Genomic DNA, 49,214 nt, shown 5'->3' with positions numbered 1-49,214 from the left:
GAAGCAATAGCTACTGAAAACCACATTGATGAAGTTTTCACCGACGAAAATGAAAACAGCGATATAGAAAATTACACAACATTAAGTAACGATATCAACAAGACAAACGATAAGGAAACATTAACATTAAAAAATGATTACCAATATGATTTGAATAAAGACCAAAAGACCATTACAATAACTAAATCAATAACCATTGAGGGAAATGGACATTATATCGATGGAAACAATGCAAATGGTTTTTTTACCATTAATGCAAAGAATGTGACTTTAAAAAATATCATTTTCAAAAATGCAAAAACCGATGATTCATCCATTATCTGGAATTTTGCCAATGGAAAACTAATTAACTGTACATTTGAAAATATCAATGTAAGTAACGGAGCAATTCGTGTTTTAGGAAACAACAACATCATTTCCGATTGTGCTTTTATAAATTGCGCTTCCAAAGAATATGCTGGTGCAATTTATGCCAACAACGTTAATTTAACCGTCATGAACTGTTATTTCTCAAAAAATTCAAACAATCAAAATGGTGGATCAATTTATAGTCCATATTGCAATTTAAACGTTTTAAATTGTAGTTTTGAAGATTGTTATTCTTCAGCCCAAGGAGGAGCCATATCCACCAGTAACGGAAATGTTAATATCCTAAATTCCAATTTTACATATTGTTCCGCTGGAAGAGGAGGATCAATTTATTCATACCCCTCCAAAAAATTAAACATTGCCAATTGTAATTTTGTTAATAGTAATTCTGCCACAGATGGCGGTTCCATTTATGTTAATGGAGATAATCAAACCATATCCAACTGCAAATTTGTTAAATGCAATTCAGAAGAAAATGCAGGGGCAATATTCATTAGCGGAGCAGAATCCCTAATTGAACTATGTAGTTTTACAGATTGCTCCTCTAAAGATGGAGGATCAGTTCGTAGTGGAGATAATCTAATATTATACCAATGCCAATTTGTCAACAGCAATGCTACAGAATATGGCGGTTCCATATATGCAAATAGCAATTTGACCGTGATTGACTGTACATTCACCAATAGTCAATCCACTAGCTACGGCAGCTCAATATTTATGAATAAAAACAATTTGACAATATTATACAGTGATTTCAATAACTGCCCTTCAGATATGGGATCAATTTATGCAAAAAGCAACTTACTAATAAACAATTCCCATTTTAAGAATTCAGGAAAACTATACTTCAGCGATTGTAAAAACTTAACAATTACACATTCCACTTTCACAAATAACGATAATCCTGCAATAAATCTAAAAGGAGTAACAAACGCTACAATTTCCGATTCAAACATCTCCTCAAATGCACGCACCATCATATTAGAAGGTTCCAAACTCATTAACATAAGCAATAACAACATATCCGGAAATGACAAATGCGTAGTTGACATTAATGGCGGAAATTGTACAATATCAAATAACACAATTGATGCAACTGGAATCGACGCCACAGGAATTCAGGCTAAAAACAATGCCAAAGCGGAAATATGCGACAATGAAATAATGTCCCGTGGAACATTCACAATAACAGTGGAAAATTCAAATGCAACAGTTAAAAATAATGAATTATGCTCCAACAGCAAAACCTGTGAGGATTCCATCATGAATAACGGTGGAGTGACTTCTGAAGGAAATACAAAATTCTATTTAACCCCAAGCTTCAAAGTTACAGCACAAGCATCCCTTGATATGGCAAGGCTAGTAAACATCATCACAATAACAACAACTGGAAAAGATTTAACCGGTACGGTTACTGTCACCCTTTACTTGGCCAATGGCGAAGTTGAACATAGTGAAAACATTACAATAACCAACGGAAAAGCAGTATTCACAGAACCGTTCCTGGCAGCGGGCAAATACGCATATGTCGTAAATTATAATGGTGACAACAGATACAATCCGGCATCAGAGGAAGGAAACATCACCATTAACAAGCATGCAACAACAATTACACCAAAAACCGCAAAAGTTGATTATGGATACGCATACAAGGTGCTTGTGAAAATTGACGGCAAGTCCGTAGGCGCTGGAAAAGAAGTTGCCCTTAAGATAGCTGGAAAAACATTGAAGGCAAAAACCGATAAGAACGGTTATGCAACATTCAAATTAGCAATTAAGCCTAAAAAATACAGTGCAACAGTAATGTTAAACAATGTAGTCAACGAATTTAAAGGCACTAAAAAGGTATCTGTTACCGTGAAAAATGTCATTAAAGCCAAAAACGTGAAAGTCAAAAAATCATCCAAGAAAGCTAAGGTGAAAGCAACTTTAAAGACCTCTTCCAAAAAGGCAATTAGCGGTAAAAAAATTGTCTTAAAAATCAAAGGCAAAAAGGTCACTGCAAAAACAAATAAAAAAGGAGTTGCCACCTTTAAAATTAAGAAAAACATTCTTAAAAAACTTAAAGCCGGTAAAAAATACAAATACCAGGTAATTTATGGCAAAGACACTGTTAAAAAAATCATGACCGTTAAAAAGTAATTGCTTCGGCGATTACTTACCTTATTTTTTTGAATTTAAAAATTAATCGGCATCCTCATCCATTGTTTCCAAAAGAAAGCTGACCGGCCTGAAACCGTCATTGCATGAAATCATTGCGGATTTCTTGTTTTTCATCCATCCGTCATAAAAGTCACTGGCTCCATTTGCCAATGCCATTACAAACGGTGAAACGCTTTCCCATGCACTGTCACAGAAATCATCAGGCTTTTGCCAACCGTTGGCAATGAAAACCTGACCTTCCTCAACATCACATTCATGTTCCAGAGGATTTTCATACTTTTCGATTAAATCATCATGCCTTACCTTTCTCATGACTGTAATCTTCACCTTTTTCATAATAATGCCTCCAAGTCACTTCTTTCATATCTGTTGTGTCCCTTAATGGACTTCTTATATTTCCAGCATTTTATTGCATCTTCCAGGGACTTGTCATCATTGTCCTTAAAGAAGTCTCGTATATATTGATTGTATTGAAATTGCTTATCAATCTTTGTTTTTTCTTTTGAGTTTTGGATTTCATAGTATGTATCAATTGCATCCCTGTATGTTTTATCCGGATTTGACTTCAACCACTTTTGGAATTTGACCTTGAATTTAAAGGTTTTGCCTATTTCATTTTCGAAAAATTCCCTTTTATCCTCACTGCATTTGAAATTTTCCCCTAATTTTGAATCCAATGTGATTTCAGATGGGGATTTGGTTGAAACTTGTCTAATTACAGGTTCCTCCAACATTTCACCAGTGGACAAATAATGGACAATCCTATTTTCCAAGTCCTCTTTGGATCCGCCAACCTTTAATCCCTCAGACCTGCAAAAATCCTTTAGTTCCTCTTTTAAAAAATAATATTGCTTGAACTCTTCAGGTTTTAGGTTTTTTGTCAACTTAATCATAGCAATCTTCCACTAAAAACATGATTAAACATTAGACTTAAATAATCACAAAAATAGTTTAAAAATGAATAAGGATAAATTTGATAAACAAATTTTGACACATCCTCATTCACCCAATTAAACAGGTCTGCATTACGCAGTTTAACATCATTTGATGTTATACAATCCTATGAATCTTAAGATATATAAACATTACTACTTCCATTACATTATTAAATCAATATTATATTTAAAAACAGTATTACACGCCAAATACAATATTTATTTTTAAAATAAACAAATTATATAAAGTTTAAAGTGAAAATAATAGTTTCTAAAACACTAATATAATATACAATTAACACAGGTGTTTTAATGAATTTAAAAAAAATTATATTAAAAACACTCCTATCAATGGAGACCGTGCATTATGGCAGTTGAAAATATAGTGCTTGCCATATCCTATTTCCTTATGGCAAGCTACTACCTATTGTTGGCTTTTAACCTGTTTAATTGCTAACAATCTATGATGTGATAGGAAGCCTAGTTTGGAGCAATCCAAAATTTTCTAGTTTGATAAACCGACAATTTAAATGACAATTAGCTTTAATATGTGTTTTATAGCTTCCTTTTTACTCATAGTTAAAAATAAAAAAGAGAGGAATTATCCTCTTGTTACAATACTTATAATGTCATTGTCCTGAAGTTCATAGTCACTGGCCACACGCATGTTCTTTCTGGCATCGACTGCATGCATGAACTTGTCTCCAATGTCAGTGTGGACAATGTAAGCCAATTGCTTAGGTGTTGCACCTCTTGGAACCAAAAATCCGTCAGGCAAGACATTACCTTTTTGATCGGTGTACTTGTGCTCATCTGAAACAGGATAAACGACAATTCTGTCAAGCAATTCAAATATCGCATAATTCAATGCATCCTGAACACCTGTACTACCATAAACATCGAGAATATTGGTTTGAATATACTCAAGACCCTTTTTCTGAGCTTCAGACAACTCTTCAGGCTTTAGGATTTCAAAGTGATCATCACCGGACATGTAGCTGATGAGTCCACCTTCAGCCGCCTTGACAAGTGCCAATTCTGAACCTGCTGAAGTTGGAATGACATTCGGATACTTTTCCTTGATTCTTTTGATGTTTTCAGCAGATGTTGGCAAGTCAGCCTTGTTTGCAATAATCATCATCGGCTTTGCAATATGTAAAATATTACGGGTTAGCTCAATCAAGTCTTCCTCTTCCCACTTGTTGTAGTCAGGCTCGACGTTTCTTTTAGCCTCGATAATGTCCTCAATGGCTATACCGGTACCTGACAACTGGTCGAACAACACTTTAGAAATGTCAAGGTGTTCCGCACCGACTTTTCTTATTAGCCTTACCCAATTCTTGGACAATATTCCATACATCCACATGACAATCTCGTTTTCCAAGAATTCAAGGTCATCCAATGGGTCATGGCTTCCAGGATCAACAGGGTTTCCTTCAAGATCTGTTGAACCGGATGCATCTATAACATTGATAAATACTTTAGCTTGCATTAGGTCATCTAAAAACTTGTTACCTAATCCTTTTCCTTCATGCGCTCCAGGAACCAGTCCTGCAACGTCTATCATTTCAATTGGAAGCAATCTTTTTCCATCAATGCATATTGAATTGTGAGGATTGCATGTGACTCCCAACTCCTGACATGGGCAATCCTTAATCACATGAGCAACTGCCTTGTTCGCATCAATGGTTGTAAATGGATAATTAGCCATTTCCACACCAGATGCAGTCGCTGAATTGAAAAAAGATGATTTTCCAACATTTGGTTTTCCACAAACTGCAATTTGAAGCATAATAATCACTTAATCTATAATAACATCTAAATGTTTGTTCTTAAAATTATAAATAGTTTCAGAAAATAAATTACTATTCAATGAAAGATGAAGATATTGAACGCCCACAGGCTATGAAAATCCGTCAAGGCATCCAGGATGCAATGACCTATACCCTCCCGGACAAGACATTCAACCCTAAAAATATCGATTTAGTTGAGATTGACATTGAACTGGACAATTTAGGTTGGGATTTCCACAACTACAGAATCCTTAACCTTACAGACATCCATCTCGGACAATGGGTCAATCCGGATTATCTAAGTGACCTAGTGGACTACGTCAACACCCTAAACTATGACTTAATCACATTGACTGGCGATTATGTCTCGTACAACATGGAAGACTATGACATTGCATTGAAGAATTCGCTTAAGCGACTTAATGCAAAGGATGGAAAATATGGCGTTCTGGGAAACCACGACCATTGGATGGGCTCTGAAATAATCAGAGACATCTTCAAGGAATCTGACATTGTCGATTTGAGCAATGACGTTGTAACCTTGACAATAAACGAAAGCAAGGTGAATCTTGCAGGAGTCGACTCATCAACAGTCTGTGCAGACAATCTCGACAAGGTACTGGCCAAGTTGGATGACGATTATCCGACAATATTGCTTGCCCATGAGCCGGATTTCGCACGAGAGTCCTCACAAACCGGCAAAATCGACCTTCAGATTTCCGGCCACTCTCATGGAGGCCAGTTTATCATTCCAAAAGTTGAAACAACTCCATTTAGAGGTCCAAATTCAGTCAAATATCCTGTAGGATTATACAAAGTTAAAGACATGATACAGTACACAAGTAAGGGTCTCGGAACAAATTCATTTAGAGTCAGAATCAACTGCAAGCCAGAAATAACAATAATCACATTGAAAAACAAGGAAAGAAAAAGAATTGAGATAGAATGAGCTATAAAAATCAAGTCATATCCTCACTGAAAACATTGATAACTACAGTTTTGCTTGTCCTAGCCAATATTGTCGCTGTTTTTGCTGTGGATTACATCAGTACCGACTTTAATATCGGTCCTGCATATAATGCCTTGATTATTGTAATTGCATTTACTGTTGCCAATGCCCTGCTTTGGCCGATTTTCAGACGTTTCCTGATGAAATTCATTATCCTGACATTCGGAATCGGAGCGATTGTCCTCAACTCAGTGATATTTTATATCGCCACATACTTCATTCCCGGAGTTTATGTTGGATTTTACGGATTTTGGCAGGTTCCTATCGTGATGGCAATAGCCACAACATTCATCACCAACATCACAAACACCAATTATTATGATGGCTACATCAAAACCATTTTGAGATATGCCCTTAAAAGAAAAAACAAGGAAGAAAAGCAATATCCTGGAGTCCTGATGCTTGAAATCGACGGCCTGTCAATCAACACCCTGAAAAAGGCCCTTGACAAAAATGTCATGCCCACACTTAAAGGTTGGATCGATGGAAATACACATACCCTAAAGGAATGGGAAACCGACCTGTCCTCACAAACCGGAGCAAGCCAAGCGGGAATATTGCACGGAAACAATGAGAACATCGTTGCATACAGATGGGTGGAAAAGCAAAACAACAACCAGATTATGGTTTCGGGGAAATTGAGCCATTCTCCGGTTATAGAAAAAATGATCAGTAACGGAGAAGGCCTACTTGTAAATGGAATAAGCATCGCAAACATGTTTTCAGGAGACAGCAAGCTCTCCGCATTGACATCATCAAGGCTTCGAAGCATAACCAGAATATATAACAAGACATTGCATACCGTGTTTTTGGAATCATACAATTTCCAAAGGATATTTGTCCTTTTCCTATGGGACATAATTCTTGAATTGAAATCACAAGTAATGCACAGGATAAAAAATATCCATCCAAGACTTAGAAGGACAATCGTTTATGCCGCAATACGTGCAGGAGCAAATGTTGTCCTGAGAGAAGCCACAACCGAAATCCTGACAAGTGAGATGTTCAGGGGAGAAATAGACACCGCCTATGCCACATTCATGGGATACGATGAGGTTGCACACCACTCAGGAGTGGAAGATGATGACGTTTGGGGCGTCTTAAAGCAAATTGACATCCAATTCTCAAGAATTGCCTCTGCAATCGAGATGAATGACAGGGATTACAAGCTGGTTATCCTATCAGACCACGGACAAAGTAACGGAGCAACATTCAAGCAAAGATACGGATTGACATTGGGAAATTACGTAAGACGCCTTCTTCCAAATGACATGAAATTCTTTAAAAACGAGTACAACATTGACCACTTCAGGGACGCAATCATTCCAGAAAACAAACAATTGCAAACAATTAAGGAACATGTTGAAACCATCCGTGACGACTTGTTTGACGAGGCCGGAGCCATTCAAAACATGAGAAAGGGAATTGCAGAGCGCAAGCCGAAAATCATATTTGAAAATGAGCAGTACAAAAATTTACGCAATAAATACTCAAACAGCCTAGAGTACATCACTTCCCACGACTATGTCCAGTTGAGCACTGAAAAGGCCAAGGATTCAGAGCTGATTGTTTTGGGCTCAGGAAATATGGGCCTGATATATTTCACCCAATGGAAACAGCGCCTGACCTATGAGGAGATAGTAATGCTATTTCCCGAATTGATTCCAGGACTTGTCAACCATTCCGGAATAGGATTCGTTCTTGTGAATTCGATAACAAACGGAGGAATGGTCATCGGACAAAAGGGAATCTACTACCTCGACAATGACAAGATTGTTGGCGAGAATCCTCTTGAGGACTTCGGGAAAAACGCCGCAATGCACCTTAAAAGGCAAAACTCGTTTGACAACATGCCAGACATCATGGTGAACAGCTTTTACGATTCAAAACATGATGAGGTGTGCGCATTTGAAGAGCTTATTGGAAGCCATGGAGGCCTTGGCGGAAACCAGACAAGACCGTTCATACTATACCCTTCCGAATGGAATGATCCTGGCGAATTGGTTGGTGCAGAGTCAGTTTATAGATTTTTAAAAAGAGAAATAGAAAAGTTAGATTCTTGATAGCCAGTAATCTAAAATTTCCTCAACATTTTCATCAAAGCTTATTGTCTTATCCTTGTTTTCAGGAATTGCCTGTGGATAATCCAGGTTAAGTCTTATCAATGTTGCATCATCATTGTTATAAGTCATCTGTTCAAACGGATACCTGATGATTCCGGGAGTGTTGAAGCCGACGCCAATTTCCAAAAACACGAATTTACCGTCAATTCCATTAAGGAAATCAGAATAGTTCTTATTCATATGATGCCATTTTGCATCCTCAACAAAATAACTGTCCTTTCTTAGATTCAAATCCATTTCTCCACCGCAAACTGGACATTTTGGAACCAAATCAGTTGGAATTCTGAAATTCTCTGTTTTTTCAACCCATTCAAACACCTGGTCTTCATTTGGATATAATTTGTCATGACATCCCTTTTCACATTGAAGGAAGCCGTAATCTCCCTGTGTTGCAAATATCCTTTCATCATCAAAGCCGTTTATCCAGAACTGGTGCTCAACATTGGTTGTGAGGACAAAATATTCCTTATCCTCGACCAGTTTCAATAGCTTCTGATAGACATCGGTCTTTCCAACGTCATACCTGTTTGCAAAGACGTGCCTTGCCCAATATGCCCATTTCTCCTCTTGTGACTCGAACGGGTAAAATCCTGATGAATACATGTCGGTGAAACCGTATTCCTCAATGAAATCCTTGAAGTATTTTTCAAATCTCTCACCAACATATGAAATTCCAGCGGCAGTGGACAATCCCGCACCTGCCCCTATAATGATATATTCAGCTTCATCAATAGCCTTTTTAGCGTTGTCTAATCTTTGTACAAAACGTTCCATTTTAATCCTCAAATAATAATCTTTTATAAATCATGTAATCTGCATCGGTGAACACGTTAAATATCACGTGCTTTAATGTGGTTTCATTTGCTTTTAAGTATTCGTCAACTGTCTTAATTGCGATTTCAGCTGCCAATTCCTGTGGAAAATTAAATACTCCAGTTGAAATACAGCAGAATGCAAGTGATTCCAATTTGTTGTAGCTTGCAATGTCCAGACATGACCTGTAGCAGCTGGCCAAGTTCTCACATTCGCTTTCGGACGGTTGGGACCCGTATGCAATTGTAGGACCCACAGTATGAATGACATATCTTGAAGGCAGGTTGTAGGCCCCTGTTATCTTGGCCTTTCCGACCTCCTCATCCTTCGCCTGTATCTTCATTATGGTGTTGCACTCATCCCTCAGCTGCACTCCCGCAGCGGAGTGGATGACATTGTCGATGCAGTTGTGCTGAGGGATAAAGCATCCGAGCAATTTGGAGTTGGCCGCATTGACTATGGCATCAACTTTCAGGGTCGCTATGTCACCTTGCCAAAGCATCAATCTGCCCCTAACATCATGAATTTCATCAATTGATGTTAAAGACTTTGCCAATGTCTCGGCAGTCAAGAATTCATCCTGAACATTCAGAAACTCTTCAGATATCTTGACTGGAGGCCTTACATTCATCAATGAGCGAAGCAATCCCCTTTTTGATTGGAAATCTTTGGGAATTTCAATATCCTCATTTCTCTCGTCAATCAAATAGTTTAATAGGAAATCCAATTGTTCTTCTGTTTTAATCTCAATCCCTCCTTCATTTGTTAATTATAATCTAATTTTAGTTATTTAAATGATTTTTGTAACCTTAAGGAAACCATGTGACAAAAAAGTAACCATTATATAATAATTTAATCAACTTTTAATTATGAATACTGAAAAGATAGTTTGTCCGGTCGACAGAACATTAAATCTCTTCAATAAAAAATGGAGCATTCAAATCATTAGGGACATGTTCTTTGGAAAGAAGCATTTCAAGGAATTCAAGGAAGACAAGCCTAACTTGAGCAACAAGGTATTGTCAAGCTGCCTTAAGGAACTTGAGGAGAATGGACTTATTGAAAAGAAGGTTTACAACACCACACCAGTTACTACAGAATACTATCTGACCGAATACGGGCAATCTATGAACAGAATCGTGTATGAGTTGGCAATGTTTACCCTAAACGATGAAAAGAGCTATTCTGATGAGACCAGAGAGGCCCTCATTGACAACTTTAAGAAAACCCTGGAAATTGATGATTGAAATGACTGGTAAAATTTATATTGTTGGAATAGGACCCGGATCAAGCGAATATTTGACCAAAAAGGCAGTTGACACCGTCAAGATGAGTGACTATACCGTCGGAAGCACACGTGCGATTGAGCTGTTTGATGACGTTCAAAACAAAATCGCATTCAATGTAAAGGACCTGCTTGACAAGCTTGAGGAAGGAGTCAAGCTGGCAGTTGACGGAAACACAGTTTCAATATTGTCAACCGGAGACCCTGGTTTTTCCGGAGTGTTGAACACAGTCTTAAGGCTTTCAGGCGAAAACGATTTTCCAAAGGAAAGCATTGAAGTGGTTCCGGGAATAAGCTCCCTTCAGCTTGCAGCGGCAAGATGCCATATCCAATGGGACAATGCAAACGTTATGACATTTCACGGGCGTGAAAACATTGAGGACATATTGCCTGTGATAAATAACGGCAAGACAACAATAGCGCTTCCTTCCCGTAAGGTTAAGGACATGGCACAGTTTTTAATCGACAATGGAGTTGAGGATGACCGTGAAGTAACAGTGTGCGAAAGGCTAAGTTACCCTGACGAGAAAATTGTAACATCCACTTTAAAGGAGATTGCCAACAGTGAATTTACCTATATGTGCATTATTGTTATCAATCCCTAATATTTATCCTTTAAATTCATTTTAAAAGTCATTTACTATTTAATTTTTTAATCAAAGTTTATATGTTCAAGATTAGATACTTTAATTGCCAATTATAGAAAAAGATTGGCGGTTAAGGTAGATAATATGAACATGAAAATAAACACCATATGTTTCATTCTACTGTTTTTCTTTTTGATTTCGGCAGCAAGTGCCAGTGATAGCAGCAATGAAACATTAGAAATTGAAAATCAACCAACGCAAGAAACAGACAATCTTCAGATGATCGCCGACTCGGATGAAGTTCTATCAAAAAGTGCCGAGGTCAGAAGTTCGCTGACTCCTGCAAGCGACAGCAGCCAAAAGGCATTAACCAAGGCAACTCAAACCAAAGCCCAACTGAAAGTGACCCTGAAGGCGCCTGACGTCAAGATGCACTACAAGGATGGAAGCAAATTTAAGGTCACCTTGAAGGACAACAACAAAAAGGTGATGAAGAACACAAATGTCAAGATTGCAATAAACGGAGCAACATACACCAAAAAGACCGACTCGAATGGAATCGCCTTGCTTAGCTTAAACCTTAAGAGCGGAACATACAAGGTCGTTACAACCTATGACGGCTCAAGCGTTTATGCCAAGAAAAGCATCAACAGCAAGGTGACAATAAAAAGCACCATAAAATGCGGCGACCTTACAAAATACTACAAGAACACCGCATCGTACTATTCCACATTCTATGACAAGAAGGGAAAGCTGCTTAAAAAGACTGCAGTGAAATTCAATCTAAACAGCAAGACTTATTCCGTAAAGACCAATGCAAAAGGTGTTGGAAAGCTTGCCATTGACTTGAAACCCGGCAAATATAGCATAACTTCAAAAAATCCGACAACAACCGAAAGCATTACAAAAACAATTACAATAAAATCACTTCTTGAAACCAAAGACCTGACAATGAATGACGGATCCGGATCCAAATTCACTGTTAAGGTATTGAACAGCTACGGCAAGGCATCACCGAACAAAAAGGTCACCGTGAAAAGCAACGGCAAGACATACAACCTTAAAACCGACGCGAACGGACTGGCTTCAGTCGTGATTGATTTTGAGCCTGGAAAATACAGCGTGACCACAGAATACGACGGACTGAAAAACACAAATCAAATAACTGTAAACAAGGTGATAAGACATTCCCCCTTTAGCCACGTTACTTCAATTCCTAACTACGTTAATGTGACAACACCCTATGTCTTTCACAATTCCGCATACAGCCTGAAAACAGGACTGGACGGCATAATAAGGATGTCTAAAAACGAGGTTTACACCATTCAAATCAGTGAAACAAAGGCATATGTGTTCACCCAAGAGACAATTCCCGGAGTTGACTCAACAGTGATTGGATATAAAACCCATTTGGTTCCCTTTGACGGGAGCGGCATCAAGAGCGACTACAACAGGGCCAATCTGAAAGGGGACGGAATCCTGATTTCAAGCGGAGTCAACTACACTGAAATCGAGTACAGAAGCTCCACAGCAGAAAACACCGAATTCTTTGGAATGTACATGGACAAGGGAATGCAGAACAGCGAAACAATAACCTATGTCCAAAACAATAAGATCAAGGCCATGGTAAACTTCTACACCTACAGCTACGATGAGCTTGGATTGAAATACAATCTGGCAAAGTATTACGGCAAGAGCCTGTATGACTTCAACTACAAAAGCTATGACGAGATGACAAACAACAATGCAAACACCATCAGGTTTTCCGCAACCGGAGAGCCTGTGACATTCAACTACTTCGGAAAGGCAATCGTCGGATACCTCAAAAGCGAGGACATCAAGACCAGATTCATTGTCAATGGAGCTGAAGAGCTTGATAAATCAGAGACAATAAGCTACGGCCTTGGCGAGAAATACAGAAACACATTCGGATTTGAGGTGCTTCAAGGCTATGCCATACTTAACGAAAAGGTTACAAAAAGCATCTTGGAAAGCTGGAACGCTAAAGGTTCAGCATACCTGAGCAGACTTGGAATAATGAACCTTTACGGAATGTTTATGGCATCACTTGAAACCGCATGGATTGCTGATGAAAATGCAAATCAGCACGCAAAGGATTTTTCCGTAAGCTGGAAGAGAGCAAGCACAGCAACAATACTTGGCGGAATAAACCTGGAGGACACCTACCTGCATATCCTGAATTCAGACATGGGAATGAAGGTTTCCGGAAGTGCGGAAAATGTAAAAATGTTTAAGATGATCAATTCCCTCAACTTGCCAAATATTGAGGAATATGTGCTTAAGGCAGCATCAGACAGATACAGTGATGAGACCAACAGCTCATTGAGCAATTTATTGAACTCAATAGCCACAGGAAATTACAGTATCACACAATTGGGAGAACTTCTTTATGTGTTTGATGGAAACAACTCATCAATTGTTCTCAATACAACAAGCGGACTCAGCAATGTAATCATGTCCAATGGCAAGGACGTATACAAGGGATCTGCCATCCATACCAAGGATGATTGCTGCAGCGTATGCCAACTAGCCAGTGATTTTGTCAATGGCGTTAAAAATGGTCTTAGTCTTGGAATTTCTGGAATAAACAATTTGATAAACAAAAACCGTCCTTTAAGCATGCTTTTATACTATGGAGCAAAAAGCGTCCTTGGAAAGGTATTGAACGGTGCTTCTTCCGTTGCAATGGGCCTCTTCAATACCATGGCAATGGTCCAGACCGCCGGAGTGACCTACAGAAACGGAATCGTTAAAGAGAATGACTGGCACAGAGTAATGGACACCTTCACGTTCACAAGACCGGGATACCTCCAGGGAAAAAAGGTCTACAACATCCCAAACAAGAATGGAGGATATGATTACATAGAGGTGAAAATCAATGATGATTTAAGTTTGAATAGAGAAAATGTAAAGTATATTAGTAATGGCAAAACAAAACAGTTAACCAAACAGGAAACATACCAATACTTCAGTGACGAATACTGGACCCCGTTCAGCATGCCATCAAAGTATTGGGATAAAAGTTGGAAAGGCAGTTAAGGAGCCATTTAACTCCTTAACCCTTTCAGGAGAGTAACATGAACAGAACAGAAATAATCCTTATAATTATAGCAATTGTAGCATATATAATCGGCTCATTTATGTTTAATATCCCTATGGAAATGCACATCATGTTCATAGGACTTGTAATAATCCTATTGATTGCCACATTGGTATTGAAATACCAGCAGAAGTTCGTGAATGAAAAAGTAAGCAACACCGCACAACTCATTACCAAAGTATTGTTTATAATCTTGATTGTGACAATAGTGTTAGGCGCCGTATTCAGGCATGCGTTATTCAACCTGTATCAGATATGCATAGTACTGATGTTCATAACACTGTTTGTAGGATGGTTTTTCAAAAAAGAAGAAGATTGAAGTTAAAATATTGTATTTTAACTTATTTTATTTTTTATAACTGAATAGCTTCCTGAACAACTTCATCGTTGTCTTCGCCGTCATATAGGATGTGAGCCAAGTTCAACAATTTTTCCTGACCTTTTACCTCATCCTTGAACAAAGGCACTTCAGCGATGTGTTGGTCTGGGAACTTTTGGTCGATTAAGGCCAAACGTTTTTGCTGCAACTTGTGTCTTGAGTGGCAGAAATCACAGTCACAGATGTCAGGCATAACCTGGTTTACGATTACGCTGTCAACGGTGATGTCATATTTGCCCAATGCTTCCAAAGCCCTTTCGGATTCATAGATTGACATTTCTTCAGGAATGACAACCATCTTGAAGGTTGTCCTGTCAGGATCTGATAACACTTCTTTTGCCTTGTCGATTTGCTCTTTGGTTCTTTTCAAGTCTTCAGAGGTTTGAGGATCATCAACTGCATCCATGAAAGGCATGATTTTTTTAAGCGCATTTGTTGCGGTTCCTAATTTTGCCTTAAGCATCATCATTTTGCCCACCCATGAGTCCATTACTTCAGGGAAGGACAATAACCTTAATGTGTGTCCTGTAGGAGCTGTATCAAACACCACAACATCATACTCTTCGGAGTTCATTACACCCATAAAGAGTTCAAATGCTGCAGCCTCGTCTGCACCAGGTGAAGAGGATGCCATGTCCAATTGGTCGGATAAAAAGTCCATGCCCAACAAGCCTCCCGCATCATCAGGGTTTGCTGCCTTTTGAGCTTCAAGTTGAGCCTGTTTTTGCTCCATTGCAACATCAGGATCTATTTCAACCGCAAACAGGTTTGTCTTGATTTCACGAGGATAGCTTCCGATTGGAACTTCTAATGAATCTGATAGAGAATGTGCAGGGTCAGTTGATACGATTAATGTTTTTTTGCCTTGTTCAGCTAACCACAATGCTGTTGCAGATGAAACTGAGGTTTTTCCAACTCCTCCTTTTCCACCTACAAAAATGAATGTTGTCTTGTCCTTGTTAAATTTGAAATAATCTCTAAATGCCAAATAAATGACCTCCTTAAATAAACTTACTTTTAGTAGGCTCAAGTATTTTCCTATACTTATAGCCCATTTTGAGGGAATTTTTTCTACCTCAATTTCCACAACAATTTGGTAAATATAGGAATTATCTTTAAACTTACCTTTGGTAACTATATTTATTTTCATATAGTAACTATATACTTTTCGGTATGAAAATTCCAATACTTACCAAATGCTCTCTAGGACAATTTATAGTATAACTAAAATATAAAAATATGTTATAACTAACTTATAACGAGTTGACCAAAATGAGAGAATCAGACGAAATAATAATTAAGAATATGGCAGAGAGTAGAGGATTATCCAATGCCTCTTATCTAGGTTTTAAAAATGTTTTAAGACATTACACAAACTTCCAAGGAAAATCCTTGTTAGAACTAATAGAAGAAGCAGAAAACGAAGAAGAAGAAAAAATAAGATGGAAAAACAGGACCATAAAAACAAGACTCATCAGCTACATGAACTACTGCAAAGACAACATGACCATCAATTCAGCAAAACACTATTTAAAACTGGTTAAAATCTTCTACCACCACCATGAAATTGAAATTCATAAATTGCCAAGATTCAACGATAAAAATGCAAAAGTCAGAAGTCCAATTCAAACAAGTGATCTTCCAACAAAGGAAATATTATGTGAAGCTGTAGAGATTGCAGACCCACTGATGCAAGCATTGATATTATTTTTAGCTAGTAGTGGCATGAGTAAAATCGATGCTCTAAGTCTAACCATACAAGATTTCATAGATGCAACTAGCAGATATCACAATAGCAAAGATTGGAAAACCGCAATTGAAAAAATGAAAGAATTTGAAGGAGAAATAATACCTGTCTGGCATAGCAGAAGGAAAAAAACAAACAAATTCTTCATAACATTCAACAGCGATGAAGCAACCAGATTTATGATTCATTACCTTGAATACCGTAATGAAAAACTTAGATATAATCCTAAGAATAAAAATAAAACATTAAAACCAACCGATCAATTATTTAAAGTTTCAGAACAATACTTCAGCGTTAAATTCCAGCAACTGAATGATGCATTAGGATTAGGAACAATTGGAGATAATCCAGATGATGGTGTTAAAGGATACAACCGTTTAAGAGGACACATACTACGTAAATTCCATGCAAGTAGTCTTGAGAAAGCAGGAATGGACATATATTCCATTAATGTTATGCAAGGAAAAAGTAATGGTTCTGTTAATGATGTTTACTTCTTTGCAGACGAGGAAGTCCTTTTAGAGAAATATATCAACGCTATGGACGGAGTATTAATATTGTCAGAGGTTAAAGAGTATGATAGATATTCTCCAGAGTTTGCTGAACTTGAAAATGAGAACAAAGTATTAAAAGATGAAATAGATGATTTAAAAGGCGACATTGACAATATTAAAGCACTTCTTAAAAGCAATCGAATATGATTGACTACTATTTTATACAATCTACTAAATTTTATTTTTTTTGTTAAACACCGATTTGAAAAATATCGGTGTTTATTTTTTTAGGGTGTACAATTTAACATACTAACTTCTTTTAAAATGAATATTATTCAATAAATAGAAAGGAAAAGGTTTATATATTCAAAAAACAAAAGTACTAATTGCCCTCACTGTAAAAAATTGACCTCATCATGTAAAATTGACTTCATTATGAAAAATTGTTTTCAGTGAGATCCAACCGAAGAAATTTTAAAAAAAATATCATCATACGGAGAGTGATTGAAAAATCTGAAAAAAGTAGAATCAAAATTAGTATAACCAACCATTAGTTATGGGGTTAGTAATGAAAAATAAAAAAAGTTAAACGAGTCGACCAAAACATGTTTAAAAATTAATACTTTCAAAACTTAACCCAATTAATCAATTTATTCCAATAAATATATAAACATTTCCACACAAATGAGACTATATTTATTTTACTTAAATTATCCGGGTTTGTTTAACAGGATTTAATTTTTTATTCTTTTTTTATTAATTCACACATTACTTTTAACCACGATAACTGAAACATTGATCGTGAATGTTGAAAAATTATTTTTAAGGATTTATCTTATGATATTTATTTCATATTCACAGATTATGTGCAAAACCAAATTATGAATAATCTTCAATGACTTGTTCAAAAAAAGAGCAACGAGAAGTTAAAAGAGTTGACCAAAACATGTACGAACTAAGAAAATGGATAAACAAACCGCTGCTAAAAGAAATCATATATCCATCAATGAGTTTCGAAGAACTTAATGAAACCGTTGTTGAACTATGTGAAAAAGGAAATATCAGCAGCAGACAAGAATTCTTTGATTTGTATGAAATCGAGGAACTGGAGACGGGATTAAAAAATAATGAAGTATTATAATTAATCCTGAAGACTGACGAATTAAATTTAAAATATCATTTAAGAGTTGACCAAAACATGATAGAACAAACAATTAATGGAAAACCCTATGTTTTAGTTCCAAAAGATGCCTGGGAGAAAATATGGGAAGTATTTGATAAAATTGAAAAAAAAGGTGAATAGAATGAATACCTATCCACCATATCCTAAAGTTAACACAGATTCTGATGTTAACCAATTCGAAGACAACTATCACGGCATACTAACTCACAACGGTGAGATCAAAGTTGCCAAAGGTGATGTGGAACAAGTTATCCTCCACATTGATGACAATGGAACCGTACTGGTTATGGGTAGAGAAAAGGCATATGTCACACAAATTCATGCCAGATTATTGTCATTAATGCATTACGCTTCCAAAGGAGATATCGGATTTATAAAGTTCCGTAAAGGTGAAGCATTCATTGTTGGATTTAGGAAAAGTAAAGGAGCTGGTAAACATGTCTAAACCAGCAAGATTATATCCTAAAGAAGAACCACTGGATGTTAAACCAAGATTGATTTGGATTGGAAGTTTCATATTCGCCATAGTAATAGGATGGATTGGAATTGCAACAGCGACTGTAGGAATATAAAGGTGATTAAAATGGTTAAAGCTGAACTTATAGAAAATCCAGAAGAATCTAAAGAAACTGGATTAATAAACGTTGACAACGTTCCTAATGTTGATATAGCTATTGAACAGTGGGACGCTTATCAAAAACTCTGTAAAGGATTACTTAACGAAAGTGATTATCAGGAAATAATCGTTAAGGAAAAAGATGAAGATGGAAACTACGTTAAAGTGAAAAGACACTTTAAGAAAAAATCAGCATGGCAGAAACTCTCCCGTGCATTCAATGTTGACACCCACATTGTTGATCGTGACATTGAAAGAACCAAAATGGGAAGAGTCAAAGAAGCTTACTATTGCGTTAGAGCAACTCTCCCTAATGGCCGTAGTGTTGAATCAGATGCATTATGTTCAAGGTCTGAAAAAGGAAAAGACAAAGTCTCAGACCATACCATAATGTCTACTGCAAAGACACGTGCAACCAACCGTGCAATAGCTGAACTTATCGGAGCTGGTGAAACATCAGCAGAAGAAATGTCAGCTGAAAAAATGATTAACCAATCAAAATTTTTAAAAGAGGATAATTCCTCTTAAATAATTTTTTAGGAGATATTTAAATGAGTTTTAATTCCAAACAAACAATATTCACAGGTACCGAACTTGATTATGAAGAAATTGTAGATATTCCAGAAGGATATGAAAAAGCAGAGCTAAAAGACTTTGAAGATGGCAAACTCCTAAGAGGCAGACCAGAAATGTCTTCAGTAACTTCCTACACCTTCGATGATGATGGTGAAGAAAAAACCGTTAACAGATTCAAGTTATACATCTTCCAGGATGAAGACCAGCTATACATTGAAATCAATGTCAACCTCAAAAACGATGGAGACCTCCACAAAAACATCAGAAAAGGAAGTGTGCTTTTTGATTTCATCACTTCAATTCTTGAACTCGAAAATGCCGGAAGTGTTGGTAAATCCAACATTATCAGAAACGTTAACTTAAAAGAATATCGTGAATTCGTTAACAATTTGGGAGAAATGACAATCCAGGTTAAAGAGAAAACAGGAAGCTATACCTATTACAGCTTCATTGTACGTGATGTTCAAGTAAGATAATGGAGTAGGCCAATGGCAAGTGGTAAAGCACTGTTAAAGAAATTCATTAAAGATAATCTTAAAGAAGAGATCGATAAACTCAAATCTCAAAACAGACAGTGTAAAGTCAGTATTGATTATGAAGACCTCAATCAGTTTCTAATTGAACAATCCGGAAAGGATTTCTGGAAACATCAGATTTATGAATACATTGATCAGATGGAGGAGATTTTCAATACTGGCAATGTTGCCTTAAAATTCATGAATGTACCTGAAAGGGACAACCTCCATGATCTGGATGCCACATGCAATAACAAATGGATAAGCACAAAAGCAATGATTAAAAATATGACAGACGTTAGAGTTGACTTGAAACAGGCCAGTTATGTCTGCAGGGAATGCGGAGCGCAGAACATTGTAAATATTGCTGACCCCAACCAGGGCGAAACTATACCTGCATACTGCAGGAATCCCGATTGTGCGGGAACAAGCAAATCAATGTTTCTTGACAAGGACACCAGCATCTACAGAAACTATAAGCTGTTGAAACTTGAGGAACCTTTGGAATTAAGGAGTGGTGGAAGTTCAAGGGAATTCAAGGCCATTGTATTGGATTATCTTGCCTCACCGTTTACCAATCTGAAAGTTGGTGATGTTGTCAATGTTTGCGGAACATTCAAGATAGAACCACGAAGAGTAAAGGGAAGAAGTGACGGATATGAATTCATCATACATGTTCACAACATTACTCAAGTGGATGATGTCTTTGAGGATTCAAGAATATCCGAAGAGGATATTAATGAAATAATTAATCTATCTAAAGAGGACGATATTTTTGAATTATTATGCAATAGCTTAGCTCCTGAAGTTTACGGTTATGAATATGTGAAGAAAGGTTTGATACTTCAATTATTTGAAGGCAATCGGCCAGTAAATGACAGCTTCAAATCCAGCATGATGGACCGATGGACAATACATGTGCTGCTTATAGGTGACCCTGGTATCGGTAAGTCACAACTGATACAGTCAATGAAAAAGCGTGCACCAAAAAACATTACCATATCTGGAACAAACACTTCACAGGCAGGACTGACAGTATCTACCGTTAAAGATGAACTTACAGGAACATGGACAATGGAAGCAGGTGCAACAGTACTTGCAGACACTGGAGTATTATGTATTGATGAATATGACAAGCTTTCACCATCAGCACAGAAGAGTTTGAACGAACCTATGGAACAATCATGCGTTAGCTCAGCAAAAGCAGGACTCGTTCAGGTCATGTCAGCGAGAACATCAATACTTGCAGGTGCAAATCCAAAATACAGCAAGTTCGATCCATACAAATTATATCGGGAGCAACTGGACATACCGGAATCCAACTTGTCCCGTTTTGATTTGATCTTTGTTTTAACGGATGATGTTGATGAGGAAAAGGATTCCAAACTTGCAGATGCACTGCTTAACAAAGATTACATTGTAGATGAATCTGAAATACTGGATATTGACTTATTCAAAAAGTATATCACATGGATTAAGGCAAACTGCTTTCCAGTATTAAGCAGTGAAGCAAAAACATTGCTGCGTGAGTTTTATGTTGATACCAGAAAAACCGCTTTAGAAACCAGTGATGGCAAACCAATCACTCCAAGAGATTTGAAGGCTTTAGAGAGATTGACAATAGCTAGAGCAAAATGTGAATACAGACAAGAAGCAACAATAACAGATGCTATTGAAGCTATTGATATTTACAAGGAAGCATTAAGTGGATTGGGATTAACATTAGCAACTGCTGGTGAGCTTCATGGAATTCATTCTGAAAATGAATTAAGTGCTATATCTGAAATGGAGAATATGATTAGAAGTAATATAGCTATTGAAGGAGTGCCATTATCTGCCGAATCATTAAGGCATCTTGAAATGGAATGTGGAGTATTATGTCATGAGAAAGGCATTAATCGTGAGGGTATCTTTGACATTGCATATTCAAATGTGAAAAACTCTCTATAGGGATGTTTTTGAAATCATGGTCATATGGTCATAATGCCCATATGGTCATAATATTTCAAGACCCCTGACACCTTTTTGAGAATTGAGTATTATTTATGGAGTTTAAAAATATGACTAAAAAAAGTTTGAAGATTAGTATTGAAGAAGATATTTTAGAAAAAGCAAAAAGGGATATACCTAATCTATCTGGATTTGTAGAAGAATGTTTGAAACATTACTTCGGTTATGCAGAAGGAACAATCCCTGTAGGAGACATCAATGAAATCACAGATAAGATTGGTAAATTAAATGTAGAATTGTTTTTAATAAATCAGAACTACAATGCAAAAGAAAATATGAAAAGAGCAGAAGATGAGAAAAAAAATAAGGCATGGAGATTTTTATGGAATGATTTCAGACCAAGATTAATTCCTGATGAAACTTTAATGGAAAAAGCTATTGAAGAATTGGGAATGGATGAAGAGAAGTTAGAGGATATTCTGGACTGGGTTCATATTACTGATGTTAAAGTTGACACTAACACCTGGCAGGACGTATTGGAAAAATACAATGAAAACGAAGCCGAACATTAAGTTAATGTAGTTTATGTGGAATACCACTTATCCACATTAACTCTTTTATTTTGAACATCAGAAACTAATTTTTCATATCCTCCAGTGAATGCCACTACACAGTCATCATGAATAGCTTCATTCGGATATGCAGTTATTTTTTCAAGAAATTCCATCGCCCATTTTTTGGTGAACCCGGTCGAATCCTTTCCAACCAGAAAAATTCCATTCTTTTGAATGTCGGCTGAAACTCTTCTTGCACGGTCAACCTTATTCTCCCTTGAGTTTCCAGTGCCTGTAGCAAAGCCTCTTCTTGTCAGCTCATCAATGATAAGCAATCCGAAGTTTTTACCAGTGCTTCCGTCAAGTTCAATGTATTGGATATCAGACTTGTCACGAGCAGCAGTATTGATAATTTCATTGATCAAGTTTCTTGACTCAAGCTGAAACTCATATGAATCAACAATGTAAATATTTCCGTTTAGATCTTTAGCCAGAAGAACTCCCGCAGTATAATCTGGATCACTACTTTTCAGTTTATCATCATTCAACACTTCTGTTGCAGCGAGATCCCAATACCTGATTACTTTAACGATTGGTATTTTCAGGTATTCATTATAGGAGATTAAGTGGAAGTCTGATTCATCGAATAGCTGACCTTTAACTGAAGCATACCAGTTACCGTTCATTAACTGTTCCCTTGTGACTCTATCAAGACCCATTAGATATTCTTCATAGTCTTTTCTATCTAAATAAATGTTATCTAAATAGCTTGAGCTTATGAATCTGATTTGTGATTTGTCCTGAATGTCCTCATCAATCTTTTCGATGAATCTTTCACGTACCCATTTGTTTCCACGTTTTCCAGGATTGCTGGAGCACATTAACTGTGTTGGAAGCTTATTGTCTTTGGTTTTCCTTACCCTTGACCTCATATAGATATATTTGAATCTTTCAAGCTGTGTCAGTTCATCTATTCCAATGAATTGGTATTCTGAACCTTGATAAGTATCAAGGTCGTTAATGTTTCTTAAATATCCGAAGGTTAATGAATTTCCATTGGGAAATGTCCATGAATGTTCTGTTCCATCCCATTTTGGTTTGATAGCTGAATTATTTTGAATTTCCTTTCTGTTTAACCACTGACTTGCTTTATGTATTAAAGCTCCTTTACGCTTCAAGTCAGATAAAGTACGCCTCAATATTAATGCATGATATTCATTGGCATCATCCTGAACATAGAATAAAGCTCTCATGAGTAGACTTGTTGATTTACTTCCTCCAGCTGCACCGCCAATCAAGACTTCCTTTTCTGTAGCCAGTATCATCTCGGCCTGTTTTGGAAAAGGATTGAAAGGTATATATGGATTTTCATATACGCATTTCTGAAGAATAGCTTTATCTTTAGCGTCCAAATGGAATTTGCCGTTTTCATCATACATTGTTATCATCTATCTGTTTTGCAAGGATTTCTATTTCTTCCATCATGTCCTTTTGTGAAAGTTCTATTTTCTTATCTTCCAGTTCTAACACTCTGTTTTTGAATAGTCTGTCCATTTCATCTTTGAACAGTTTGTTTTTAGCGTCAAATGCTCTGACGGATAATTCAAGGTATCTTATTTTTAATTCTGTTAGGTCAAGCAGGTATCTGGCAAGGCTTTTTTCATTGGCATGGTGTCTTACTTCTTGGTCAAGCTTGTCAAAGTCTATTTCAATAGCTACTGCATTTTTGGTAATCTTGTCCAGGTTCTCAAGTCCTGTTTTGATATCAGTTACCTGCTGCTGAAGAATATTGTCAATAGCCAAATCGATATTGTCTTGGTGAACGTTATTGTCTGTTATTTGTTTTTGTGTGATGGCTCTGTTTGTTAGGGAGTCTTTATCTCTTGCTCTTGGGTCTTTATCGTTATCGGTTAAATTGTATTTCTTTTTGAATCTTGAAAATGTTGCTCTGCTTACTTCTAATTTGTGTTCGTCTGCCAGCCATCTTCTGACACTTTCATCTGTTGCTCCTTGAGTTTTTATTACTTGTATTTCATCCAGAAGTGTTTCGAGGAAATCTCCTTTGGTTATTTTTAATCCTGCCTTGAACTGCTTGAATGTTGTAAGTGAAACTTCACGTTCATATTTTGTTTTTAATAGCTCTATAATCTCCTTGTTGCTCATTGCCTTTTTGCAGCAGTTGATTATTTCCTGTTCGTGCTCCTCTAAAAAATAATGAACATCAGAATTTACACGATCCATAGGTTACCTCCTATAAATCTCTTAATTCCTTTTCAAGCTGTTCCTTTTTAGCTTGGATAATTTTGTATTCATTCTGTTTTATTAATTTCTGAAGAACTGGATCACTGTCAATTATCTCCATGGTTTCTTCTGCATCACCAATAGCTATCAGTTTTGCTCCAAGCTCGTATGCATCTTTATGGTTGAAGGTTGATTCTTCTACTATTTTTTTGAGTGTTATATCCACTCTTGCGCTGATGTTGGTTTTTTCGGTTATCATAATACATATATTTATTATGTAATATATATAAAAGTTTATTATAAAAAAAATATATAAGTAATAATAAAATTATTACTTACACGATACAAAATAAGTTTTTTTATTAAGAGCATTATCCTGGAGATTTATTTTTTGAAGTTTTATTGTTGCTGTTCTTTTTCATCCAGTTCGGCAAGTTCCTTTTTCAAATCATGTATTTTCATTTCTTTATAGTGTCTTTCAAACTTACCGGTTTCAATAAGAAAAGCTGATACTTCAAGAGCATCTCTATAGGTATAATTGGACTCTTGTATAATTTTCTTTTTTTCTTCATCCATATAGGATGAGGTATTATTAACATTGGCCATATATATTACAACCTATATAATAATTAATATAATATTATATTATTACATTTATATAAAGTTAATTATTTAACTCATACAATTATTATTTGGTTTTAAAAAAGATTTATTTAATGATAAAATAAAAAAAAGAGTTAACATGGACTGTTAACTTGAATATAAATCTGTAAAAATCCAAGATGGATCATAAGCTATTATATTTCCGTCTTCACACCAGATTGTTCTGACATTGCCTGAAGTTGTATCGGCTACTGCAGCAGGATCACGGTTAATCCAGTTTCCACTAGTATGTTTCTTATGCCTCAACCTTAACCTAATGTGGCCAGTTCCTGAGACCCTGCATCTGACATGGACAAACTGCACCTCATAACCTAATGATTTAGCTAGTCGGATAAGTCAGAGAGATTACTCTCTCTTTCTCTCCTAAGAACCGAACGTGTGGCTTTCACCACTATTCGGCTCAAGCATACTTTATAAGAAAGTAAGCGACTATTTCAATAGATAACTGGAGTTATTATATGTGAGTTAACCAAATAAATATTCGAAAGGTGTTTTCAACAAGCGTTTATCGAAGTATTCATCATATTCAACGTCATAAGGTGAAGCACGATATTTAATGCATTTATGATATTGGATACTAATCCATGACATTTTATCCACTTGGCTACCAGTTTTAGGGTCAGTAAAAGTCCATCTATCATTATGACCGGGATGTTCAGATACTTTAAAATGTTTCTTAACTCTCCATTTAGTAGATTTATTAGGATACCATCTTTTGATTTGTCTCATCCAGAGTCTAAAGATATAATTATCCATTTTACTGAATAATTTCTTATTTGAACCTCTCTTCCAGTAATTACCAGTCCCATTAATTAAATAGTTGAGGCGAGTAATACTCTCTTCAAGATTCCATGGGTAGCAATTGCGAATGATAACTTTGGCCTTGTCCATAAAAGATTTGATGCTGTCATTAGATGCTTTAATAAGCACCTTATCACGATCTTTACCTTTGTAGCATCGTATATTATATCCCAAAAAGTCAAAACCATCATATAGATTTGTAATCCTTGTTTTATCCGAAGCCAAGGTTAAACCTCTTTCATTCAAATAGTCATCTAACAAGCCATACAATGCTTCTGCATCCTCCAATGTCTTACACAATACTACAAAATCATCGGCGTACCTAATAACAACATATTTGGATTCATTTGAATAATAAAGACGATTGTTCTTTATTCTTCTCCGATATTTGATATTAAGTGCCTCTTCCATACCATGAAGCGCAATATTGGCCAATAATGGAGATATAATGCCCCCTTGCGGAGTGCCAGTTCTGGTTCTATAAAATACATCATTTTCAAGATATCCTGCTTCCAACCATTTCTTAATCAACTTTTTAAGAGGAAAATTACCTAGTTTATCCAATATATGTTGATGACTCAAAGTATCAAAGCAAGATTTGAAATCTCCTTCAAAGACATATAATCTCTTTAAACCTCTTGTATGAGCATGTATTTTTGCAATAGCATCACCAGTTCCACGAAGAGGTCTAAAACCAAAACTATTCGCTCCAAACTTAGCTTCCCACATTGGCTCTAATGCTAACTTACATATTTCTTGATATATTCTATCAATAATACTAGGAATGCCTAAAGGCCTTGTTTTTCCATTCTTTTTAGGAATATAAATCCTACGAACAGGCTTAGGATTATGTAGGCTAATTTTGTAATTTGAAAGTTTATAAAATAGAGCCATACGTTCGCTATCCGTTCTTATGATTTTACCATCAATACCACTAGTTCTTTTACCTTTATTTCTTTTGGTTACTACATAAATAGCATATAATAAACTCCTTTTATCATTAACTAACAGTCTACATAGACTGTTAACTTTTCTATAGTCACCTGCTTTCTCTGCTTCAAATATCCGTTTTTGTATCTTAAATATGGCATACCCAAGAGATTTCCAGTTAATGGACTTCCACTCTTTCCCAAGTACTCTTTTGTCTGATTCCACAGACTGCAATATATCGCTATATCCAGTTTTCATTGCCAAAATCACACTCTCATAAAATCTTTATATTTATTTCACATTCAAGACATCTTCCGTTTTAAATGAAACAAAAGATACACCTGCTAAAAGTCAGCCTATCCCACACAGTTATTATATTTGTCAGTTTACTGATAATCTTTCGATTAAAGTGGGCATTTGCTTCCTTTAGCATCCCCTACCCAGAAAAGAACATCAGATTTCCTCACGGTCACCCTACCACATCAAGTGGGCAGTTCTGGGCTTACCAAGTTAACCAGTTGTTAGATACGATTAGGTTAGGTTCTCCAATTACACCGACTGGTATGAGGGTTGTGTCCTATATACATGCACAGAAAATCATGTATGACCTTTTATCCAGTAATACAATGGCTCTTCGAAACTTCCTACCCATTGCTGTCTATGACGATGCTTTTTTCAGGAGTTCACGGTCGTTAACCAATACTAATCTTTCTCTCGCCCTTGTGCCATTGGAAGTTATGACATCAATTAGGCTTTACCTTTCATGCAACCCACCCCACCGTTACCGGTGACGCAGTTTCAAGGGAGAATAACGCGCACAACAACGTTATCAGTTAATTAACTGCACTAACATATGTTAATTAAACATATAACAAATTACTGGTCCTAGCTTGTCGCACTTCTATAATACACTTGCCCCCAGTCCACACAATTGGAACCTTTACCATCCTTAGCGTCGGTTATTGTTTTCTTGTCTGTTTTTTGTGAATCAAAGTATTTGCTGTATAATTTCTTTTTAGCTATTACTGCCAGTGCCTCATCAATACTATTACCTTTGAAAGTATAAGTCTTTATAAATAACTTCATTGTTGAATCGTTATAGTCAGGTAATGTTGACTTGCGATAGACAATTGCCGGAAGTCTTCCGTTTGCTCTGATATAGCTTTCAGTTCTTATGGCCATGTCAACATATTCGGCCTTGTCGATTTGAGTTCCGTTCTTTAGTGTTACATAGTTTGGAAGGAAATCTAAAGATTTATTATCTTTAATTAAAGCCATTGTATACATTGCCACCAGCTTATCTGTTCCAAGTTTTTTAGCTTTCTTTTCTATACTTTTACAGTTACCTTTTAATGTTAATATCTGGTAATGGTCACGTTTCCTGTACTTCTTCTGGTTTTGGACAAGCCAGTAGGCGATTGAATTCATTGCCTGGCAAAAGCCTGTCCAGCTGATATAATCATTTGACATATAATATAATATGTATTATCTTATTTATTATATTTTTTATATAAATAATATAATAAAAAATGTTGTCATTTCCAAGTGTTGAAACAACCATCGTTTACATAAAGACATCATCAATAAAATCAACAGTTAGTGTGTCAGATGCAATATACTGAATCAACATTAACATTAACGGTGAGGTTTTAGCAAATATAATTGCTTTTTAAAATGAGATATATATGAAATCATTTGTCAATGTTACGGTTATGGATCCATTCCCTATGCTTGCCAATAGCTACCCTAACAATAACATCGATTAGATCAAGATCATCAATCTGTTTGAAGTAAAATTGTGCTGGCCCTTCCAACATTTGTCTTAAATCATAGAATGGTCTTGGTTTAACCGCATCAGGATTCATCAATCCATAATTCTTTAACAGTTTGATATTTTCTGTTTCGTACTTTTCCAGTTTGGATTTCTGCACTTTACCAGCTACGGTCTTTTCTTTCTTGTCAAATATCTTAGCTATTTGTGATGAGTCAATCAGGATACTGGATTCTATTAACAATAATGTTATTTCTTTTCCTCTAACGGTTATTGTTGTTGGATGTGAATTCTCAGTATCTAAAATTAGTTTCATTGTTATTGCCCTCATGATTATATTGATTTTACTGTTTAAAATATATAGCTGGGAAGAGTAAAACCCAGCTATTTTATGGATTCGGAGTTAAACTCTTAGCAGAAGATGTAGTGAAGAAAAAGCAACTAAAACTTCACTAACCTAAGATTTTTTATTCTTTTATCCCTACACGTTCCCACGAAAGGGCCAGGAGATTTTAATTATGGTTTTATGCTCTGAAGTTTCCTTTGATGATTCTGTTAGGAGCATTCATTAAAACACCAACGCTTGAAAGTATGAACAGCTTTGTATACATTGGAAGTTCATCACGAATGTCCTTGCGCATGAATTCAATCAATGGATAAAAGTCATACATCTCCCCGTCAGGCCCTAAAGGAGCAACGGTTGTTCCGGTAGTTCTTGAGTATAAGAGTTTCATTCCAGGATTTATGTAGTCCATACCGATGTATGTCTTGTCACCCATCTCAGAACCTCCATCACATACAGCAGTTCCTAAGATGTCAATGTTGTCCACACCGTAATAGCTTTTGATTAACTCTACAGGTTCGACCTGTCTGTTGCTTGAAAAGATATCTGACTTTAATGTGGTCAGTGATTTATAGCTGACGGCCATACTGTTCAGGTTGGTAAAGCTTCCTGCTGATTCCTTGAACTTTTCCTGAGCCTTAAGGATGGTCATTCCTGTATCGTCACCTGCTTCAAAGTCATAGGTAGCTACTTTGGAGGAATTCATAATCATGTCAATAGCTGCCTTTTCAATGCTGCGGCCGATAAGAATACCCACATCCTGGAGCATGTCATTAACGGAGATTAAATTGGAATCAAGCATTTGAGCGGAAACGTTTAACACTCCACCGATAGTGTCAATGGAGATTGTCTCACTGATTGGTTTTCTGACGTTCAGTTCCTGAAGGGTTGCACCAGGAGCAATATCTTTTGCCTCACCAAGAACACCAGACTGAATAGCTTCCTCAATATTGACTCTTTGTGACATGTAAGTGTAGTATTGGGAGTTTTCTTCAATTTCCTGCTTTGGCAATAGTCTAGTGAATTTCATCCACTTTGCAGAAGTGTCAGCTACAATCTGCGCCATCACTTCATTTTGTACTTTAGCATCATTTCCTTTGGTTAGCATTTCTTTCACCTCCTTATGGTCTGCAGGTACCCTTCAAGGCAAGACCAGGTTTGTTTAATAATATTCCGACTTTACTTTGGATGAACAATTTGGTATATTGAGGTAACTCATCATAGATGTCTTTACGCATGATTTCAATGATTGGGTAGAAGTCTGCTATGTTTTCATCACTGGTAATTGGTGCAACGGTTGTTCCTGAAGATTTGGAATACAATACTGTCAATGGAGCGTTACGAAGATCAAAACCAATGTATTGTTTATCTCCAACTAATGATCCTCCGTCAGCTTGGGTTGTTCCCAAAAGATCAATGTTGTCAATGCCATAGTATTCCTTAATGTCTTCTACAGGTTGGACCAGTTTGTTGGATGAGTAAGCCAATTGTTTTACATAGCTTAATGTTTTGTATGATTCGGCCATGATGGTTAAATCAGCACCTGCCCCAGCATTACCTTTGAAAGCTTCCTGTGCCTTGATGATGAACTGGCCATATGATTCCATTGTATCTTCAGTTTGGGTAGTGTTGTATTCTGGAACGTTTGGTGAAGATATTAAAGTATCGTAAATGTTGTATTCAATACGGTTTGCAATAACGGTAGCTACATCACCTAACAAGTCCTCAAATGAAACAATGTCTGAATCAAAGATGTCCTTGTTAACGTTAAGCACACCACCGACAGTATCAATGGAAATTGTGTCGGTTACAGGTTTTCTGATGTTAAGCTCTTGTAAGCTTGCACCCGGCGCAATGTCTTTGGCTTCGCCTAATAAACCTTTTTTGATAGCTTCATCGAGATTGATGTTCTGCCTGAAGTAGGTGTAGTAATCGGAGTTTTCTTTGATTTCTTGTTTAGGAAACAATCTGGCTAACTTTAATCTTTTTGCAGTTTCATCAGTAATGGTTTGAGCTATTACCTCGTTTTGAACTTTGGTATCATTTCCTTTTGTAATCATTAGTGTTCACCTATATCGTATGGTCTGAATACTTCAACGTAATTGTAATCGTCAGAACTTTCCACAGGATGCATTGCAATGTATTCGCCGTCATCGGATTTGATAGCTCCGGTACTTGATAAAGCGATTTTATCATTGACTTTAATGTTTGATAAACCTGAAGCGAGTTTTAATCTGAACAGATGGCCTAACACCAATACTGATGTTTTTCTTCTGCCTCCAGTCATGGTGACAGGATCGTTGACTGCAATGCCTAAAATGATTTCACCTTCAGCTGCAGTGTATTTTTTAACTGTAGGTTTTCCGATGTCTGAATTTTCTGAGAGTGTTACGGCATCATCAACTTTAACTTTATCTCCTGCATATTCAAATCCAGGAGTTTCTCCGGTAGGAGTTGTAACGGTAGTTGCAGTGATGGTGCCTTCGTCTAATAAGAAAGTAGTAACTTCTTTTCTTTCTTCAAGTAAAATAATTGAATCTGCCATTAAATATGTCCTCCACTTAAATTCTTTATTATGTAATTTATTACTTATAATATATAAATATCACTATATAATAGCTACTTTTAAAAAAATTCAGTAAAAGACACAATTCATTTCATTCACATTAACGATTAAAATTAATACAATTTAACAATAAATACATATCATTATTTGAAGAACAATAAATCATTATTTATAATACTTACTTTATTAAAAATCGATGAAAAATCTCTTAAAAGAATTATAACTTCAAACATCATAACTCTTCTTCATTAGACAATACATCTAACAACTCATAACAATCTTTAATGTCTTTCCGCACAATTAAAGCATCAATTTTAGTTAATATTTCAGAAATTTCTCTGTCATGACTTTTTAAAGTTACTCTTTTAAAAGAACAATTGTCACATTTCTCCAAATAACAAAATCCGATATCAATAAGATATAACTCACTTAAGCATAATTCTCCATTATTTAATTCATTACAACATCTTATTTTATCAACATAATAATTAATATTAGATTCACTTGTATTATAAGTAAATAAAGGGTTAATTTCTTCAACAACAATTTCCCAAATTCCACCATCATGCAAAATAGGTCTTCTACCCCTAAATTCAGCATGTCTATGATGATAATTTATTTTATGTGGTTTTTCACTCATTTTAAATCTTAATAATACTAAAATAAAAATTATTAAAACCAACCACCAAAACTCTACAAATGTTGAAATTAAACTGTCAAAAGTCATCTTAGAAATACTAAAATCATTATTGTAAAAATCAAGCAAGATATTGGCTATTAAAGAAACTATGACTCCTTTTATAATATTGTAAATTTCATTTTTTATATTTCTCATAATATCCATCAAAAAAATTCTTATACAATTAGTAACAACTTTAATTACTTTAATATTTTCTCAATGCATTGTTTTTCCCATTCATAAAATTAATTTTTATAAATTAACTGATAATTAATAATTAATGAATCATCATCTTTTATAACATTTACTTTAAATAAATCCCCTGCATTTATATCAAATTTATCACTTAACTCTGCAGGTATTGTTATATCCAAAGATTTTGTCCCATGTCTTCCTCTAACTTTAACTATCTTTTCTGTCATGTTTTATAATTATATCAAATGTACATTTAATATTTTATGTATCCAATGTACATTAATTATTATTTTTGATTATTAGGAAATATTACAATATAAAACTAAAGTTGTGATTAACATGAATAAAGAAAATTGGGTTGCTCTGCAAGAATATTTGCCTTTGTTTTCTGAACTTAATTTAGACATGTCTTTTTTATATATTACCGAAACTGGATATACAAAAGGTATAATAGACGCAACAATACCTGTCAGGAATTTTTTAAGAAAAAATAACTTACATGATTATGAAACACAAGGCCAAGGCCAAAAAGAAAATGGTGTGGAATTGCAAACACAAATGATATTACATGATTCCACAGTTGAATTGACAGCATCACTATATCGTCCAAAAACCAAGAAAGGAGATCCAAGAATATGGTTTAGAGGAATCAAAAAATATTGTGATGCAGATAGCTTCATTGCATTAGCTAGTGATAAAAAACAATTATATATACTTAATTTAACTGATGAAACTGTTAAAAATTCATTAACTACAAAAGGATATGTATATCAGGAATTATTGAGGTTATCACAAGAAAAACAATCCATAGCTCGTGAACTTTACAATAAAATTAAAGATATTCACAATAAAGGATTTATACCAACAGTCGTCTCTGGCGATACTGGTGTAGGTATGACATTAGAACATGAACTTGGCATTCCACCTAACTCTTATGCAAATCCTGATTATAAAGGTATTGAATTAAAAGCATCGAGAAAGAAAATTAAAAATAAAACAAGAAATGTATTGTTTAATAAAGCACCTGACTGGGATAACAGCCCATGCAAATCAACAAGGGATATAATTGATAAATACGGTTACTATTCTGATGAAAAAGATAGAATGCAATTATATTGTACCATATATGCATTAAAACCAAATCCTCAAGGATTATATTTAGATATAGATAATAATGAAAGTACATTGAAAGTAATGCATGCTAACGATGGAGAAGTTGTTGAATGGGATTTAGAATACTTAAAAGAATTGTTATTGAATAAGCATGCTGAAACTTTCTGGGTGGAAGCAGAATCCAAATTTATTGATGATGTTGAGCATTTCCAATACAATAAAATTATTCACACAAGACAACCTAATGTAAACTTTATCACATCTTTGATAATGAGTAATATCATAACTTTAGATTTTGGAATGCATATAAAACCTAATGGATCACCTTATTGGAGATTGTTTGCATTAAAAATACATAAAGACAATTTGAATAGGTTGTTCCCAGAACCTAAAGAATATGATTTAACTATTCAATAACTTTTAAAATTTCTTTGGCAACGGCTTTAGCTAACAATGGTGGAACTGCATTACCTACTTGGGAGTATTGGGGCACTTCAACACGCCTTCTTTTTCCACCTGTTGTTCTTTTACCTAAAAATTCAAAACTATCATCAAAAGATTGTAATCTAGCAGATTCACGAACAGTCAATGTTCTATTTTCAAATGGTGAAATATAATCATCAGGAATAGTTACAATAGTAGCAGAAGGTTCTTGTCTACTTAATCTATGCCTCATATTCTTTTTAGTCAATAAACTATTAACTAATTTATCATCAACATCAGCATTTTTGAATTTTTCAATAATTTCCTCTTTTGTAAACTTGGAATTATTAGCTAAATGATTTAATATGGTAGGTTTATCCGATAAGTCAATTCCTTCTGTAATAATCCTATTTCTTAAATTAGTACCAGATTCGCCTTCTTCAAATAAAGAAAATCTTTCTTTAATCAACTGTAAATGTCTTGATAATTCGTTATTCAATATCATTTTAGAAGCAATAGGTTTTCCATCTACATTTGGTGTTCTACCATTAATAGAATCTAACTGATACTGTGTTAAACTAGGATTTACATCATTTTTAATTTTTTGATTACCAATAAGATCACCTATTGCATCCTTGAGTGAAACAATATTATTTTCATCATGTGTAGGTTCAGGATAGCTTGGAGGTTTCATACCTTTTTTAAAAGCTATTATAATAATCCTATTTCTTCTTTGAGGAACTCCATAATTAGCAGCATTAAGAATTCTTGGTTCTAATATGTCATACCCAATTAAATTTAATTCTTCTTTAAGAATATCTGGAATTACCATATCATCATAAGTATTTCCTTGTAAACCTTCAAAGTCATAGAGTTTCATATCACAAAAACCTGCAACATTCTCCAATACAACATAATCCGGTTGAACTTCATCAATTACACGAACATACTCTTTAAATAATTTATTTCTAGGATCATTAGGGTCTCTTCTACCTGCTCTACTAAAACCTTGACAAGGAGGACCTCCAAATATTGCATCAATATGAGGCACTTCTTTATTTTTAAAAATATCAAGATTTGCTATTGAATCTCTTATAAACTCTCCGGTTAAATCTTTAATATCTGCCAATTCAAAATGGGTATTAACGCCTTGAATTAAACCTAATTGTTCGTGTCTATTAACATATGTTTTCTGTACAGCTTCGTTAATATCGCTAGAGAATAAAATATGGAATCCTGCTTGGATAATTCCTTCACTCATTCCTCCTGCACCAGAAAATAAATCAATAGCATATGGCATTTAAGTCACCTTTAATATAATTAATTTATTAAATTCGATTCATATAAAATTTTGTTTTTACATGACTTATGTAAATATATATTTTTAATGTTATTTAAATGTTATTTTTTTAACTACTTAAACAATGCAAAAATGTTATTTAAGATAAATTATAAATAATTCCATATGAATATTGAAGAGAAAACAAAAGTGAGAAATCAAGGTGAAATTTCATTGATTACAACAATACCAAAAACATATGTTAAAGCATTGAATATTGAATCGGGAGATTCAATGCAATGGATACTCGATACAGAAACTGAATCATTAAAATTAAAAATATATAAAAAAGAAAAATAAGATAAATTTAAAAATGTGTATTGAATTATTAACAAATCCTACCGTAATTGGTGCAATCATTGGTGCAATTGTAGGTGCAATTGCATCGGCCACCTTTGCATTAGTTACATCACAATATAAATTTAACAAACGAAAAAAAGGCGCAAAAGCACTTATAAAATCTGAGCTTGATTATATAATTAATTCTCTTGAAGAATTCAGAGATAATTATATCAAAGAAGAAATAATCATCGGTGAAGATAAAAAAATGAATCATGAAGTATTTAACTTCTACAATAGGATGATAAATTTTCCCATATGGAATAATAAAAATTGGATTAATCTAATCACATTTATACCAAGCATATTAAATGAAAAAGAAATAAATAGAATAAATCAATTTTATGCAAAATGTGAAGAAGTAACTGACAATGCAAAAGCTCTTTCAGACCAAGAACCCTATAATGAACTTCATATAGAAGGCCAACCTACAAAAAAATTACCTATGTCTTTAAATAGTATCAATAACCATAGAAACATGTTTAGAAAAGATTTAAATGAATTAATAAAAATGGGAAAAGAAGCAAGAAAAATTTTTGAGTAATTATTCTAAATTTTTTACTAACTCATCACCTTTATCAGTTAGTCGGTACAATCTACCTTTTCTAGCTTCAGGATTAATACATTCAACCAGTTCATGTGATTTTAATTCAGATAATACTTTTGAAATATGATTTGGCCTAATATCTGAATCCCTTGCAATTTGCGTTGGTATTTTTGTTTCACCATCTAAAGCTTTCATAACGTTTGCCCTATACTTTGAAATCTGAACATAACTCATTTCAATTAACATTTCGTCTGACAATTCCATAATATCACTTATGAACTTGTCGAATAAGGAGAAACAATTGCTTGTTTCCCCTCTTCTAAGAACCGCACGTGTCCCTTTTAAGACATACGGCTCAAGTATACTTCATAAGAAAATATAAAGAACATATAATACGAAATAAAAGTTTAATATACACTGCATTAATTATTTCTTGAAAACTATCTCAAAAGGCTTTTTAAACGAACGCTTCATGTAATAATCATTGAATGCATCATCATACGGCGTAGCTTTATATCTTAAACAAATATGATATTTAATTCTAATTTTGGCCATTTTAATAACCTGATTATTAGTATTTGAGTCAGTAAAACACCATTTGTCCTTAGAATCAGGAAATTGAGAGTCTTTAAAATACTTCTTAACTCTCCACTTTGTTGATTTATTGGGATGCCAACGCTTAATTTGCCTCATCCAAAGCTCATATATATAATTGTCCATTTTATTGAATAATCTTTTATTTGAACCAATTCTCCAGTACATACCAGTACCGTAGATTAAATTATTGAGCCTATCAATACTTTCGTCCAAATTCCAAGGATAACAATTACTAATAATATCCTTAGCTTTTCTCTTAAAAGATTTAATACTGTCCTTAGATGCTTTAATAAGCACTTTATCACGGTCTTGACTTTTATAACACCGAATATTATAACCAAGAAAATCGAACCCATCGTAGAGACTTGTTATCTTTGTTTTATCGGGTGCCAGAGTTAATCCTCGTTCTTCCAGATAATCTTCTAAAAGACTGTAAACCTCTTCAGCATCATCCAAACTCTTACACAAAACAACAAAATCATCTGCATAAACAATAACAACATATTTAGAGTCTATTGTATAACAATATTCTCCGTTTCGTTTACGTCTTTTGTAAGTTACGTTTAATGCTTCTTCTATTCCCTGCAGTGCAAGATTCGCCAAAAGTGGAGATATAATACCGCCCTGCGGTGTTCCCGTTCTGGTCTTCTTAAATACATTATTTTCAACATATCCTGCTTCAAGCCACTTTTTAATTAAATTCTTTAATGGAAAGTTACCTAATTTATCTAAAATATGTTGATGATTTAAAGTATCAAAACAGGACTGAAAATCACCTTCAAAGACATAAGGTCTTTTTAATCTTCTGGTAGATGCATGAATCTTAGCAATAGCATCTCCTGTTCCTCTGGATGGTCTAAAACCATAACTGTCGGCTCCAAGTTTCGCCTCACAAATAGGCTCAAGCGCTAACTTACATACTTCCTGATAAACACGGTCAATAATAGTAGGAATTCCCAAAGGACGTTTCTTATTATTTCTTTTAGGAATATAAATCCTGCGAACCGGTTTAGGATTATGTAAATCAATTTTACGCTTTGACAGTTCCTCAAATAAAGCCATGCGCTCAGAATCGCTATTGATGACTATTCCATCAATACCGCTTGTTTTTCTACCTTTATTCTTTTTAGTTACAAGTTTTATTGCATATAATAAACTCCTTTTACTATGTGTTAGTAATCTGGATTGATCTCTAACTTTTCTATATTCTCCATTTTTCTCTGCTTCATATATCCGTTTTTGTATCTTAAATATGCTATGCTCAATAGAATTCCAGTTTATAGACTGCCATTCATCTTTAAGCTTTTCTTCGTCTGATTCTACGGACTGTAACATAATATTATTATCATATTCAGTTTTCATCGCCATAAATCATCCTCTCCAAAAATCTTAATGGTTTTGTTCACATTTAATAGATATCTGCCGTTTTTGTATGAAGCGAAGATACACCTGCTAAAATTCAGCCTATCCCAACACAGTTATTATATTTGTCAGTTTCCTGCTATCTTTCGATTAATGTGGGCATTTGCTTTCTTTAGCATCCCATACCCAGAAAAGAACATCAGACTCCCTCACGGTCACCCTACCACTAAATTATTGAGTGGACAAATTCTGGGCTTACCAGGTTGACCAGTTGTTAGAAGCGATTAACTTAGCCACTCCAAATACGCCGATTGGCATTTTGGGTTGTAACCGATATATGCCGTAAGACTCATATATCACCTTATCCAATAATACAAGAGTATTTTCTCCTTAAAATAAGTAAGAAGAAAAGGTACTTCCCACCTCTTGCTTTTATTAACGACGCTTTTAGTCAGGAGTTCACGTTAGTTTGGCATATTAATCTTTCCCTCGCTCTCGTGTTAATGGAAGTTATAACAACGATTAAGCTTTAACCTATCATGCAACCCACCCCACTGTTACCAGTGACGCAGTTTCAAGGGGGAATAATGCGTACAACTGCATTATCAATTCCAAAGGAATTGCACTAACATATATTAACCATTCTTAGCTAACATATAACAAATTACTGCTCCTTAGCCTGTCGCACCTTACAAAATAAATTGTATCCTCATCATAGCTACCCAATGCATCATATGCTGCCTGAGTCATAAACCTAAACTTACCAAAGACACCATATTCAACACCCATATAAACAGGCCCAGTTGATTTTGCCAGATACATCTGTATACTTCCAGAATGCTTTAATGGTATAACTGAATATGGATCAAGTGTTTCAGTATCCCATGAACTTCCGTTGTACTCTTTAATGGCCATGACAGAACTGGTTACAATAGCTACACGATAACCTTTACTGATGCCTGTCGGCAATGTTGTTGTAGTTTGTATTTTATCAACTGGTAACTTCCATCCAGCTTCCTCATCACTACCTTGGCCTGTAGCACCGGTATCGCCTTTATCTCCTTTGTCACCTTTACTTCCTGTTGCACCTGTAGTTCCAGTATCTCCCTTAACACCTTGAGGTCCAGTATCACCGGTATCGCCTTTAACACCTTGTGAACCTGTATCCCCTTTCTCTCCTTTTATGCTTCCTACGTTTTGCCAAGTATTTCCATTCCAGACATAAAGAGATCCATTTACTAAATAGCTATCTCCCACATTACCTGTCGGATGATCATGTATTAATTCCTCGTAAGTATCATATGAACCTTTAATAGTAATGCCAGTGCCAGTAGCTCCGGTGTCCCCCTTTGCCCCGGCCGGTCCAGTATCGCCAGTAGCTCCTGTATCTCCAGTATCTCCTTTAGGTCCTTGTTGTCCTTTCTCACCAGTTGTGCCAGTATCACCTTTGTCTCCTTTACTACCTGTCGCACCAGTATCTCCCTTATCACCTTTATCACCTTGAGGTCCAGTATCTCCTTTTACAGAGCCTGCATTTGCCCAGCCGTTTTCGTTCCAGTAGTAATAGCTGCCATCTACTATATATGCATCACCCAGAGACCCTGAAGGGTGAACTGCAATAAACTCAGAATAATTGTCATAATGTCCTTTTATTACAGTTCCAATTCCAATGTCTCCACTATCTCCCTTTGGTCCAGTATCTCCTCTCACCGGTCCGATTTCTATCCATTCCTTTTCAGCCATTTGTATTCCTCCATGGTTCAATTAATGTTTCTCTAAATCTTATTTTTCCACCGTAATCATAAATCATGAACGCTGGAAATACTGTGTCCATATTAGCTATTGCATCAGGAAGTGAGGATGTTTCATAGCTATAATATGTTGATGTTCCCCAGTAATCTGTGATTGTAGCTTTAACATATGCTCCATCATACCATAAATTAAATTTATAGGCACCATTAATGCTTAACTGTCCGGTTGTTGTATTTATCGTGTTTATTGTATGATTGGTTCCGGAATATTGCAATCCCTTTTTACCGGGATATGCTCCAAGTTCCAGTATCTTGTTGTCACGGTAATGTGTTAATGTTTTTGAATTCAGAAGGCAAATTCCTGAAGCCCAACCGCTTGATGATGAATACATTGGACTTACAAAAGATGAGAAGTGAATTCCCTTTTCAGATAAATCCACGCCTTCAATTAAACTGGTTGGTATCAAATAACCCGCCTGTGCGGCACCGTAGGTTTTTGAAATTTCAATCGCATTAACATAATCATAAGAACTGTTGAATTCAGCCACTTCACTAACGGTAATGTCTGCAGAACTTGGGTATTTAACTAGAGTATATGAATCCGAACTCACAGTATATTCGTCTTTATATCTGAATGCCAATACTTCCGTTTCAAAATGCACTCCTACATAATCATTAACTAATGCTTTGATTGATAATGTATCTCCAGCATTTTCAGGAACATATGAACACCGAGCAGTGCCGTTATCGAATAATGATTTGATATGGATTTTCTCTTCACCGTTGATGCTTATGATAAAATCCGCAACTGCACCATCAGGCAATTCTGCATCATCATCACAATCCTTGTAAACACTAACATTAACTGGTTGGCCGACTGCAGCTGCCTCAATGTATGAGCCTCCAGGTGCTCCATTAGTTGGATGAACTAAAAACCATACTCTTCGTGCTAAGGTGAAAACATCATCATCACTATAATAGACTATTCCATGTTCGGTTAACAATTCCCTCAATGCATTCCTCACGGCTGTTAATTTTGTATTTGTATTGATTACACCACTTGCAATTGACAATTTTAATCACTTCCTTATAGTATGTTTAATCTGCATGGTGAGGCCAGCTCCAGTCTAGGGACATATGCATTTCTTCCAAGGCCTGTTCCATGGCTTACATAACTCATCTTCAAATCTGCACTGGAATATCCAGATGGTAAATCGGATATGTTAATCCATTCATTCCATAGGAATTCCTTATCCTTAAACCAGTATACTGCCAAATAATCATCATCATGTATCATATGTAGTCTGAATTTTTGGTTTGCGGAATCATATGTTCCATAGTCAGTTTTTGATATTGTTGGAGTAGTGCTGTTATCGAATATTGCATGTGCCGGATGATATGTTCCTGAATCTAATGTAATTCCAATATAAAAACCTGAGAATGGAGAATTTGCTGTTGGAGTACCATAACTGAAACCTACACCTGAAAAAGCATTATTGTTAAAGTTAGCCATTGCCCTTCCATATACTACCAAATCAAAACTATCTGCTGGGTTGATTGTGCCAGTGTTGAATAATCCCCATGCTGTTGATGTTGCATTTGTACTCTTTGCTAAAGCTTGAAGATACCAGTAATCGTTATCTACATAGGTTGCTGGATTGTATCTATTCCATGAATACACATCACATCCTGTTACTGCAACACGATCTCCCAACTGATCACCAGCGTATGCTGAGCTTCTCTCAATCTTCCATACCGGCGGATTGCTTATCATACTTATTAACTTTGAAATTGAATCATTACTGGAATGGCTTGTGTTTAAATCATCCAGTTGGTTTCCAAGTAAAGTTTTTAAGTTTGTTAACCTGGTGTTCAGTTCCTGCTCATTAGATAGAATATCGGAAAGGTCCGGAGCGATATACGTCATATTAATCAACTCCCAAGCAATGTCAGGTTGCTTTGCTGAGCAGAGGTAATGTTTCCAATAGCTGTTTGGATACTTTCGATTTCTGTAGCTATTGCACTGTTGGTTACTGCATTTGTAGTGTCTGAGGTATCCAATGTTGAAGTCATATTAACAGGACCTGCAGGACCAGTTGCCCCAGTATCGCCTTTAGCCCCTTTGATTTCACTGAGATAAATTATCGCTTGTGTATCCTCACCAACAAAAATTATTTGGCCGTGTGATGTGTCCTTATATACATTGATACTACGGCCGCTTGCACCAGTTTCGCCTTTTATGTTTCCTACATTTATCCATGCCATATTTGTATCACCTTTATTATTTGTTTATAAAAAAAGGAAGCGCTAACTATTAAGCCAGCACTTCCTTTTGAGGGATTTTAATGGATTTTATTGGTAAACGTAAAGCTCTCCATCAACAAGGTATGCATCACCAGTGGTTCCGGTTGGATGTGCTGCAATTAAATCAGCGTAACTTGCATAACTTCCTTTGATGATGGTACTGTATCCTTGAGGGCCTTGCGGTCCGGTTTCACCTGTGTCACCTTTAGCACCGGTATCCCCAGTATCTCCCTTATCTCCGGTGTCACCTTTGTCCCCGGTTCTTCCGGTATCACCTTTTGCTCCAGTTTCACCAGTAGCACCAGTATCTCCTTTATCACCAGTTAATCCTTGTGGTCCTTGCTCTCCAGTTTCTCCTTTATCTCCAGTTGCACCGGTTGCTCCTGTTGCTCCAGTGTCACCTTTGGCGCCTGTGTCTCCTTTAAGACCTGTTGCACCGGACATGTCTGTTACGAAGCTGAATTCACTTGCACCTTTGAGGTATAACTTTGCGTTATCTGGATCATCTACTGTTGATTGGATTGCTACAAACATTCCTTCAGGAACATTAGCTGCATCTGCTTCCATTGCGGAAACTGATTCGTAGGTTTTATAGATTGAGAAGGGGTCTCCGGTTTCACCGGTTGCACCTGTTGCTCCAGTGTCCCCTTTTAAACCTTGCTCACCAGTATCTCCTTTTGCACCGGTTGCGCCGGTTGCTCCAGTGTCACCTTTTTCTCCGGTTGCGCCGGTAGCACCTGTTGCACCAACATCACCGGTATCGCCTTTAGCACCAGTGTCACCTTTTTCACCAGTTAAGCCTGCTAATTGTTCTGGTGTGAATTTGTCGTAGGTGAATGCGTCTCCAGTGTCACCCTTTTCTCCTTTCTCACCAGTATCTCCTTTTGGTCCTTGGATTACACCAACACTTTTCCATGTCATGTATTAACACCTCTATTTTATTTAGTTTAAATTAATCGTTATGCCAAACGAATAGTTCGCCTGCAACTAGGAATGCATCTCCTTCGTTGGCAGTTGGATGTGCTGCGATTAGTTCTTCGAAAGTATCATAAGACCCGAGGATAACAGTCGCAGCACCTGTATCTCCGGTGTCTCCTTTCTCTCCTTTACCTCCAAGACTTACTTGGAAACAATTGACATAATTGTATTCATCAGAGTCTGCAACAGGATGAAAAGCCAGAAACTCTCCGGCATTGTCAACAATAGCTCCATTTGGTGTCAGTTTGATTCTGTCACCAGCTTTAACAATTTGGCCGGAAGCCAGTTTCAATCTGTAGAGTCCACCTAAGAGTAGTACACTTCCTTTTCTCTCGCCGTTTGTCATTACAACCGGTTCATTGACAAGGACGCCGACAGGAACTTCTGTTGCATCACCGGTGTATTTTCTGAGTGACTCCTTTCCTATTGCTGATTTGTCTGAAATACAGAGTATGTCGTCAACCATGCACTTATTGGAATACTCATAACCAAGACTACTACCAGATGTAGTTATTACATTATCGACCAATGTTTTAACCCCATCATCCAATAAGAAGGTAGTAATCTCCTTTCTTTCTTCCAATAAAACAATTGTATCTGTCATTTTTTATCACATCATTATTTCAAATATATGATTTCCTTTAACTCGTGGGTTACATTTGATATTGCAACCATTTTCACTGGCCAGATTACAGAAATATAAATCTTCAGACAATACTGAATCATCAGAGTAAGTAACGAACTTAAAGTACGGATAAGATAATTTATTAAAGATTTCCACTTTAATTAAGGCTATTCCAAGGCCACCGCCTTTGACTTCGATAGGTCTTGGGATTTCATGAATCATTGTTTGGCCAGTAATGCAGTTTTGATCATCGAAGTTTTTGCCGAAAGTGAATATCACTGTCTGATCCGTCTTTGTTCTTTTCCTGTAGTACCAGCCAAGAGCAATGTCTGATTCACATTCCAATAGCTTGATTAAAGTGTCTTGAGGAAGCTGTATGTCTGAGTCAACCATCAGCACATAGTCATAGTTTCCGGCCATTGCGTTTTTAGCTATTTGGTTTCTTGCCTTGGCGCAGTCATAGCCTGAAACATAATCAAAGTACAGACTAGAACCTTCAGGTCTTTTGAGTCCGTATATGCTTTTGAAGCATTCAGGTTTTATGGTTTCAAATGTTGGAACTGCAATCAGTATCTTCATTCATCACCCTCCAGCTTTTGGATTCTTTCCTCTAAATCATTCAAATTAATCTTGTCTTCTTTGTCACATCTATACTGATACAAATCAATTAATAGTACAATGATGATGGCTAAAGCAAATGGTATTATGCCTTCCATTAAAGCATACTTTGTTGCATTATCCATTATGATGTTGATAGCTACGGCTGTTAAAACAGCACTTGAAATTGTTTTGGTAAAGTTACAGATGATGATTTTCTTTTTTAAATCTTTCATAGAAATCAACTTAACAATATTCTCCATAAAAGCCTATTCCTTTTGAGGGTATCCCAAAACTCTTTTAGCTTTTTTCTTTGCGTATTCAACATCCCCATCGCCTCTTAACCTACTTGCATAATGACTGGCTACGCCTAAAATAATCATTAGTATGCAGTAGGGAATGGTATTTTCTGTGATTCCTAAAGATTCTGAGTATAACATGATGATTGGTATAATGGTGACTAAAAATGAAGTTAATATGTCAATGTCTTTTCTGTTTCGCTCTAACCATTCATAAAGCAATGTTTTCCACCTCTTCATATGATTTGTTTGTGTGGCTGAGTATTATGCCGTCAACACAAATCTTTTCTTCAGTCCTGTAGACTTCTTCAGCGTTTTCCTCTACGTTTATCCAATCTTCGTATTCTTCAAGAGTTTCAAAGTATCTGATGTATTTCATTGTGCCTCCCAAGTAATTGAATAGTATAAGATTCCATTTTCGATTTTGAATTCTATAATAGGCTTGACTGCATAGGGATAGCCTGAGTCCACATATTTGGTGCCGTTCCAGTAGAACCAGTGGCCTGTTGCCTGGTCAATGTAAGGGCCTTTGTTTTCCAATGTTCCGACAAGCTTCCTTATAGTCATGGTCATACCTCACTAATGATATTATATTTCTTATTATATAATTTATTATATATTTTATTATTTCTTTTATATAAAATATACTTTTTCATTATCATCACAACCGTCCCATTCCATGTAGAGTTTGTTGTCCTCCCATACGAATCTGACATTATTGACAATAGCTACGTCCGGAAGTTCACAATAGGTAACACCGTCTTTATCTTTAACATAATTGGCCTGTGCCATGATGTTGGACTCTGTCGGTACGATCATATTTACCACGTGAGTTATTTCATCCTGTTCAAAAGAGCAGTCCGCAAGATCAATACAGTTCTGTGATTCGGGATACATTTCGATTTCAGACATCTGCCTGTATACTCTAATGTATTCTACATCTTCATTTTCCGTTAGGTTGACAATGGAAAGCAGTCTTAAATCGTGGCCTTGTGAAGGATTACATTCACCATCCTTATCAATGTAGATTCTTGTGTTCGGCAATATATCTGCTGGAGCAGGTCTTTTGAGTTTCAATCTGAAAACATCACCTAAAACTGCAACAGTTACGAGAGTATGTCCTGAACTTCTGACTTGTACTTTACCTAATAAATAGCCAAAAGCCAAATCACCTTCCTTGGCTTTCTTGACTATTGTGTGTTCCATTGTTGATTCTTCTGCTAATGTTACCATTTCACCTACTCTGCATTGGTTGGATGAAATCCAAGCAGTATGCTCTTCATTAACATAAATCCTTTCGCCCTCATCTAAAAGACAAGCAATGACATCCATCTTTTCCTCATGACCTAATCCAGTTGGATATCCTCGGCCATGTCCTATTGTTTCTCTATATTCTTCTATCATCCTAAAACACCCAATCCCAATCTTTGTTTTTAATTTTATCTGGAATATACAATCCAGTATTGTCCATTGACTCATCATTGGCATCCCACAATAGCTTGCTTCCTTTATATGCCTTAGGATATTCATGTTTACCTTTGTATAATCTGATTCCAGTTTTTGTTTGTTTTTCTGTTACTGTGATTTCTGGAATGCCATTAGCTGCGAACAATGGTGATGGGAAGATTAACATCCACTTCAAATCAACATAGTTGTATTCTTCAAATTCTGTTGTTGCAAAGAATGTTGGAGCTATTTCAACTTCAGCGAAATTACTGTCATAAATTTTGGTTGGATTGTTCCTGCTGAATCCCTCAAGATAATCACTGTTTGATGAAAAACCAGTTCCCACTCTTCCGTGAATATGATATTGTTTATAGCTTCCGTTTGTGTCACTTCCTTGATTGTAAGCGTCCCATGATGAAACCTGAACTAAAGTTTTAGCTCCGTTAAACATCAGATAGCTTTTGTCACTGCTGGCCCAGTTTAGTGATGTTGATTTGGTGTCAATTCCATATGTTGTGAGACTTCCGTCCACTTGCATTATGACACTTCCAGTTGTTGAGCCATGATATGTTGCATTATCATTAACATCAACACAACCGGTAATTCTTTTAAATCTTGCTATAACAACACGATTGTTTGATAATGATTGGCTTGAAGCAACTGTTGTGAATAATGATGTTGGAGAGCTACCATCAAGGCTTGGAACGAATCTTGCTCTTAAAAATCTGCCGTTGTCTGTTGAGTCATTGTTGATACTTAAACCTGAGTAGTTCATGAAAAAGTTTGAGTATGTATCAGAGTTTGCATCAAACATTAACAGATCATTACCTGGTGTTAATGTGCTTGAGAATGTAGTGTCATGAACTTCAAGGATCAGCTTTGTGGTTTCAGAAATTTTCCCCACAGGAATTCTTGCAAGTATTGCTACAGCTTGAGATCCATATTTTGGAATGTACAAGACTTTACATTCTGTTCCTCCAAATGTTTTGATCTTTAGATTTTTCAAATCACTTCTGAATAAAGTAGCGTAAGAACTATCCATTAAGTTATCCAAGTATAGATAATCATAGTTGGCCGAATAGCTACCACTTCTTTGAGTGTAATTGCTCATTATGATATTAATCTGCAATTCTTTAACTAATGTCATGATTAATATTTTATTATCTTTTTTATATAAATAATATAATAAAAAAAGTAATAATTAATGGTATTGAATTCATTAATTTAAAAATATCCTTTTACAGTTAATAAAAAAATAAGAGTGAAAGTTCTGGCTCATTAATATAATAAATGTAATTTAATGAATGCAAAAAAATAAGTTGAAAAAATAGTGGTTAAACTATTTCTTCACAGTAATTTTAACTTTTTTACTGGTTGGTTTGAAGTTTTTGTTACCTGCAAATTTAATAACAGCATTGTATTTACCTTTTTTGTTTAGTTTGGTAATTTTAAAGGTTGCCTTACCTTTGCTGTTAGTGGTTGCTTTGTAGGTTTTGCCCTTGACTTTTAAGTATACCTTGACCTTTTTGATTGGGTTTTTTCCGGACTTTAAGGTTATTGTGTATTTTTTGACTTTCTTGGACTTCTTGAAAGTTGCCTTTTTAGCAGTGATTTTAACGGATTTCTTGACTATTTTATTTGTTGCTGGAACGGTTTTAGAAGGGGTTGTGTTTTGGTTTTTAGTGAATGTGAAAGTCTTGTTCACGGAAGTTGGAAGATAAGCGTAAGGATCACCAGGATATGAAAACTCAAAATTATAAGTACCATCTAAATCTTTAATAATGATTTGACCATTAGTGTCGGTATCTAAATAATCAAATACTTTGCCGTTGTTGAAAATACCTACTTCAACACCTGCAATAGGTTTACTGGTATTAACGTCAGTTAAGGTGATAATAACACTATTGTCTTTGGTGGTTACGGTTAATTGGGTTTCATTTAGTGGAATGTCGGTCTTGTTAATATATAATGGTGATTCACCAATAATGTCATTTGTCGCATTAAAATCATAAGTACAGCCTTCAATTTTGCAATCAGAAACCTGTTGAGCTTTAACAATACCAGTTACATTGCAGTTGCTAAAAGAAGATTTTTGAATTATTATTTCACCATAAACACCATTGGTCCCCATTAATCCGCCTCTTGAATCAACAACACTTTCAGCAGTTATATTGTCAAAAACACATTTATCAAAAATAAATTTAGTATATTGAAATGAAGTTATCAAACTCTTTGCTTCAAATTCTGTGTGACGAATTGATTCATAACCTAATTTTTTATAATACTCTTTAACCGTACTATTGTATGAATAGTTTAAAAACTTACAGTTTTCAAAACTTTTTATTGTGGATTCCATAATAGGATTTTGATAATTAATACTGTTCATGTATTGTCCTGAAACAATTGATGAGTTTATAAAAGTACAATTGATAAACCTAAAATTTGTTCCATCAAGAGAAATACTAAAATATTCATGGACAGTTTCAAAAGAAACTTGAGGAACAATCCAAACAGTTTCATAAACTTCCCTTTTTACTGGAATATCAAAAGTCAAATTAGAAAATGTAATCATTTTATTGTCATTTGCATAAGTTGATGTTTTAAACCAGCAAGAATTAATAACGGTATCATCTCCCATACCAACAATAATATAATTAGCTTTATAATCAGGAATATCGTAATAACCTTCTGCTAAATGAATAGTTCCATTATCTCCTAAATTAGTATAAGTATCATAACTTAAACTTTTATATGCTGTTTCAGGGCTTAAACCATCACCATTAACTTCTTTACTTGAATTAACATATATATCTGAATATTTAACATCATCTTTAAGTAAATCATGATCTTGCGAATCTGTTAACTCAATTTCGTTTAAATCATTACCAATGATTTCAGTCATACTTTCTGATGCACTAACAAAACCAATCGACATTATAAATATCAATAATATAGGGGCCTGAATTTTTTTTGTTAAAATTCGACCAGATTCATTTTCTTTTTCTTATTTTTCATATTATTTTTTGATGGTTTATAAAAATACATTAGGATAATTTTTTATTTTATTAAAAAAGGTCTTAATACCCATAAATT

At 35.5% G+C, this 49,214-nt stretch carries 54 protein-coding genes; 18 read left to right on the top strand and 36 right to left on the bottom strand.

The window, feature by feature from the left end; genetic code table 11:
• Positions 1-2,511: right-handed parallel beta-helix repeat-containing protein (locus ILA26_RS09190; protein WP_292896569.1), on the top strand; the 2,511-nt coding region annotated here is incomplete at its 5' end.
• A gap of 42 nt (positions 2,512-2,553) precedes the next feature.
• Here the strand turns inward: ILA26_RS09190 and ILA26_RS09185 are convergent.
• The 3 genes from ILA26_RS09185 to ILA26_RS09175 form a co-directional block, all read right to left on the bottom strand.
• The gene (locus ILA26_RS09185) at positions 2,554-2,868 is read right to left on the bottom strand and encodes a TIGR04076 family protein (protein WP_292896567.1); all 315 of its coding nucleotides are present in this window, start codon (positions 2,866-2,868) and stop codon (positions 2,554-2,556) included.
• On the bottom strand, positions 2,865-3,425 hold the full coding sequence (locus tag ILA26_RS09180) for a DUF6434 domain-containing protein (protein WP_292896565.1): 561 nt from the start codon (positions 3,423-3,425) through the stop codon (positions 2,865-2,867). Before ILA26_RS09180 ends, ILA26_RS09185 begins: the two co-directional genes overlap by 4 nt.
• Before the next feature lie 643 nt (positions 3,426-4,068).
• Positions 4,069-5,259: a redox-regulated ATPase YchF gene (locus ILA26_RS09175; protein ID WP_292896563.1), complete on the bottom strand. Its 1,191-nt coding sequence runs from the start codon at positions 5,257-5,259 to the stop codon at positions 4,069-4,071.
• Positions 5,260-5,339: 80 nt separating this feature from the next.
• Between ILA26_RS09175 and ILA26_RS09170 the strand changes: the two genes are divergently transcribed.
• Both ILA26_RS09170 and ILA26_RS09165 read left to right on the top strand, forming a co-directional pair.
• Positions 5,340-6,209 (top strand): metallophosphoesterase, encoded by an 870-nt coding sequence (locus tag ILA26_RS09170; RefSeq protein ID WP_292896561.1) that lies wholly within the window; start codon positions 5,340-5,342, stop codon positions 6,207-6,209.
• Positions 6,206-8,332: a phage holin family protein gene (locus ILA26_RS09165; RefSeq protein WP_292896559.1), complete on the top strand. Its 2,127-nt coding sequence runs from the start codon at positions 6,206-6,208 to the stop codon at positions 8,330-8,332. The genes ILA26_RS09170 and ILA26_RS09165 overlap by 4 nt, the downstream gene beginning before the upstream one ends.
• On the opposite strand, the gene ILA26_RS09160 is transcribed toward ILA26_RS09165, so the two are convergent.
• Entirely contained in the window at positions 8,321-9,166 is an 846-nt protein-coding gene (locus ILA26_RS09160; RefSeq protein WP_292875899.1) for a hypothetical protein, read from the bottom strand. The two genes, ILA26_RS09165 and ILA26_RS09160, sit on opposite strands and share 12 nt — an antisense overlap.
• Before the next feature lies 1 nt (position 9,167).
• The gene (locus ILA26_RS09155; protein WP_292896557.1) at positions 9,168-9,932 is read right to left on the bottom strand and encodes a protein-ADP-ribose hydrolase; all 765 of its coding nucleotides are present in this window, start codon (positions 9,930-9,932) and stop codon (positions 9,168-9,170) included.
• Positions 9,933-10,074: 142 nt separating this feature from the next.
• Between ILA26_RS09155 and ILA26_RS09150 the strand changes: the two genes are divergently transcribed.
• From ILA26_RS09150 to ILA26_RS09135, 4 genes are all read left to right on the top strand, one after another.
• Positions 10,075-10,452, top strand: coding sequence for a helix-turn-helix domain-containing protein (locus ILA26_RS09150; protein WP_292896555.1), 378 nt, complete (start codon positions 10,075-10,077; stop codon positions 10,450-10,452).
• A 1-nt stretch (position 10,453) separates the two neighbouring features.
• Positions 10,454-11,095 (top strand): cobalt-precorrin-7 (C(5))-methyltransferase, encoded by a 642-nt coding sequence (locus ILA26_RS09145; protein WP_292896573.1) that lies wholly within the window; start codon positions 10,454-10,456, stop codon positions 11,093-11,095.
• A gap of 126 nt (positions 11,096-11,221) precedes the next feature.
• Complete coding sequence (locus ILA26_RS09140; protein WP_292896553.1) at positions 11,222-14,137, top strand: Ig-like domain-containing protein; 2,916 nt, start codon at positions 11,222-11,224, stop codon at positions 14,135-14,137.
• Positions 14,138-14,175: 38 nt separating this feature from the next.
• Positions 14,176-14,517 carry a hypothetical protein gene (locus tag ILA26_RS09135; protein WP_292896551.1) on the top strand — a complete coding sequence of 114 codons (342 nt, stop codon included), beginning with the start codon at positions 14,176-14,178 and terminating at the stop codon, positions 14,515-14,517.
• 34 nt (positions 14,518-14,551) lie between these two features.
• On the opposite strand, the gene ILA26_RS09130 is transcribed toward ILA26_RS09135, so the two are convergent.
• A complete protein-coding gene (locus ILA26_RS09130; RefSeq protein ID WP_292896549.1) occupies positions 14,552-15,565 on the bottom strand; it encodes an ArsA family ATPase in 1,014 nt (337 codons plus the stop codon).
• Positions 15,566-16,059: 494 nt separating this feature from the next.
• Here ILA26_RS09130 and ILA26_RS09125 point away from each other — a divergent pair, with 494 nt between their 5' ends.
• The 8 genes from ILA26_RS09125 to ILA26_RS09090 all read left to right on the top strand — a co-directional run bounded on the left by ILA26_RS09125 (position 16,060) and on the right by ILA26_RS09090 (position 22,230).
• Positions 16,060-17,025 (top strand): hypothetical protein, encoded by a 966-nt coding sequence (locus ILA26_RS09125; RefSeq protein ID WP_292896547.1) that lies wholly within the window; start codon positions 16,060-16,062, stop codon positions 17,023-17,025.
• Positions 17,026-17,764: 739 nt separating this feature from the next.
• Entirely contained in the window at positions 17,765-17,959 is a 195-nt protein-coding gene (locus tag ILA26_RS09120; RefSeq protein ID WP_292896545.1) for a hypothetical protein, read from the top strand.
• 163 nt (positions 17,960-18,122) lie between these two features.
• Positions 18,123-18,446: a hypothetical protein gene (locus tag ILA26_RS09115; RefSeq protein ID WP_292896543.1), complete on the top strand. Its 324-nt coding sequence runs from the start codon at positions 18,123-18,125 to the stop codon at positions 18,444-18,446.
• Complete coding sequence (locus ILA26_RS09110; RefSeq protein ID WP_292896541.1) at positions 18,439-18,573, top strand: hypothetical protein; 135 nt, start codon at positions 18,439-18,441, stop codon at positions 18,571-18,573. Before ILA26_RS09115 ends, ILA26_RS09110 begins: the two co-directional genes overlap by 8 nt.
• Positions 18,574-18,584: 11 nt before the next feature.
• Positions 18,585-19,145, top strand: a complete 561-nt coding sequence (locus ILA26_RS09105; protein WP_292896539.1) for a hypothetical protein — start codon at positions 18,585-18,587, stop codon at positions 19,143-19,145.
• Between the two features lie 23 nt (positions 19,146-19,168).
• Positions 19,169-19,669, top strand: a complete 501-nt coding sequence (locus tag ILA26_RS09100; protein ID WP_292879037.1) for a hypothetical protein — start codon at positions 19,169-19,171, stop codon at positions 19,667-19,669.
• Between the two features lie 12 nt (positions 19,670-19,681).
• Positions 19,682-21,658, top strand: coding sequence for a minichromosome maintenance protein MCM (locus ILA26_RS09095; protein WP_292879038.1), 1,977 nt, complete (start codon positions 19,682-19,684; stop codon positions 21,656-21,658).
• A 110-nt stretch (positions 21,659-21,768) separates the two neighbouring features.
• Positions 21,769-22,230, top strand: coding sequence for a hypothetical protein (locus tag ILA26_RS09090; RefSeq protein ID WP_292896537.1), 462 nt, complete (start codon positions 21,769-21,771; stop codon positions 22,228-22,230).
• A gap of 11 nt (positions 22,231-22,241) precedes the next feature.
• On the opposite strand, the gene ILA26_RS09085 is transcribed toward ILA26_RS09090, so the two are convergent.
• The 13 genes from ILA26_RS09085 to ILA26_RS09025 all read right to left on the bottom strand — a co-directional run bounded on the left by ILA26_RS09085 (position 22,242) and on the right by ILA26_RS09025 (position 32,628).
• Positions 22,242-23,651 (bottom strand): phage terminase large subunit, encoded by a 1,410-nt coding sequence (locus ILA26_RS09085; RefSeq protein WP_292896535.1) that lies wholly within the window; start codon positions 23,649-23,651, stop codon positions 22,242-22,244.
• Entirely contained in the window at positions 23,644-24,453 is an 810-nt protein-coding gene (locus ILA26_RS09080) for a hypothetical protein (protein WP_292896533.1), read from the bottom strand. Before ILA26_RS09080 ends, ILA26_RS09085 begins: the two co-directional genes overlap by 8 nt.
• Positions 24,454-24,463: 10 nt before the next feature.
• A complete protein-coding gene (locus ILA26_RS09075; protein ID WP_292896531.1) occupies positions 24,464-24,712 on the bottom strand; it encodes a hypothetical protein in 249 nt (82 codons plus the stop codon).
• 140 nt (positions 24,713-24,852) lie between these two features.
• Positions 24,853-25,029, bottom strand: coding sequence for a hypothetical protein (locus ILA26_RS09070; RefSeq protein WP_292886609.1), 177 nt, complete (start codon positions 25,027-25,029; stop codon positions 24,853-24,855).
• 174 nt (positions 25,030-25,203) lie between these two features.
• Positions 25,204-25,419 carry a hypothetical protein gene (locus tag ILA26_RS09065; RefSeq protein ID WP_292896529.1) on the bottom strand — a complete coding sequence of 72 codons (216 nt, stop codon included), beginning with the start codon at positions 25,417-25,419 and terminating at the stop codon, positions 25,204-25,206.
• A gap of 162 nt (positions 25,420-25,581) precedes the next feature.
• On the bottom strand, positions 25,582-27,105 hold the full coding sequence (gene ltrA / locus ILA26_RS09060; RefSeq protein ID WP_292896571.1) for a group II intron reverse transcriptase/maturase: 1,524 nt from the start codon (positions 27,103-27,105) through the stop codon (positions 25,582-25,584).
• 627 nt (positions 27,106-27,732) lie between these two features.
• The gene (locus tag ILA26_RS09055; RefSeq protein WP_292896527.1) at positions 27,733-28,317 is read right to left on the bottom strand and encodes a pseudomurein-binding repeat-containing protein; all 585 of its coding nucleotides are present in this window, start codon (positions 28,315-28,317) and stop codon (positions 27,733-27,735) included.
• A gap of 221 nt (positions 28,318-28,538) precedes the next feature.
• Positions 28,539-28,934: a hypothetical protein gene (locus tag ILA26_RS09050; protein WP_292896525.1), complete on the bottom strand. Its 396-nt coding sequence runs from the start codon at positions 28,932-28,934 to the stop codon at positions 28,539-28,541.
• A gap of 208 nt (positions 28,935-29,142) precedes the next feature.
• Entirely contained in the window at positions 29,143-30,069 is a 927-nt protein-coding gene (locus tag ILA26_RS09045) for a hypothetical protein (RefSeq protein ID WP_292896523.1), read from the bottom strand.
• A 13-nt stretch (positions 30,070-30,082) separates the two neighbouring features.
• On the bottom strand, positions 30,083-31,021 hold the full coding sequence (locus tag ILA26_RS09040) for a hypothetical protein (protein WP_292896521.1): 939 nt from the start codon (positions 31,019-31,021) through the stop codon (positions 30,083-30,085).
• On the bottom strand, positions 31,021-31,506 hold the full coding sequence (locus ILA26_RS09035; RefSeq protein ID WP_292896519.1) for a hypothetical protein: 486 nt from the start codon (positions 31,504-31,506) through the stop codon (positions 31,021-31,023). The genes ILA26_RS09040 and ILA26_RS09035 overlap by 1 nt, the downstream gene beginning before the upstream one ends.
• A gap of 253 nt (positions 31,507-31,759) precedes the next feature.
• On the bottom strand, positions 31,760-32,371 hold the full coding sequence (locus ILA26_RS09030) for a hypothetical protein (protein WP_292896517.1): 612 nt from the start codon (positions 32,369-32,371) through the stop codon (positions 31,760-31,762).
• Positions 32,372-32,451: 80 nt separating this feature from the next.
• Positions 32,452-32,628, bottom strand: coding sequence for an AbrB/MazE/SpoVT family DNA-binding domain-containing protein (locus ILA26_RS09025; protein WP_292896515.1), 177 nt, complete (start codon positions 32,626-32,628; stop codon positions 32,452-32,454).
• Between the two features lie 112 nt (positions 32,629-32,740).
• Here ILA26_RS09025 and ILA26_RS09020 point away from each other — a divergent pair, with 112 nt between their 5' ends.
• The gene (locus tag ILA26_RS09020) at positions 32,741-33,931 is read left to right on the top strand and encodes an MvaI/BcnI family restriction endonuclease (RefSeq protein WP_292896513.1); all 1,191 of its coding nucleotides are present in this window, start codon (positions 32,741-32,743) and stop codon (positions 33,929-33,931) included.
• Here the strand turns inward: ILA26_RS09020 and ILA26_RS09015 are convergent.
• Entirely contained in the window at positions 33,921-35,237 is a 1,317-nt protein-coding gene (locus ILA26_RS09015) for a DNA cytosine methyltransferase (protein ID WP_292896511.1), read from the bottom strand. The genes ILA26_RS09020 and ILA26_RS09015 overlap by 11 nt on opposite strands.
• A 165-nt stretch (positions 35,238-35,402) precedes the next feature.
• Here ILA26_RS09015 and ILA26_RS09010 point away from each other — a divergent pair, with 165 nt between their 5' ends.
• Together ILA26_RS09010 and ILA26_RS09005 are read left to right on the top strand one after the other, a co-directional pair.
• The gene (locus ILA26_RS09010; protein WP_292896509.1) at positions 35,403-35,576 is read left to right on the top strand and encodes a hypothetical protein; all 174 of its coding nucleotides are present in this window, start codon (positions 35,403-35,405) and stop codon (positions 35,574-35,576) included.
• 13 nt (positions 35,577-35,589) lie between these two features.
• Positions 35,590-36,159, top strand: coding sequence for a hypothetical protein (locus tag ILA26_RS09005; RefSeq protein WP_292896507.1), 570 nt, complete (start codon positions 35,590-35,592; stop codon positions 36,157-36,159).
• Here ILA26_RS09005 and ILA26_RS09000 read toward each other — a convergent pair whose 3' ends face one another.
• From ILA26_RS09000 to ILA26_RS08925, 16 genes are all read right to left on the bottom strand, one after another.
• Positions 36,160-36,426 carry a winged helix-turn-helix domain-containing protein gene (locus ILA26_RS09000; RefSeq protein WP_292896505.1) on the bottom strand — a complete coding sequence of 89 codons (267 nt, stop codon included), beginning with the start codon at positions 36,424-36,426 and terminating at the stop codon, positions 36,160-36,162. It lies immediately after the preceding gene.
• Between the two features lie 162 nt (positions 36,427-36,588).
• Complete coding sequence (gene ltrA / locus ILA26_RS08995; RefSeq protein WP_292896503.1) at positions 36,589-38,127, bottom strand: group II intron reverse transcriptase/maturase; 1,539 nt, start codon at positions 38,125-38,127, stop codon at positions 36,589-36,591.
• Positions 38,128-38,766: 639 nt separating this feature from the next.
• Positions 38,767-39,864 (bottom strand): hypothetical protein, encoded by a 1,098-nt coding sequence (locus tag ILA26_RS08990; RefSeq protein ID WP_292896501.1) that lies wholly within the window; start codon positions 39,862-39,864, stop codon positions 38,767-38,769.
• Positions 39,857-40,945 (bottom strand): hypothetical protein, encoded by a 1,089-nt coding sequence (locus tag ILA26_RS08985; protein ID WP_292896499.1) that lies wholly within the window; start codon positions 40,943-40,945, stop codon positions 39,857-39,859. The genes ILA26_RS08990 and ILA26_RS08985 overlap by 8 nt, the downstream gene beginning before the upstream one ends.
• Positions 40,946-40,959: 14 nt before the next feature.
• Entirely contained in the window at positions 40,960-41,799 is an 840-nt protein-coding gene (locus ILA26_RS08980; RefSeq protein WP_292896497.1) for a hypothetical protein, read from the bottom strand.
• 5 nt (positions 41,800-41,804) lie between these two features.
• Positions 41,805-42,137, bottom strand: coding sequence for a hypothetical protein (locus ILA26_RS08975; RefSeq protein ID WP_292896495.1), 333 nt, complete (start codon positions 42,135-42,137; stop codon positions 41,805-41,807).
• Between the two features lie 87 nt (positions 42,138-42,224).
• Entirely contained in the window at positions 42,225-43,097 is an 873-nt protein-coding gene (locus ILA26_RS08970; RefSeq protein WP_292896493.1) for a hypothetical protein, read from the bottom strand.
• A 31-nt stretch (positions 43,098-43,128) separates the two neighbouring features.
• Entirely contained in the window at positions 43,129-43,758 is a 630-nt protein-coding gene (locus ILA26_RS08965) for a hypothetical protein (protein ID WP_292896491.1), read from the bottom strand.
• 6 nt (positions 43,759-43,764) lie between these two features.
• The gene (locus ILA26_RS08960) at positions 43,765-44,358 is read right to left on the bottom strand and encodes a hypothetical protein (RefSeq protein WP_292896489.1); all 594 of its coding nucleotides are present in this window, start codon (positions 44,356-44,358) and stop codon (positions 43,765-43,767) included.
• On the bottom strand, positions 44,355-44,612 hold the full coding sequence (locus tag ILA26_RS08955) for a hypothetical protein (protein WP_292896487.1): 258 nt from the start codon (positions 44,610-44,612) through the stop codon (positions 44,355-44,357). Before ILA26_RS08955 ends, ILA26_RS08960 begins: the two co-directional genes overlap by 4 nt.
• A 33-nt stretch (positions 44,613-44,645) precedes the next feature.
• On the bottom strand, positions 44,646-44,897 hold the full coding sequence (locus ILA26_RS08950) for a hypothetical protein (RefSeq protein WP_292896485.1): 252 nt from the start codon (positions 44,895-44,897) through the stop codon (positions 44,646-44,648).
• Entirely contained in the window at positions 44,887-45,054 is a 168-nt protein-coding gene (locus ILA26_RS08945; protein WP_292896483.1) for a hypothetical protein, read from the bottom strand. Before ILA26_RS08945 ends, ILA26_RS08950 begins: the two co-directional genes overlap by 11 nt.
• A complete protein-coding gene (locus tag ILA26_RS08940; RefSeq protein WP_292886550.1) occupies positions 45,051-45,242 on the bottom strand; it encodes a hypothetical protein in 192 nt (63 codons plus the stop codon). The genes ILA26_RS08945 and ILA26_RS08940 overlap by 4 nt, the downstream gene beginning before the upstream one ends.
• A 66-nt stretch (positions 45,243-45,308) precedes the next feature.
• Positions 45,309-46,079 (bottom strand): hypothetical protein, encoded by a 771-nt coding sequence (locus tag ILA26_RS08935; RefSeq protein WP_292896481.1) that lies wholly within the window; start codon positions 46,077-46,079, stop codon positions 45,309-45,311.
• A gap of 1 nt (position 46,080) precedes the next feature.
• On the bottom strand, positions 46,081-47,268 hold the full coding sequence (locus tag ILA26_RS08930) for a hypothetical protein (RefSeq protein WP_292896479.1): 1,188 nt from the start codon (positions 47,266-47,268) through the stop codon (positions 46,081-46,083).
• Positions 47,269-47,460: 192 nt separating this feature from the next.
• Positions 47,461-49,056 carry a hypothetical protein gene (locus ILA26_RS08925; protein ID WP_292896477.1) on the bottom strand — a complete coding sequence of 532 codons (1,596 nt, stop codon included), beginning with the start codon at positions 49,054-49,056 and terminating at the stop codon, positions 47,461-47,463.
• Positions 49,057-49,214: the final 158 nt, after the last annotated feature.

The organism is Methanobrevibacter sp. (assembly GCF_017940815.1).
Taxonomy (GTDB): domain Archaea; phylum Methanobacteriota; class Methanobacteria; order Methanobacteriales; family Methanobacteriaceae; genus Methanocatella.
Note: the sequence above shows the minus strand (reverse complement) of the source record. Positions and strands in the feature narration are given on the sequence as shown.

Coding starts and splice junctions, on each gene's coding strand:
- ILA26_RS09185 (WP_292896567.1), bottom strand. CDS start 2,868: ATGAAAAAGGTGAAGATTACAGTCATGAGAAAGGTAAGGCATGATGAT.
- ILA26_RS09180 (WP_292896565.1), bottom strand. CDS start 3,425: ATGATTAAGTTGACAAAAAACCTAAAACCTGAAGAGTTCAAGCAATAT.
- ILA26_RS09175 (WP_292896563.1), bottom strand. CDS start 5,259: ATGCTTCAAATTGCAGTTTGTGGAAAACCAAATGTTGGAAAATCATCT.
- ILA26_RS09170 (WP_292896561.1), top strand. CDS start 5,340: ATGAAAGATGAAGATATTGAACGCCCACAGGCTATGAAAATCCGTCAA.
- ILA26_RS09165 (WP_292896559.1), top strand. CDS start 6,206: ATGAGCTATAAAAATCAAGTCATATCCTCACTGAAAACATTGATAACT.
- ILA26_RS09160 (WP_292875899.1), bottom strand. CDS start 9,166: ATGGAACGTTTTGTACAAAGATTAGACAACGCTAAAAAGGCTATTGAT.
- ILA26_RS09150 (WP_292896555.1), top strand. CDS start 10,075: ATGAATACTGAAAAGATAGTTTGTCCGGTCGACAGAACATTAAATCTC.
- ILA26_RS09145 (WP_292896573.1), top strand. CDS start 10,454: ATGACTGGTAAAATTTATATTGTTGGAATAGGACCCGGATCAAGCGAA.
- ILA26_RS09140 (WP_292896553.1), top strand. CDS start 11,222: ATGAACATGAAAATAAACACCATATGTTTCATTCTACTGTTTTTCTTT.
- ILA26_RS09135 (WP_292896551.1), top strand. CDS start 14,176: ATGAACAGAACAGAAATAATCCTTATAATTATAGCAATTGTAGCATAT.
- ILA26_RS09125 (WP_292896547.1), top strand. CDS start 16,060: ATGAACTACTGCAAAGACAACATGACCATCAATTCAGCAAAACACTAT.
- ILA26_RS09120 (WP_292896545.1), top strand. CDS start 17,765: ATGTACGAACTAAGAAAATGGATAAACAAACCGCTGCTAAAAGAAATC.
- ILA26_RS09115 (WP_292896543.1), top strand. CDS start 18,123: ATGAATACCTATCCACCATATCCTAAAGTTAACACAGATTCTGATGTT.
- ILA26_RS09110 (WP_292896541.1), top strand. CDS start 18,439: ATGTCTAAACCAGCAAGATTATATCCTAAAGAAGAACCACTGGATGTT.
- ILA26_RS09105 (WP_292896539.1), top strand. CDS start 18,585: ATGGTTAAAGCTGAACTTATAGAAAATCCAGAAGAATCTAAAGAAACT.
- ILA26_RS09100 (WP_292879037.1), top strand. CDS start 19,169: ATGAGTTTTAATTCCAAACAAACAATATTCACAGGTACCGAACTTGAT.
- ILA26_RS09095 (WP_292879038.1), top strand. CDS start 19,682: ATGGCAAGTGGTAAAGCACTGTTAAAGAAATTCATTAAAGATAATCTT.
- ILA26_RS09090 (WP_292896537.1), top strand. CDS start 21,769: ATGACTAAAAAAAGTTTGAAGATTAGTATTGAAGAAGATATTTTAGAA.
- ILA26_RS09085 (WP_292896535.1), bottom strand. CDS start 23,651: ATGTATGATGAAAACGGCAAATTCCATTTGGACGCTAAAGATAAAGCT.
- ILA26_RS09080 (WP_292896533.1), bottom strand. CDS start 24,453: ATGGATCGTGTAAATTCTGATGTTCATTATTTTTTAGAGGAGCACGAA.
- ILA26_RS09075 (WP_292896531.1), bottom strand. CDS start 24,712: ATGATAACCGAAAAAACCAACATCAGCGCAAGAGTGGATATAACACTC.
- ILA26_RS09070 (WP_292886609.1), bottom strand. CDS start 25,029: ATGGATGAAGAAAAAAAGAAAATTATACAAGAGTCCAATTATACCTAT.
- ltrA (WP_292896571.1), bottom strand. CDS start 27,105: ATGAAAACTGGATATAGCGATATATTGCAGTCTGTGGAATCAGACAAA.
- ILA26_RS09055 (WP_292896527.1), bottom strand. CDS start 28,317: ATGTCAAATGATTATATCAGCTGGACAGGCTTTTGCCAGGCAATGAAT.
- ILA26_RS09050 (WP_292896525.1), bottom strand. CDS start 28,934: ATGAAACTAATTTTAGATACTGAGAATTCACATCCAACAACAATAACC.
- ILA26_RS09045 (WP_292896523.1), bottom strand. CDS start 30,069: ATGCTAACCAAAGGAAATGATGCTAAAGTACAAAATGAAGTGATGGCG.
- ILA26_RS09040 (WP_292896521.1), bottom strand. CDS start 31,021: ATGATTACAAAAGGAAATGATACCAAAGTTCAAAACGAGGTAATAGCT.
- ILA26_RS09035 (WP_292896519.1), bottom strand. CDS start 31,506: ATGGCAGATTCAATTATTTTACTTGAAGAAAGAAAAGAAGTTACTACT.
- ILA26_RS09030 (WP_292896517.1), bottom strand. CDS start 32,371: ATGGATATTATGAGAAATATAAAAAATGAAATTTACAATATTATAAAA.
- ILA26_RS09025 (WP_292896515.1), bottom strand. CDS start 32,628: ATGACAGAAAAGATAGTTAAAGTTAGAGGAAGACATGGGACAAAATCT.
- ILA26_RS09020 (WP_292896513.1), top strand. CDS start 32,741: ATGAATAAAGAAAATTGGGTTGCTCTGCAAGAATATTTGCCTTTGTTT.
- ILA26_RS09015 (WP_292896511.1), bottom strand. CDS start 35,237: ATGCCATATGCTATTGATTTATTTTCTGGTGCAGGAGGAATGAGTGAA.
- ILA26_RS09010 (WP_292896509.1), top strand. CDS start 35,403: ATGAATATTGAAGAGAAAACAAAAGTGAGAAATCAAGGTGAAATTTCA.
- ILA26_RS09005 (WP_292896507.1), top strand. CDS start 35,590: ATGTGTATTGAATTATTAACAAATCCTACCGTAATTGGTGCAATCATT.
- ILA26_RS09000 (WP_292896505.1), bottom strand. CDS start 36,426: ATGGAATTGTCAGACGAAATGTTAATTGAAATGAGTTATGTTCAGATT.
- ltrA (WP_292896503.1), bottom strand. CDS start 38,127: ATGGCGATGAAAACTGAATATGATAATAATATTATGTTACAGTCCGTA.
- ILA26_RS08990 (WP_292896501.1), bottom strand. CDS start 39,864: ATGGCTGAAAAGGAATGGATAGAAATCGGACCGGTGAGAGGAGATACT.
- ILA26_RS08980 (WP_292896497.1), bottom strand. CDS start 41,799: ATGACGTATATCGCTCCGGACCTTTCCGATATTCTATCTAATGAGCAG.
- ILA26_RS08975 (WP_292896495.1), bottom strand. CDS start 42,137: ATGGCATGGATAAATGTAGGAAACATAAAAGGCGAAACTGGTGCAAGC.
- ILA26_RS08970 (WP_292896493.1), bottom strand. CDS start 43,097: ATGACATGGAAAAGTGTTGGTGTAATCCAAGGACCAAAAGGAGATACT.
- ILA26_RS08965 (WP_292896491.1), bottom strand. CDS start 43,758: ATGACAGATACAATTGTTTTATTGGAAGAAAGAAAGGAGATTACTACC.
- ILA26_RS08960 (WP_292896489.1), bottom strand. CDS start 44,358: ATGAAGATACTGATTGCAGTTCCAACATTTGAAACCATAAAACCTGAA.
- ILA26_RS08955 (WP_292896487.1), bottom strand. CDS start 44,612: ATGAAAGATTTAAAAAAGAAAATCATCATCTGTAACTTTACCAAAACA.
- ILA26_RS08945 (WP_292896483.1), bottom strand. CDS start 45,054: ATGAAATACATCAGATACTTTGAAACTCTTGAAGAATACGAAGATTGG.
- ILA26_RS08940 (WP_292886550.1), bottom strand. CDS start 45,242: ATGACTATAAGGAAGCTTGTCGGAACATTGGAAAACAAAGGCCCTTAC.
- ILA26_RS08935 (WP_292896481.1), bottom strand. CDS start 46,079: ATGATAGAAGAATATAGAGAAACAATAGGACATGGCCGAGGATATCCA.
- ILA26_RS08930 (WP_292896479.1), bottom strand. CDS start 47,268: ATGACATTAGTTAAAGAATTGCAGATTAATATCATAATGAGCAATTAC.
- ILA26_RS08925 (WP_292896477.1), bottom strand. CDS start 49,056: ATGTCGATTGGTTTTGTTAGTGCATCAGAAAGTATGACTGAAATCATT.